53 protein-coding genes (2 of these 53 running past the window's edge) are annotated in these 57671 nt (G+C 46.0%); 33 read left to right on the top strand and 20 right to left on the bottom strand.

What is annotated here, in order from left to right; translation table 11 throughout:
• A protein-coding gene (mgtE, locus tag FXO21_RS01880; RefSeq protein WP_149638506.1) for a magnesium transporter crosses the window boundary here: on the bottom strand, positions 1 to 252 show its beginning. The gene continues 1101 nt to the left of window position 1, outside the view; only the first 252 of its 1353 coding nucleotides appear in the window; its start codon is at positions 250 to 252; its stop codon lies beyond the left edge, outside the window.
• 70 nt (positions 253 to 322) lie between these two features.
• Positions 323 to 1117 carry a 16S rRNA (adenine(1518)-N(6)/adenine(1519)-N(6))-dimethyltransferase RsmA gene (rsmA, locus tag FXO21_RS01875; RefSeq protein WP_149638505.1) on the bottom strand — a complete coding sequence of 265 codons (795 nt, stop codon included), beginning with the start codon at positions 1115 to 1117 and terminating at the stop codon, positions 323 to 325.
• Between the two features lie 87 nt (positions 1118 to 1204).
• Here rsmA and FXO21_RS01870 point away from each other — a divergent pair, with 87 nt between their 5' ends.
• Together FXO21_RS01870 and FXO21_RS01865 are read left to right on the top strand one after the other, a co-directional pair.
• Positions 1205 to 4816, top strand: a complete 3612-nt coding sequence (locus FXO21_RS01870; RefSeq protein ID WP_149638504.1) for a PAS domain S-box protein — start codon at positions 1205 to 1207, stop codon at positions 4814 to 4816.
• A gap of 142 nt (positions 4817 to 4958) precedes the next feature.
• Positions 4959 to 7832 (top strand): outer membrane beta-barrel protein, encoded by a 2874-nt coding sequence (locus tag FXO21_RS01865; protein ID WP_149638503.1) that lies wholly within the window; start codon positions 4959 to 4961, stop codon positions 7830 to 7832.
• An 89-nt stretch (positions 7833 to 7921) separates the two neighbouring features.
• Here FXO21_RS01865 and FXO21_RS01860 read toward each other — a convergent pair whose 3' ends face one another.
• The 4 genes from FXO21_RS01860 to FXO21_RS01845 all read right to left on the bottom strand — a co-directional run bounded on the left by FXO21_RS01860 (position 7922) and on the right by FXO21_RS01845 (position 12431).
• Positions 7922 to 8563 carry a LysM peptidoglycan-binding domain-containing protein gene (locus tag FXO21_RS01860; protein ID WP_149638502.1) on the bottom strand — a complete coding sequence of 214 codons (642 nt, stop codon included), beginning with the start codon at positions 8561 to 8563 and terminating at the stop codon, positions 7922 to 7924.
• Positions 8564 to 8624: 61 nt separating this feature from the next.
• On the bottom strand, positions 8625 to 9116 hold the full coding sequence (purE, locus tag FXO21_RS01855) for a 5-(carboxyamino)imidazole ribonucleotide mutase (protein WP_149638501.1): 492 nt from the start codon (positions 9114 to 9116) through the stop codon (positions 8625 to 8627).
• A 4-nt stretch (positions 9117 to 9120) separates the two neighbouring features.
• The gene (locus tag FXO21_RS01850; protein ID WP_149638500.1) at positions 9121 to 10263 is read right to left on the bottom strand and encodes a 5-(carboxyamino)imidazole ribonucleotide synthase; all 1143 of its coding nucleotides are present in this window, start codon (positions 10261 to 10263) and stop codon (positions 9121 to 9123) included.
• A 107-nt stretch (positions 10264 to 10370) separates the two neighbouring features.
• Positions 10371 to 12431, bottom strand: a complete 2061-nt coding sequence (locus FXO21_RS01845; RefSeq protein WP_149638499.1) for a BatA domain-containing protein — start codon at positions 12429 to 12431, stop codon at positions 10371 to 10373.
• A gap of 193 nt (positions 12432 to 12624) precedes the next feature.
• Between FXO21_RS01845 and FXO21_RS01840 the strand changes: the two genes are divergently transcribed.
• Positions 12625 to 13176 carry a YcxB family protein gene (locus FXO21_RS01840; RefSeq protein ID WP_149638498.1) on the top strand — a complete coding sequence of 184 codons (552 nt, stop codon included), beginning with the start codon at positions 12625 to 12627 and terminating at the stop codon, positions 13174 to 13176.
• 68 nt (positions 13177 to 13244) lie between these two features.
• Entirely contained in the window at positions 13245 to 13700 is a 456-nt protein-coding gene (locus tag FXO21_RS01835; RefSeq protein ID WP_149638497.1) for a GNAT family N-acetyltransferase, read from the top strand.
• Here FXO21_RS01835 and FXO21_RS01830 read toward each other — a convergent pair.
• Entirely contained in the window at positions 13693 to 14313 is a 621-nt protein-coding gene (locus FXO21_RS01830) for a DUF1684 domain-containing protein (RefSeq protein ID WP_149638496.1), read from the bottom strand. The two genes, FXO21_RS01835 and FXO21_RS01830, sit on opposite strands and share 8 nt — an antisense overlap.
• A gap of 83 nt (positions 14314 to 14396) precedes the next feature.
• Entirely contained in the window at positions 14397 to 14939 is a 543-nt protein-coding gene (locus tag FXO21_RS01825) for a hypothetical protein (protein ID WP_149638495.1), read from the bottom strand.
• 268 nt (positions 14940 to 15207) lie between these two features.
• Between FXO21_RS01825 and FXO21_RS01820 the strand changes: the two genes are divergently transcribed.
• On the top strand, positions 15208 to 15630 hold the full coding sequence (locus tag FXO21_RS01820) for an OsmC family protein (protein ID WP_149638494.1): 423 nt from the start codon (positions 15208 to 15210) through the stop codon (positions 15628 to 15630).
• 34 nt (positions 15631 to 15664) lie between these two features.
• On the opposite strand, the gene hemW is transcribed toward FXO21_RS01820, so the two are convergent.
• Positions 15665 to 16789 (bottom strand): radical SAM family heme chaperone HemW, encoded by a 1125-nt coding sequence (hemW, locus tag FXO21_RS01815; RefSeq protein ID WP_149643325.1) that lies wholly within the window; start codon positions 16787 to 16789, stop codon positions 15665 to 15667.
• Positions 16789 to 18855 (bottom strand): TonB-dependent receptor, encoded by a 2067-nt coding sequence (locus FXO21_RS01810; RefSeq protein ID WP_149638493.1) that lies wholly within the window; start codon positions 18853 to 18855, stop codon positions 16789 to 16791. Before FXO21_RS01810 ends, hemW begins: the two co-directional genes overlap by 1 nt.
• A gap of 252 nt (positions 18856 to 19107) precedes the next feature.
• Between FXO21_RS01810 and FXO21_RS01805 the strand changes: the two genes are divergently transcribed.
• A complete protein-coding gene (locus FXO21_RS01805; protein WP_149638492.1) occupies positions 19108 to 19566 on the top strand; it encodes a hypothetical protein in 459 nt (152 codons plus the stop codon).
• 57 nt (positions 19567 to 19623) lie between these two features.
• Here FXO21_RS01805 and ctlX read toward each other — a convergent pair whose 3' ends face one another.
• Positions 19624 to 20580 (bottom strand): citrulline utilization hydrolase CtlX, encoded by a 957-nt coding sequence (gene ctlX / locus FXO21_RS01800; protein WP_149638491.1) that lies wholly within the window; start codon positions 20578 to 20580, stop codon positions 19624 to 19626.
• 80 nt (positions 20581 to 20660) lie between these two features.
• Positions 20661 to 22115, bottom strand: coding sequence for an arginine deiminase family protein (locus tag FXO21_RS01795; protein ID WP_149638490.1), 1455 nt, complete (start codon positions 22113 to 22115; stop codon positions 20661 to 20663).
• Positions 22116 to 22372: 257 nt separating this feature from the next.
• On the opposite strand from FXO21_RS01795, the gene sufC reads away from it, so the two are divergent.
• The 9 genes from sufC (at position 22373) to FXO21_RS01750 (ending at position 28783) form a co-directional block, all read left to right on the top strand.
• On the top strand, positions 22373 to 23131 hold the full coding sequence (gene sufC / locus FXO21_RS01790) for a Fe-S cluster assembly ATPase SufC (protein ID WP_149638489.1): 759 nt from the start codon (positions 22373 to 22375) through the stop codon (positions 23129 to 23131).
• Between the two features lie 60 nt (positions 23132 to 23191).
• Positions 23192 to 24511, top strand: a complete 1320-nt coding sequence (gene sufD / locus FXO21_RS01785) for a Fe-S cluster assembly protein SufD (protein WP_149638488.1) — start codon at positions 23192 to 23194, stop codon at positions 24509 to 24511.
• Positions 24512 to 24590: 79 nt separating this feature from the next.
• Positions 24591 to 25817, top strand: coding sequence for a cysteine desulfurase (locus FXO21_RS01780; RefSeq protein ID WP_149638487.1), 1227 nt, complete (start codon positions 24591 to 24593; stop codon positions 25815 to 25817).
• A gap of 56 nt (positions 25818 to 25873) precedes the next feature.
• Complete coding sequence (locus tag FXO21_RS01775) at positions 25874 to 26062, top strand: hypothetical protein (RefSeq protein ID WP_149638486.1); 189 nt, start codon at positions 25874 to 25876, stop codon at positions 26060 to 26062.
• Positions 26050 to 26337: a type II toxin-antitoxin system RelE/ParE family toxin gene (locus FXO21_RS01770; protein WP_149638485.1), complete on the top strand. Its 288-nt coding sequence runs from the start codon at positions 26050 to 26052 to the stop codon at positions 26335 to 26337. The genes FXO21_RS01775 and FXO21_RS01770 overlap by 13 nt, the downstream gene beginning before the upstream one ends.
• Before the next feature lie 8 nt (positions 26338 to 26345).
• Positions 26346 to 26777, top strand: coding sequence for a SufE family protein (locus FXO21_RS01765; protein WP_149638484.1), 432 nt, complete (start codon positions 26346 to 26348; stop codon positions 26775 to 26777).
• Positions 26778 to 26802: 25 nt separating this feature from the next.
• A complete protein-coding gene (locus FXO21_RS01760) occupies positions 26803 to 27114 on the top strand; it encodes an SUF system Fe-S cluster assembly protein (RefSeq protein WP_031527608.1) in 312 nt (103 codons plus the stop codon).
• A 42-nt stretch (positions 27115 to 27156) separates the two neighbouring features.
• On the top strand, positions 27157 to 27585 hold the full coding sequence (locus FXO21_RS01755; RefSeq protein WP_149638483.1) for a BrxA/BrxB family bacilliredoxin: 429 nt from the start codon (positions 27157 to 27159) through the stop codon (positions 27583 to 27585).
• An 88-nt stretch (positions 27586 to 27673) separates the two neighbouring features.
• Positions 27674 to 28783, top strand: coding sequence for a vWA domain-containing protein (locus FXO21_RS01750; RefSeq protein WP_149638482.1), 1110 nt, complete (start codon positions 27674 to 27676; stop codon positions 28781 to 28783).
• Between the two features lie 11 nt (positions 28784 to 28794).
• Here FXO21_RS01750 and FXO21_RS01745 read toward each other — a convergent pair whose 3' ends face one another.
• Complete coding sequence (locus FXO21_RS01745; protein ID WP_149638481.1) at positions 28795 to 31269, bottom strand: PIG-L family deacetylase; 2475 nt, start codon at positions 31267 to 31269, stop codon at positions 28795 to 28797.
• Positions 31270 to 31300: 31 nt separating this feature from the next.
• Positions 31301 to 31927: a 4'-phosphopantetheinyl transferase family protein gene (locus FXO21_RS01740; protein WP_149638480.1), complete on the bottom strand. Its 627-nt coding sequence runs from the start codon at positions 31925 to 31927 to the stop codon at positions 31301 to 31303.
• Positions 31928 to 31987: 60 nt separating this feature from the next.
• Between FXO21_RS01740 and FXO21_RS01735 the strand changes: the two genes are divergently transcribed.
• The 15 genes from FXO21_RS01735 to FXO21_RS01665 all read left to right on the top strand — a co-directional run bounded on the left by FXO21_RS01735 (position 31988) and on the right by FXO21_RS01665 (position 45779).
• A complete protein-coding gene (locus tag FXO21_RS01735; protein WP_149638479.1) occupies positions 31988 to 33706 on the top strand; it encodes a C45 family autoproteolytic acyltransferase/hydolase in 1719 nt (572 codons plus the stop codon).
• On the top strand, positions 33703 to 34965 hold the full coding sequence (locus FXO21_RS01730; RefSeq protein WP_149638478.1) for a phenylacetate--CoA ligase family protein: 1263 nt from the start codon (positions 33703 to 33705) through the stop codon (positions 34963 to 34965). Before FXO21_RS01735 ends, FXO21_RS01730 begins: the two co-directional genes overlap by 4 nt.
• 30 nt (positions 34966 to 34995) lie before the next feature.
• Positions 34996 to 35610 carry a hypothetical protein gene (locus FXO21_RS01725; RefSeq protein ID WP_149638477.1) on the top strand — a complete coding sequence of 205 codons (615 nt, stop codon included), beginning with the start codon at positions 34996 to 34998 and terminating at the stop codon, positions 35608 to 35610.
• 24 nt (positions 35611 to 35634) lie between these two features.
• Positions 35635 to 36267: a hypothetical protein gene (locus tag FXO21_RS01720; protein WP_149638476.1), complete on the top strand. Its 633-nt coding sequence runs from the start codon at positions 35635 to 35637 to the stop codon at positions 36265 to 36267.
• 195 nt (positions 36268 to 36462) lie between these two features.
• Complete coding sequence (locus FXO21_RS01715; RefSeq protein ID WP_149643324.1) at positions 36463 to 37125, top strand: YdcF family protein; 663 nt, start codon at positions 36463 to 36465, stop codon at positions 37123 to 37125.
• Positions 37126 to 37134: 9 nt separating this feature from the next.
• Entirely contained in the window at positions 37135 to 38199 is a 1065-nt protein-coding gene (locus FXO21_RS01710; RefSeq protein WP_149638475.1) for a methyltransferase, read from the top strand.
• A gap of 34 nt (positions 38200 to 38233) precedes the next feature.
• A complete protein-coding gene (locus FXO21_RS01705) occupies positions 38234 to 38719 on the top strand; it encodes a hypothetical protein (RefSeq protein ID WP_225865529.1) in 486 nt (161 codons plus the stop codon).
• Between the two features lie 19 nt (positions 38720 to 38738).
• The gene (locus FXO21_RS01700) at positions 38739 to 39647 is read left to right on the top strand and encodes a hypothetical protein (protein ID WP_149638474.1); all 909 of its coding nucleotides are present in this window, start codon (positions 38739 to 38741) and stop codon (positions 39645 to 39647) included.
• Between the two features lie 2 nt (positions 39648 to 39649).
• Positions 39650 to 40792 carry a beta-ketoacyl-ACP synthase III gene (locus FXO21_RS01695; protein WP_149638473.1) on the top strand — a complete coding sequence of 381 codons (1143 nt, stop codon included), beginning with the start codon at positions 39650 to 39652 and terminating at the stop codon, positions 40790 to 40792.
• A gap of 15 nt (positions 40793 to 40807) precedes the next feature.
• Positions 40808 to 41206, top strand: coding sequence for a hypothetical protein (locus tag FXO21_RS01690; RefSeq protein ID WP_149638472.1), 399 nt, complete (start codon positions 40808 to 40810; stop codon positions 41204 to 41206).
• Between the two features lie 4 nt (positions 41207 to 41210).
• Positions 41211 to 42242, top strand: a complete 1032-nt coding sequence (locus FXO21_RS01685; protein ID WP_149638471.1) for a BtrH N-terminal domain-containing protein — start codon at positions 41211 to 41213, stop codon at positions 42240 to 42242.
• Positions 42243 to 42247: 5 nt separating this feature from the next.
• Complete coding sequence (locus FXO21_RS01680; protein ID WP_225865899.1) at positions 42248 to 43006, top strand: ABC transporter ATP-binding protein; 759 nt, start codon at positions 42248 to 42250, stop codon at positions 43004 to 43006.
• Between the two features lies 1 nt (position 43007).
• On the top strand, positions 43008 to 44285 hold the full coding sequence (locus tag FXO21_RS01675) for an ABC transporter permease (protein ID WP_149638470.1): 1278 nt from the start codon (positions 43008 to 43010) through the stop codon (positions 44283 to 44285).
• A gap of 31 nt (positions 44286 to 44316) precedes the next feature.
• Positions 44317 to 44583 (top strand): phosphopantetheine-binding protein, encoded by a 267-nt coding sequence (locus FXO21_RS01670; RefSeq protein WP_149638469.1) that lies wholly within the window; start codon positions 44317 to 44319, stop codon positions 44581 to 44583.
• A gap of 2 nt (positions 44584 to 44585) precedes the next feature.
• A complete protein-coding gene (locus FXO21_RS01665; protein ID WP_149638468.1) occupies positions 44586 to 45779 on the top strand; it encodes a beta-ketoacyl-[acyl-carrier-protein] synthase family protein in 1194 nt (397 codons plus the stop codon).
• On the opposite strand, the gene scpA is transcribed toward FXO21_RS01665, so the two are convergent.
• Together scpA and FXO21_RS01655 are read right to left on the bottom strand one after the other, a co-directional pair.
• Positions 45776 to 47920 (bottom strand): methylmalonyl-CoA mutase, encoded by a 2145-nt coding sequence (gene scpA / locus FXO21_RS01660; protein ID WP_149638467.1) that lies wholly within the window; start codon positions 47918 to 47920, stop codon positions 45776 to 45778. The two genes, FXO21_RS01665 and scpA, sit on opposite strands and share 4 nt — an antisense overlap.
• Complete coding sequence (locus FXO21_RS01655; RefSeq protein WP_149638466.1) at positions 47917 to 49305, bottom strand: methylmalonyl-CoA mutase family protein; 1389 nt, start codon at positions 49303 to 49305, stop codon at positions 47917 to 47919. Before FXO21_RS01655 ends, scpA begins: the two co-directional genes overlap by 4 nt.
• Before the next feature lie 236 nt (positions 49306 to 49541).
• Between FXO21_RS01655 and dnaA the strand changes: the two genes are divergently transcribed.
• Together dnaA and FXO21_RS01645 are read left to right on the top strand one after the other, a co-directional pair.
• Complete coding sequence (dnaA, locus tag FXO21_RS01650) at positions 49542 to 50984, top strand: chromosomal replication initiator protein DnaA (RefSeq protein WP_149638465.1); 1443 nt, start codon at positions 49542 to 49544, stop codon at positions 50982 to 50984.
• Between the two features lie 48 nt (positions 50985 to 51032).
• On the top strand, positions 51033 to 52016 hold the full coding sequence (locus tag FXO21_RS01645; protein WP_149638464.1) for a hypothetical protein: 984 nt from the start codon (positions 51033 to 51035) through the stop codon (positions 52014 to 52016).
• Here FXO21_RS01645 and FXO21_RS01640 read toward each other — a convergent pair.
• Together FXO21_RS01640 and FXO21_RS01635 are read right to left on the bottom strand one after the other, a co-directional pair.
• On the bottom strand, positions 52003 to 52806 hold the full coding sequence (locus FXO21_RS01640) for a DUF3108 domain-containing protein (protein ID WP_149638463.1): 804 nt from the start codon (positions 52804 to 52806) through the stop codon (positions 52003 to 52005). The genes FXO21_RS01645 and FXO21_RS01640 overlap by 14 nt on opposite strands.
• A 13-nt stretch (positions 52807 to 52819) precedes the next feature.
• Complete coding sequence (locus FXO21_RS01635; protein ID WP_149638462.1) at positions 52820 to 53857, bottom strand: aminopeptidase; 1038 nt, start codon at positions 53855 to 53857, stop codon at positions 52820 to 52822.
• Between the two features lie 394 nt (positions 53858 to 54251).
• On the opposite strand from FXO21_RS01635, the gene recA reads away from it, so the two are divergent.
• Positions 54252 to 55319 (top strand): recombinase RecA, encoded by a 1068-nt coding sequence (gene recA, locus FXO21_RS01630; protein ID WP_149638461.1) that lies wholly within the window; start codon positions 54252 to 54254, stop codon positions 55317 to 55319.
• A 78-nt stretch (positions 55320 to 55397) separates the two neighbouring features.
• Here the strand turns inward: recA and FXO21_RS01625 are convergent, their stop codons facing one another.
• A complete protein-coding gene (locus FXO21_RS01625) occupies positions 55398 to 56933 on the bottom strand; it encodes a sigma 54-interacting transcriptional regulator (RefSeq protein WP_149638460.1) in 1536 nt (511 codons plus the stop codon).
• A 16-nt stretch (positions 56934 to 56949) separates the two neighbouring features.
• A protein-coding gene (gene rny, locus FXO21_RS01620; RefSeq protein ID WP_149638459.1) for a ribonuclease Y crosses the window boundary here: on the bottom strand, positions 56950 to 57671 show its end. It continues 850 nt past the right edge of the window; only the last 722 of its 1572 coding nucleotides appear in the window; the start codon falls outside the window, past its right edge — the gene reads right to left on this strand; its stop codon occupies positions 56950 to 56952.

Below are 57671 nucleotides of genomic sequence, written 5' to 3'. Positions count from 1 at the left end.
TTCCTCGGAAGTGAAAGCCTTCAAAAACTCGCGGCGCTCGCCCGGTTCCATATCCGCCAGGATCTCTGCGCCTGTTTCCAGGTTTAGCTGGTTGACGAGAAATTTGGCACTTTCTGTTTCGAGTTCATACAGCAGGCTGGTAATATCGGCTGGAAAAAGGTTCTCCATCTCACTTCTGATAGCAGCAGAGTCCTTTTTCTCAATCAGCTCCTGAATATGGTCGACGTATAGTTGTGTTAATTCAAAGGTCATTGTAACAGCTTTTAGCGGGTGGCGATTTGCTTTTAGCTTTGTATACTTACTTGTTGCAGCGAATTTCGGATCAATTGGTGATCGTTTCAGCCAATTTGGTTAGCACTACAAAATCATTCACACTCAATTGTTCGGCCCTTTTGTCGAGCAGCGGATGCTCAGGAAATGCACCCAGCGGTTTCAACGCATTTCTTAGTGTTTTTCGCCTTTGATTGAAACCGGTTTTTACTACGGTGAAAAATTGCTTTTCATCACAGTCCAGCCGGGAAACGCCGTTGCGCCTAAGCCTTATTACGCCTGATTGAACTTTGGGCGGAGGATTGAATGCGCCGGGAGGAACGGTAACCAGGTAATCTATATCATAAAATGCCTGCAGCAATACACTTAATATCCCGTAGTCCTTATTTCCGGGAGGGGAAGCGATGCGTTGCGCCACTTCTTTTTGTAGCATACAAACGATCTCGGGAATGCGGTCCCTGATTTCCAAAGCCCGGAAAAATATCTGCGATGAGATATTGTAAGGAAAGTTTCCGATAATGGCAAAAGGCTCTGGGAAATAGTCAGCCGGATTGAATTTCAGGAAATCGCCCTCAATGATCCGCTCCGATAGCCCGGGATAATGTGCGCGCAGATAGGCGACGGATTCCCGGTCGATTTCGATGACCGAGGTGGTAAATTCGGACTTGGGCAAAAGGAATTGGGTCAATACGCCCATGCCTGGCCCGATTTCCAGCACCTGTTTATAACCGCTGTGACCGGACAGGCCGTCTACGATGCGTTGAGCAATATTCAAGTCTTTCAGAAAGTGCTGACCGAGGTGTTTTTTAGCCCTTACTTTCCATTCGTCCGGTTTTTTATAATTCATTTTCACGGATCAAAATTACGTCTTAATTCGTAGATTTAACGAATAAAGAATTGGAAGGAACCTTAAAAATGCGTTGATCCCTTAACCATGGAAATGATTTTGTCCCAGACTCACTGGCAAACTATACACGCTACATTACAGCATCTGAACCTGATCGGGATCACCTTTTCCCCGGATTTCGTGATCCGCAGTATCAGTGCACACGCACTCATGAAAACGGGCTGGCAGGAGTCGGACCTGGTAGGGCAGAGCATATTCGACAGACTGATCCCGAAGGAGGAAGAATACGAAGTTCGGCAAATGCTGGAAGAAGGTATTCAGGGTAAAAGGAAGCTTGAACAGCGCGAGATACCTTTTATCGCTGCAAAAGGAACAGTACGTACGTTTTCCATTAACTCGGTATTAATCCAGCGGGAGAATGACGAAATAGAATGTGTTACGCTGGTAGGCGACGATATTACCCGGCGGCGCAGAATGGAATCTTCGATCGCCAAATCCAACTCCCAGTTGCAGGATCTGGTAGATAATACCAGCGACCTTATTCAACTTGTGGCGATGGACGGCAAATTCATTTTTGTCAACAAAGCCTGGCGGGAGGTTCTGGGTTATGGGCTGGACCAGATTGCTTCTATGCGCATGGAAGATATCCTCCACCCACAGCATAAAGAGGAGGCGCTTGCGCAGCTGAAAGAAATTAAGCTCGGCAATTCCAATCCGGGCTTCGAGGCTGTTTTTATGAACCGTGAGGGAAAAAAGGTTTTTGTCGCCGGAAGTGTCAACTGCCGCTACGACAACGGTAAACCGAATGCTTTCAGGTTTATATTAAATGATTATACGGAGAAAATCCGAGCGGAGAAGGCTCAGAACCTGTATTATAGCATTGCAAACTGGACAGTTACCACACAAAACCTCGACGATTTTTACCAAAGCATTCACGAAGAATTGGGAAAGATTATCGATGTTAAAAATTTTTTCATCGCTCTGTATGACCCGAGCAAAAGCTTCATCTATTTCCCCTATTACGTCGATCAGTATTTTCAGGGCAATGTAAGATTTACAAAACGGAAGCTGGGGAACGGCGTTACCGAATATGCGATTGCATCTAATAAACCCCTTTTCCTTTCCGACGCCGATATTGAGCAGCTTGCCAAAACCAATAGCCTGTATTTGTACGGAATTACGCCCAAGCAATTGCTATGCGTCCCGCTGCGTATTGGAGACAGGGTTACCGGGATAATCGGGGTCAAATCGTATGATGATCCCAACATGTTCGACGCGCGCGATCTCGAACTGCTTGAATTTATTTCAGGGCAGGTGGCGCTTGCGATTGCCAGAAAACAAAGTGAGGAAGAACTGAGCAAATACGTCGCCCGGCTGAATGCTATTTTCGACAGCAGTTCCCATTTGATATGGTCGGTAAATAAATCACTCCAGTTGACTTCTTTCAACCGCAACTACGCAGATCTGATCCATAACCAGCTGGGCGTAAGGCCTTCGCTGCAATCCAGTACGGAAAAGTTTGGCTGGCGCATGGTGGGCAACAGCAACCGCCGGACGCTCGAAACCAAGTACCGGCAGGCGCTGAGAGGGGAGGCGCAGTATTTCGAATTCAAAATCGAGCGGAACGATGGCGGCAATATGTGGCTGGAATTTTACCTGAACCCTATTCACTATGCCGATGGGGTTATCGAGGAAGTTTCAGGTATCGCAAGGGACATTACCCGACGGAAAGAAGCGGAATTGTCGCTCCGGCACAGTGAGGAGCTTTTCAGGGGGATATTTGAAAATTTACAGGACATCTATTGCCGGATCAACAGAAAAGGCGAGATCACGATGATCAGCCAGTCGGTACTCAAAAGGCTGGGCTATCTGCCTGAGGAAGTAATAGGGCATCGGGTGCTTGAATTTTTCCAGGACAAAAAACGGATACACTCCGCATTGATCAGGCTCAGAAAAACCAAGAGCCTCCGCAACTTTGAGATCACGCTTAACCGGAAAGATGGTACCGAGCGGCAGTTTATGATCAATATGCTCATGTTTTCGAATGATAAGGGTAAGCCTACGGAAGTGGCTGTGCTGGCCCGCGATATTACCGAGCTGAAAAGGAATGAGCTGGAATTACTGAAAGCCAAAGAACACGCAGAACGTTCGCTGAAAGTGAAGGAAGGTTTCCTGGCCAATATGAGCCACGAAATCCGGACCCCAATGAATGGTGTGATCGGTATGATCGACTTGCTGGGAGAAACGCCCCTGAATATCGAGCAGCGTGATTATGTACTCACGATCAAACGGTCTTCGGAAACGTTGCTCAATATCCTGAACGATATTCTTGACCTTTCGAAAATCGAGGCCGGCAAAATGGAGTTGCACCAGAGTCCCATCTCGGTGGAAGAGTTGCTCCTCAAACTGGTATCACTGTTCGGGCAGACTGCCAAGAGCAAAAACAATACACTGACCTATCACATCGCCGCGGATATTCCCAAATTTATCATCGCCGATCAGACCAGACTTTTACAGATATTGTCGAATCTGACCTCCAATGCGCTGAAATTCACAGAAAATGGTGCAGTGAAAGTTTTCTTAACACTGTTAAAGAGAGATGGTGTGAGGAACAAAATTAAAGTGGAAGTCCAGGACTCCGGCATTGGCATCAGCGCGACCGACAGACAGATTTTGTTCACTTCTTTTACACAACTCGATAATTCTTCCCGGAAATCTTTCGGGGGAACTGGTTTGGGGCTCGCGATTTCCAAGCAGCTTTGTGAATTGATGAACGGGGATATCGGTGTTGAGTCGGTACTCGGCCAGGGCAGTACATTCTGGTTCACTTTTGAAACCACCGAAACTACCGGCGCGCTCGTGAGCAATGTAGCCCAGCTGGAAGAAACCCCGATAGAAAACGTATTTTCAAGTTTTCATCCACGGATATTGTTGGTTGACGATAATGCGGTTAATAGAAAGGTTGCCAACGAAATCCTGAAAAAATCAGGTTGCGAAGTAGACCTCGCAGAGAGCGGTTTCAAAGCAATAGAAATTGTAGAAACGAGCATTAATGCAGGACAGCCGCCTTACGATATTATTTTCATGGACATTCAAATGCCCGATATGGATGGGCTAGAAACTTCTCAGGAACTTCGGAAGAAATTTCAGTCGCTACCGCCTATTGTGGCTATGACCGCTTATTCCATGAAGGAGGACCGCGACCGGTTTATCAGTCAGGGAATGGACGATTACATTGCCAAACCGATCCGAGCACAGACGCTGGTTCAAAAGGTGAAGGAACTGATCGGTAGCAAACATATTGCCCCGCCCCAACCGGCCCAGCTCGCTCCTGCTCCGGAACCTGCACTTCCTGTTTTAGACAAAGAGATTATCGATCAGCTGAATGGAATAGGAGGGGCCGATCTGGTCTGGTCCGTTTTTGAAGATTTTGTGACGGAATCCAATGAATTGGTCGAAGGTGCACTCAACGCATTTGCTGCGGGGGATATTCCCACGGTAAAAAGCAATCTACATACATTGAAAGGGAGTGGCGGAACTGTTGGAGTGGCGCAGGTTGCAGAAATCGCAAGAGACGCCGAGTGGCGGCTGAAATCGGACGATACGAGCACACTGGCGGAAGCATTGCCCGAATTGAGAAAAGCATATGCGTTATTTCTTGACCAATATGAAGGGTTGCTGAAAGAATGGCTTAAATAGGAGGATGCAAATCCATCGGCGTATATGGTTGATTGATCTATGAAATGCGTGGGATTAATCGATTGTAAAGGTTATTTGGAAGAGGCAGTTAAACTTTCCCTCCGGGGATTGCTCTAAACTTCCAGAAACCTTTACAGAAATCATGAACCGTTATTTTTCCTCCGCCCTGCTGATACTGGGATTGCTTTTCAGCAGTTTCGTACACGCCCAGGATTCCCGGATCTCGGGTACCGTTATTGATAGCGTCAATCGCTCGGCGGTAGTCGGCGCTTATGTGGCGGTGAGCAGGAATGTTCCTGATGCCAAGCCCGAATACGTTACCACCGATGTGGATGGTAAATTTTCATTCACGGGACTTTCGAAAGAAACGGCCTATTTGGTAAAGGTATCCTACCTGAGCTATAAGGATTTTACAAAAGTTGTTACCATCACAAATGACACCCAGGATCTGGGAACGATCCAGTTAACCGAAGCCGTAGCAAACCTGAAAGAAGTGAAGGTAATCGGACAGGTTACCCCGATGGAACAAAAGGGAGATACTACCCAATTCAACGCGGCTGCTTTTAAAACTAACCCCGACGCCACCACAGAAGACCTGATCCAGAAAATGCCGGGTATAACCGTCACAAATGGAACAGTAACCGCCCACGGCGAAACGGTGAACAGGGTATTGGTAGACGGGAAACCCTTCTTCGGGGACGATGCAGCACTTACCCTGAAATCCCTTCCGGCAGAAGTAGTGGACAAAATAGAAGTTTTCGATAAGCTCAGCGACCAGGCGCAATTCACGGGATTTGACGATGGCAGTGCGCAGAAAACGATCAATATCGTGACAAAAGCAGATCGTAAAATGGGTCAGTTTGGTAAAGTTTTCGCCGGTTACGGACTTGACAACCGATATCAGGCAGGCGGGAATGTGAGTTTCTTCAAGGGAGATCAGCGCATTTCGGTTGTGGGGATGAGCAATAATATCAATATGCAGAATTTCTCCGGGCAGGATCTGCTGGGTGTTACAGGCGGCGGTGGCGGCCGGGGAGGATCTTCCGGGAATTTTATGGTCGGAAACCAAAGCGGGATTACCGGCACCAATTCTTTCGGACTTAATTATGCCAATAAATTTGGTAAAAAAGTGGAGGTGACGGGCAGCTATTTCTTCAACCGGACCGGGAATGTAAATGAGCAGACTACTTCTCAGGAATTTATTCTCGCAGAGGCCGACAGTAATCAGTTTTATAATGAAGCCAGCCGGACTTCGAGTACCAATGCCAACCACCGGCTGAACTTCCGGGTAGAATACAATATCGATCCCAACAATTCATTGATCGTGACGCCGCGGCTAAGTTTTCAGGATAACAACTCCGGAAGTTCCAAAACGGGACTTACCGCACTTGGGGATGGTAGCAAGATCAACGGGCTGGATAACACGCAGCGCAATTTTAATAAAGGCTATAACTTCTCGAATGATCTTTTGTTCCGCCACAGCTTTGCGAAAAAGGGCCGGACAGTCAGTTTGAATGTGAATACCCAGCTGAATGACCGCAACGGAACGCGGAATCTATATTCCCGCAACTTATACTACGACACTTTCGGGCTGCCGGAAATCGCAATGAGAGGCGACACGATCGACCAGCTGAGCTACACCAATTCGGACGGGATCACATTGGGCGGTAATGTGATTTATACAGAGCCACTGAGTAAAACGGGACAGCTGCAATTGAACTACGGGTTGACCGTCAGCAACAGCAATTCCAGCAGAGAGACTTATAATATGAGTTTTGATGAAAACACCTATTCAGATCTGGACACTTTGCTTTCCAATAATTTTGACAACCGCTATATAACCAACCGCGCCGGACTGGGGTACCGTTACCGGAAAAACAGCTGGTCGGCCAACCTGGGGGTTGATTTCCAAAATACAGGATTGTACAGCCAGCAGCTTGCACCTTACAATGCAAAAGTGGATCAGTCTTTTACTAATTTCCTGCCTAATTTCATGCTGAGTTACCGTTCGAAAACCGGTACCCAGTTCAGGACTTTTTTCCGCAGCTCGACGAGCCAGCCTTCGATTTCACAGTTGCAGAATGTGGTGGATAATAGCAACCCGCTTTCGCTGACAGCAGGTAACCCCAATCTGAAACAGGAATACCGGAATATGTTCAATGTCAGATATTCTCTTGCAGGCGCAAAACGCCCTTATAGCCTGAATGCAATGATCTTTTTGACCCAGACCAATAATGCGATCGTCAATTCAACAATCATTGCCCGGGAACCGATGACATTGGAAAACGGCATCGTGCTTGAACGCGGCGCCCGGCTTACCTCGCCGATCAACGTCGATGGCAGCTGGAATGCACGTTCGTTCCTGGCTTACGGAAAACCGATCGCACCATTGAAGTTGAATCTGAATATCACTACCGGTTTCAATTACGTGAGATCGCCGGGAATGATCAATAACGTGCCCAACTTTTCCAACACTTATGCCATGTCACAGGGACTTGTGCTGAGCAGCAATGTGAGCGAGAATATTGATTTCACGGTCTCTTATTCAGGAAACTACAATATCGTGCGAAATACCATTCAGCCAAACCTCAATAATAATTACTATACGCAGGGCATAACCGGCCGGGTTAACTGGATTTTTGGTAAAGGATTTGTAGTACAAAGTGACATTAACAATCAGTCGTACCGGGGGTTAGGAGAAGGTTTCAATCGCAACTTTACATTATGGAATGCGAGTATTGGCAAGAAGTTCCTGAAAAACAACGCAGGAGAATTGAAACTGACTGTTTTTGATATTCTGAAACAAAACAACAGCATCAGCCGGAATGTGACCGAAACATATGTGCAGGATGTCACCAACCGAGTACTGACCCAATACGCCATGCTGACGTTCACTTACACATTGAAAAACTTTGGGAAAATGCCTTCAAATGACAGCAATCGCAGACGTGAATACAATGGCGACGGAGGCGGTTTCCGAAATCGTGGCGAAGGCAGAGGGCCGGGAAGCTTTTAACATATGGTAACCCCTCGCTGTTAGTGCAAAAAATCCCGGCTCGGTAATGAGTCGGGATTCTTTGTATTCCGGTAATTAATTAATTTCTGTTATTTTCTGGAAGCAAAAGGAACAATCAGTTTTTCGCCACGCTCTGAAAAATCCCTGGATTTACCATTCGCTTTCATCAACGCTTCCTTCGTAACTCCGTATTTTCCTGCCACCACTCTGAGTACATCGCCCGGGCCGACTGTATGAACTGTCTGAACCTGTACTTTCAATTTGGTAACCCCCGATTTTACATCAGAAACATCGGGGTTAAGGCCCTGCAAAGTTTCGGTTTTGAGGTTATATCTGGATGCAATGCTCGAAAACGTCTCTCCGCTTTGTACCGAATGCGTAATTTCCTGTCCGCCTAATGAAGCTGCCGACACTGCCGGTTTGGTTTCCTTGGCAGGCACAGCAGGTTTCTCTGCGACGGGATCTTTGGTTATTGGTTCTGCTTTCTCGGTTTCTGCCGGGGGTACTGCTTCGTCTGTTGTAATAGGTTCGCCCACAGTAGTTTCACCCAATGTGGAATCTACCACAACAGAAGTCAGCTCCTCGGAGTTGGAAGAACTGTCTGAAATATACTCATAGCCGACATAAAGCATGGCCAATACCAAAAGGACTAACACCAACAGCGTAACAACCGGTAAATTAGACTTTTCAGTAGGACGGATATTTCTTTTTTTAGCGAATTCGTCTTCCATAACTTAGCCGTTATTCAATTTTTAGTGGAGTTAATATAAATACGAAAATAATAAACAAGGGTTACTTTGCAAGTTGCTTCTTCAATTCCTCGTTCATCGTCGAAACTTTGTCTTTAAGGCTTTCCTTGAATGCATCCAGGCGTTTTCCGGTCGCTTCGTCGCTGGCTCCGATGATCTGTGCCGCCAGTATTCCGGCGTTTCTGGCACCGTCCAGGGCCACTGTTGCAACAGGTACGCCGGCGGGCATCTGTAGTATGGAAAGTACCGAATCCCACCCATCGATCGAGTTGCTGGACAACACCGGCACGCCGATTACCGGCAATGATGTGAGCGAGGCTACCATACCAGGCAAATGTGCCGCGCCTCCAGCCCCTGCGATAATCACCTTCAATCCGCGGGAACGGGCGGTGGCTGCATATTCCAGCATTCGTTCAGGCGTCCGGTGTGCGGAAACGATCTCCATTTCATAGGCAATACCCAACTCTGTCAGCGCATCGGCGGCCAGCTGCATTACCTTCGAATCCGAAAGACTTCCCATTATAATACCTACCATCTGATCACTGCTTAAAATCTGTACTGATTACCCGGATATTATTTTTCACAAACTCTACTTTCTCTTTCAAAGCGGGGAGGTCGCTATCCATAATGGTAATATGGCCCATTTTTCGGAAAGGTTTGGTTTGTTTTTTCCAATATAAAAAAGGAAAGACCGCATCCTTTGCCAAAAGCTTCTCAATTCCCTCATAAATTGCCGGTCCTTCATACCCGTCCTCGCCTAGCAGATTAACCATTGCCGAAGGACCGAACGCAGTGGTACTACCAAGTGGCAATCCCAGAATAGCCCGCCAGTGTTGCTCGTATTGCGATGTCACATTGGCCCGGATGGTATGGTGGCCGCTGTTATGCGGGCGGGGCGCAACTTCATTAATGAGTACTTGGCCTTCTCTTGTCAGAAAAAGCTCAACCGCCAGCAGACCTACTATCTGAAAAGCTTCTGCCGTCCTGACTGCGATTTCCTGGGCTTCTGTATTGATTTCTGCGCTGATTTCCGCCGGAGCAAACAGGTATTCCACCAGATTGTGTTCAGGGTGAAATACCATTTCGACGGTGGGGAATGTTGCAGTTTCGCCGGCACTGTTGCGCGAAACAATTACGGCAAGTTCCTTTTCAAAATCGACTGCTTTTTCCAGCAGGCCCGGCTGGTCGAATGCTTTTGGGAAATCTTCCTCCGAAGCCAGGCGCTGAACGCCGCGGCCATCGTAACCGTCTTTGCCAAGTTTATGAAATGCTGGTAAAAACGAACCGTGCCTGGAAGTGTCTTCCCGGTTTTCGGTTAATATAAAATCCGCAGTGGGAAGGTGATTGTCAAGATAAAACTTTTTCTGGATCCGCTTATCCTGGATCTGTCGGATTACAGCTGGTTGCGGGTAGATTTTTTTGCCTTCTTTTTCAAGCTTTTCAAGGGCTTCCACATTTACTTTTTCGATTTCGATCGTAATTACATCGAGGTCTTTGCCGAAATCATAAACCGTGTCAAAATCTTGCAGGGAACCCTGGCGGAAGTGCGGGGCGATTTGTTTGCATGGAGCCTCAGAGTCAGGATCCAGTACATGGATATCAAGGTTCCAGTCAACCGCAGCTTGCAAAAGCATTAAACCCAACTGGCCGCCTCCAAGAATTCCAATTCGGGATGAAAGCATTTAAGAAATTAAATTTTACCAGACAAAATTGGTGTAAAAACCGCTAACATAAAACTCAATCGACATCTTTTGACGAAAATGTAAAGAAATTCGACACGGCGGGAGGATCATTTCATCAACCTGATCAATGCGATCTCCAGCAAAAGAAAAAACAGTGCAGCGTATAAAAAGTACTTCCATAAGGAGGTACCCATGTTTTGTTGCTGAAATGCAGTAGCAAATGCATCGTCATCGATCCGGTCGAATACCTGGATGTTCTTTTGTCCGGAAAATAAAGACCTGAGCTCCGCAGGAGAGTAGTATTGCAGCCTGGATTCGGTATTGTTGTGGTTGAGTGCGATCAGCTGTTCGGTTTTGTCATTCCGCACCAGTTCATAGTAGCCCGCTGAAAGCCCTTCTCCAAGTTGATCACCCTGGGGAATACTCAGCAAAAGCTGGTTGCCGGTTACACGCTGGACTGGGATCAGCTCGGTTTTATCCCGACGTAATTTGTAGATCGAATTGGCTTCGGTACCCGTCACGGACAGGCTGATCGGGTCTTCGTCAAACTTAAACGAAGTGCGTTGCGCCCTCACACTTGCGGCGGCGATCTTGTACATGACAGGCACAAAAATCGCATGCTGCGCTACCTTGCCATATTCCGGATTGAGCGGCGCTGCAAACAAATATAATTTTCCAGGTCCATTTGAAACCTGACTTAGATAAACCTGACCGTTGCGCAGTGAAAGCAGCAGCTGCCCCGAGCTTGACCAGCTCAGCACCGGTGACGCAGCAGGCAGGTTCAGGTTGATCTCCTGACGAACTGATTCCTCGAAAACATCACTGAAAAAAGGGTTGTTACGGTCAGGAGCAGCCAGGTCGACCAGACTTGGAGTTGTATTGCCGGCTACGTTCAGGCCTCTTACACCAAGGTTATTTAGGAAAGCGGCATAGCTTTCTGCCTGCGGATTAACAGAAGGAAGCATGGCCAGGCTCCCGCCTTTGCGGACAAAATCCTGCAATTCCTGGGGAAGCGTGCCCGATAGCTGACTAACCCCTTCCAACACGACGAGATCCGCATTTTTAATCAGTCCTGGATCAACATTTTGTGCATTGTAGCTTTGCAGCGTGAATAGGCTATCGTTATCATAGACATTTTCAATGTAGTTGCCGGATGATTTTTGACCATGAATATGTAAAACCCGGATAAGGGGAGAGGAGTTGAGGACAAAGAAATAGTCGTTGTCAAAGGTCACCGGAAAATCGTCAAACGTGATATGCCCTTTTTTGTAACCCTTCCCTTTCAGATTGAAGTTAAATTTGGCGGTAGCACTTCCGTTTGCGGGAACATTCACGGAAGCAGTGGAAGCCTGGGTGTTGTCCAGACTCAATTTAAGTACCACATTCTTAGCATCTTCCGAGCCCGAATTACTGACTTTTACAAAGAGGATATTGTTTTGAAGCTCACGGATAAATGGCGTATTCAACCAGGTGGAATCGACGAATATGTTCTTTTCAGCCGCAGCCTGCACGGGTACCAGGTAAAGCTGATTGATCGTGTCAGCTTTAATTGCCGATAAATCACCGGCCGTGCTTTTTTGAAAATCAGAAAACCAGAACAGCTGATTACTTCCCTGCTGCTGGTGGCGCGAGATCAGGTTTTGCTGCCGCAGGTAGATCTGTTCGAATGTTCTCGGGGTATTGGAAAGGCTAATGGTCGTAAGTCGGTCGCGCAGTTTTTCTGCGGGGTAAAGTCCCTGCTCCTGCGCCGAGAAATCGTTGGTAACCAGTTGCAGGGAGGCAGAGTTTTTGAAAATACCCAGCAAATCGCTGAGGCGCTGCGTAGCAATATCCAGGTACCGTTTATTGTTCAGCTCGCTCTCCATACTGAACGAATTGTCGAGATAAAGGCTGGTGATACCCTGGCGGCTGACGGCCTGGTTGTTTTTTGCCGGAAGAAACGGCTGAGCGAATGCAAGTGCAAGACAGATAATGGCTAAAATACGCGTTGCAAGAACCAGCCAATGCTTGATCTGCCGCACTGAGCGCGTTTTGGTATCAACTGCTTTAAGGAAGGCGACATTGGTGAAAAATATCCTTTTTGTACGGCGGAAATTGAATATATGAATCGCAATCGGAACAGCTATGGCCAGCAAACCCCACAAAAAGGAAGGAAACAGAAAACTCATTGGATTGGATCAAAAGGCTGATTTACTTCTTCAACGCAGTTAAGAAAGACAAATTACACTAAAATCTATTAACTGCTTTTTATTTCAGGGCCTTTCTGATATGTCGGTCTGTTTTTCCTAACTTTGCACTTTATTTTACAACCCTATTGATCCTTATCTGACAGAAATCAGAATAGTTAATTAAAATTAAGTTATGGCCAAAGTTTCGGTGAACAAGCACCAACCCGTTTATCAAATGCCCACGAACCCGGCGGCGGTTCGTACAAAAAAGTATGCATTACCAACAAAGAAATACATTGCGCTGGCCATGCGTTACTTTTTCAAAACGCAGATCAAATGGGCGCTTCTTCCTATTGCCCTGATCCTGATCAACGCAATACTCAATCTGACAGACGCTTATCCTAATTTCTGGATCTATATTACGGTGTTTGTAGGTGTGATCCTGTATGTCCTTTTCTGGTTGATCCAGTTTACAGGCATTACCCAGCTTGCTCAGTACAAGCCGATGTTTGAAAAATTTCAGTATGAGATCGACAACCGTCAGATCCTCATGAAACTGAACCAGAAGGAAGGAAGTGTAATGAAATGGGAACAGATCATGGATGCTTACAAAGACAAGGATGCCTACGTGCTGGTAATCTCAAAAGGCCAGTTTTTGTATCTGCCTTTCAGCATTTTTACCTCTGAGCACGACATCAAAGTTTTCGAGCGTATTATGAAGCAGAAGAATTTTCTTGCAGCATAATCAAGCCTATTCTAAATTGGAGCCTGACGGTTTTCGTCAGGCTTTTTTATGTTCTTACTATCATATTAATGAGCGACGATACTCTGAGATTCATTGCTATTTCAGATTTTGCGGAGGAAGAAAGAAGGGCTGTGGCGCAGCTCTATGAGGATTCTTACCGTGCCACATTTACCTGGTTTGACGACGAGCAACTTGCCAGGATCTCATTCGACAGCGATACCGAGGGCGAATTTATTCTTGTTGCAAAGTCAGAGGAGGAGATAGTCGGATTTGCATCGCTTTGGGTGCAGGATCATTTTATTCACCACTTATATGTAAATGCTGCCTGGCAGCACCAGGGTGTGGGAAAGGCGCTTTTACAGAACTCTCTTCAAAAACTAAATGGAAAAGCGACTTTGAAATGCTTGCTAAAAAACCAGCCGGCTATTGATTTTTATTTGAGAAATGGCGGTTTCCGAAGCCAGGCCGGCGATTCGGAAGATGGGGAATATATCCTTTTTGAATGGAAAGAAACTCCTATTTGAGACTAGCTTCCTCATGTTCTTTGGCAAATTTCTTCTCGCCAGCGTAAATAGCCACCGACAAATGATTCGCACTTGGAGGGATCGGACAATTGAAACCGATACTGTATGCACAATACGGATTATACGCTTTATTGAAATCAAGCACATAGGTGTCGTCCTTGATATCTGTTGTTTTTAAGTCGATATAGCGGCCGCCTCCATAGGATTCAATACCATTTGTCTTGTCCTTAAACGGGACGAAAAGATAGTCCTTATATTTGGCATTTGCCTGCAGGCTCAGGCTCCGGTAGACAGTCAGGGTTTGTCTTTTTCCGTTCACCCGGAATTTCAAGATACCGTACCTCACGTAAGTTTTGTTGATCCCGCTGTAAGTCGGCATCTCAAATGGCTGTCCTTTGACTTTCTCAAACCGGGCCTCGACCTTAAAAGTAGAATCGGGCTCATAAAAGCGAAGGTAGGCGAGGTCCTCCTTTTTCAGGGGTGAATTTCCGGTTGTCAGAAACTCATTTTTGTAATGGTCCCGAAACTTGTTAGTCTCGTCGGCGAAGCTTTGGGCCAGACAAAATGAAACAGGCAGAAAAAATAATAACAGTGTGTTGAAAGTAATTTTCATAGACAAAAATGAAATCCGGTAAACGACTTACCGGATTTTGAACGATATTTTTCAGAAAGATATAATTAAAAAATTGTTCCAGCTTATTTAGCTGATACTTTGCGGATTTTCGATTCGTCGATATTGAATGCTTTCACAACCGCGTCGTAATCGTTGTAATCCACTGATCCGCTTTTACGTGCCGCAAAATCAGCAGGAACTACCACGATACGGAAACTTTGATCCTGTGTATATTCCGCTGACAAATTAGCCAGGTTCACATTTCCGTCCAGGAATATGGAGAAATCATTCACAGTCTGGTCGAAGTTGTAGGTCAGTAACTGGTTTCCTCCCAGGAAAGCAGTTTGCGGCATCAGGCGATAAGCTTTTAAAGTTTGATTGCCCGAGGTTACGTCGTTCCAGTGAATGTAAATGAGCACCGCATCAGATTCCAATACTTCGAGATCAGCCTGATCAAAAGACATGGAATATTCAAAATTGTTACCGGCATTGAAGTTCACATCGACGAGATCTATGGTTGAACCTACCACATTGACACCATCGGCGCCGGGATCTCCTTCGGGGCCGCGGCAGCCTTGAAACAATGCAACCAGGACAAGCAGCAGGGGGATGAGTTTTTTGTTCATGATACGCTAATTTAAAATTGAGATTGGATGGAAATATGGTTTTTAGATTGCAGTGCAATAATAAAGTTTAATTGCACCGGCTGCGTTAACTTTCATTAACTAATTGCGTTAAAAAGTATGTTCAGGCACTTTCTGGAACTGTTTTTATGGTCTGATTATTGCGGTCGTTAATAATATAATAATTTGCATAGATGCGCAGGGCTTGTTACTTTACGCTAATACAAGATTTCATATTTACTAAATCAATCCATAATCAAACTCGAATCCAATGATAAATCGCAAAGCCACAGCCGTTTGGAAAGGAACAGGAAAAGAAGGAGCTGGTACGATCAGCACCCAAAGCACTGTTTTGGAAAACACCCAGTATTCCTTCAATACCCGTTTTGCAGAGGGAAAAGGTACCAATCCTGAGGAATTGATCGCAGCGGCGCACGCCGGATGTTTTGCCATGAAGTTAAGCTTTGAGCTGAATGCGGAAGGCTTTACGGCCGATGAGCTCAATGCGACCGCAACAGTCAGTCTGGATCCTTCCAAGGGGCAGGTTGTAAAAAGTGCTATCGATCTGACAGCAAAAGTGCCCGATATTTCTGCCGATAAATTCGCTACTATCGCGGAAAAGGCGAAAAAAGAATGCCCGATCTCTCAGCTGCTTAATGCAGAAATCACGCTCAACGCGGAATTGGTACAATAGGCTTAAACTAGACTTTCCGGGACTTCCGGGAAGTCTAGTCAATAAAAAGGTCGCTCGCGATCCGGTCAGCGAAAAGCTTGCCGGATTTAGTAAGCACCAAAGTTCCCGACTCTTCTTTAAGCCAGCCGTTCTTCTTCATATTACTGAGTTCCTGCTGGTGAAGCATCGCAAATTTTCCTTTCGACAGCCTGTCGAGTTCGTCGCTATCAACGCCCCATTTTGTTCTCAATCCGGTCAGCAGATATTCGTTGGTCATGTCCGCTGCTGTAAGCTCCTCAATCGTCGCCGGAATGTGACCTGAATTGATTGATTCAACATATTTCGCATTATTGGAAATGTTGAATTCCCGGCTGGTACCATTATAGGAGTGCGCGCTGGGCCCGATGCCCAGGTAAGGCCGCTGTTTCCAGTAGGAGCTGTTATGCCGGCTATACTGCTGATTTCGGGCGAAATTTGAGATTTCATATTGCTCGTACCCGTTCGCGGCAAGTGTGTCAATGAGTATTTCAAACTGCTCCGCAGCAAATTCTTCGTTCACAGGCTGTATCTTTTTTCTTCTTAACCAGTTTCCAAAAACAGTCTGCGGTTCAATGGTTAAACAGTATGCAGAAATATGCGCGACGTCCAGTTCAAATGCTTTCGCTAAGTCGCTATGAAGGATGCTGTGATCGGAAGCGGGGATAGCGTAAATGAGGTCGATGGAGATGTTATCAATTCCAACCTGTTTGGCCAGTCGCACGCAGTTTTCGGCTTCGTGTGCGGAATGGGCGCGATTTAAAAATTGCAGGTGTGGCTCATTAAACGACTGTATACCGATACTCAAACGGTTGACCCCAGCCTCAAAAAGGTCTTCCAGCTTGCTCTGGCTTAGGTCGTCAGGATTAGCTTCCAGGGTGATTTCTGCGCTTGCGGCAATATCGAAATGATCGCTGATCGTGTTTAAAAGAAGTTGAAGTTCCTCTTTGCTCAAAACCGAAGGGGTCCCTCCGCCGAAATAGATCGTTTCAAGCCGCGAACTTTCGAGATATGATTTTCTGATTGAGATTTCTGCCGCAATCGCCTCAACCATAGCCTGTTTACCAGCTGTATTGGTGCTGAAATGGAAATCACAATAGTGACAAGCCTGTTTGCAAAAGGGGATGTGAACGTATAAATGCATTACCGCTGATTTTTCTGCCATTCCCAGCCGATCTTCACCCCGGCCCAAAGGTTGTCTTTCGGGGCACTGTTATAATACCGGTTTCCAAAAGCATTCAAATCGTAACCCAGACTAAAAATGCCGGCATTTACCTTTTCAGCCGAGGCTGAAAGCTCGCTGTAAAAATGCCCGCCCCAGCTTTTTTTCCAGCTCACCCGCGCCATCCATTGACTATAAGCAGTGTTTTTCACGGTATTGGCATCATTCAAATACATTGCATCTGCATTCTGGTATGTTACAAATGCAGAAAATCCGTATTTAAGCAGGATATCCAAGCCGGAAGTTTGCGAGAAACGAGGGATTCCCGGAATCAACTTTCCGCTCAGGTCGATGTCGGCCTGCTGGAAATTATCGAATGTATACTTTGTATAAGTCCCGTTTGTCCACAATTTCAACATAACGGGCAGTTGCGGATTGGCCAGGATATCGTAGGACAGGGTGTATTCCAGTCCGTTTTGCTTTGTCTTGCCCGCATTGATAAAGTATTCAGAGCCAGCTTCATTGGTTCGGCGAACAATTGTTTCCTTTAATCCAAAATGATAAAGACTTACCTCACCTGAAATGCGTTTTCCAGTTCTTCTGATACCAATTTCGGTATTCATGCCCCGCTCAGGGTTCAGGTCTTTGCGAAATCCACCCGCCGACGGACGAACTTCCTGAAGCGTGGGAGGGGAGAAGCCGCCGCTGTAAGAAGCCGTTACTGACCAGTTTTTGGCAATGATCTTATTGGCGGCAAACCGGGGAACGAAGATACCGTCGAAACGTCGCTGGTCCTTTTCGTAAGGAAGCTCAAAAAACCGCTCGTATTTATATTTGAAAGTATTGTAACTAACGCCCGCGCTCAGCGTCAGGTCGGTCAGTAATACCGCTTCTAGCTGTGTGAATGCGGAAAGGTTGGTTGTGCGGATATCCTCCACAGTTTGTTGTTTATCAGGTACGCCGCCGATATTGTCATAATTTCTTTGCGCGGACTTTCCGTATTGCCACTCAAAACCACTCGTCCATTTCGTTTTCACATGGCCGAATTCTGACTGGTTTTGCCAGATATTCCTTCCGCCGATCCCGTTTTCGTCCCTTTTTTCATAGTTCGAAATGAACGGGTTTGCGAAATCTGTATAAGTCAGATACAATGCTGTCGATTGCGTCCAGTTATCTGAAAGCTGGATCGTGTAATTTCCCCCGAGCAGCGCAAGTCGTGTATAAATAGCTGCCCGCTGTGCCTCACTTCCCGGCACGGTGGGTGTTGACTGGCGAGCCAGTTTTGGATTTGACTGGTATTGCGCCAGGTTAATGCCGCCGGGAGTTTGGTAATAAAGGTCAGAATACATGCCCAGCAATGATAACGTACCTTTTTCTCCGATTGCCGAAGAAGAGGTAAACCGGATCGCGTCGCGGGCCATCGCACTGTGATTGCGGTAGCCATCCTGCTCGCTATGACCATATTGAATGGAAATATCACCGATCTGGACTGCTGTATTCCTGCTTTGAAATCCATATTTCCCAAAGCTTACACTTTGTTCCACCCTGTTTTGAAATGCATTGTCTGACTGACTTTGCAAAAGTACTACCCCGCCAGTACCCGCGCCGTAAATGCTGCTACCGGGTCCTTTAATGATCTCCATTCCCTGCACTGCGTTGTAATCGATTGAGTTGAGCGGGGTGTTGCCGCTGGCGTCTGTAAAAGGGATTCCGTTCCAGTAAAATTTTACGTTTCTCACCCCAAATGGTGAACGGAGCAAACTCCCTCTTACTGAAAAACGGTAGCTGCCCGGGGAGCGTTCTTCCATTTTTACGCCCGGAACTGTATTTACCGCATTGGCCCAGGTTGTAGAAGAAAAACGGTCGAGGTTACGCCTGCCTACAATCGCAACAGTGGCAGTGGTAGCCAGCGGGTTGCTTTTCGATTCGTACGCATTGACGGTCACTTCTTCCAGCTGCCGCGTCGACGAAGAGTCAGTTTGTGCGATTACTTCAAAACTGTTAATGCAAATAAAAAAGGGCAGGACTAGTGAGTAAAGTTGGCGCATGAGGTTTGGTGAGTACCGATAAAGTGCAAGTTTTTGTATAAAAGGATCCGGAAGGGGCTATTTACCAACAAACTTAATACGTAACCGCGAAGTTCAGTACAGCTGTGGATAAAGTATCCTGAAAGTGTATTTGAGAATTAAGTTCCACAAGGTCACCGGAAAAGCTGGAAGATCGAAGTGGTAAGGTTTTTGTACTGGGGACTTAGAATAGGAACATTCAAACAAAGAGCGTTTTACTAACAAACCCCAATTATGAAAAAGATCACTTTGATGGTTGCGACTATGCTAACCATGGGAATGCTGACAATGACCAGCTGCTCGGAAAAAACGAAAGATTCTGCAAACGAAACAGTTGAGGAGGCAAAAAATGACATGGATGAAAATGTTGCCGATGCCAAAGCGGATATCAAAGAGGCGGGAAATGATTTTGAAGCAAAAATAAAGGAAGATAAAGCTTCTCTGAAAGAGGATATTGATGAAGCAGTGGCCAAGTTGGACCGAAAAATAGAGGAAGCCGACGCGAAAATGGACAAGGCTGCCGAAAAGGAAAAAGCAAAGTGGCGCGAGCGCAAAGCTGAACTCAATAAGGAAAAAGAGGAATTGAAAGACTCCTGGAATGAAGTAGAGAACGAAACTGCTGAGAAATGGGATGCGTTCAAGGCCAAAACAAATGAAAAGATATCAAAAGCCAAGGCTGAGATACGGGATTAGAATTGAATGTAGGGTTATGGAATTAAATAAAAATGCTCCGGTTATCCCGGAGCATTTTTATTTGACAGGTAAATGGATTTCAGTCATCATGCAGCGCGCCGAGCCGCCTCCATAAGTTTCTATGAATGAAAGATCTGTATGCAAAAGGCGCGCATATTCGGTGAGTTGTTTCACTTGCTTGCTTGTCAGTGAATCGTAAGCCTGTGTGGACATGATCAGGAATTTATCAAGCTTGTTATTTCTGACCATCAGCATATTACCAGCGAAATGCCGCACCTGTTCGAGGGAAATCTCCACAATATATTTACTTGTTTCTTCCAGGGCCGCTCTCACCATTTGCCGCTCGTCCGGATTTTTAATTGCTTCCAGACAGATGACTGCGAAAATATCTCCAACGCACATCAGCACATTGGTATGGTAAATTGGTCTGTCGTTTTCGTCGAAAGCCGAGAATGTGACGATTTCATATCCCATTGCCTCTCCAAATGCGTGGAGCACTTCGGGGTGCGTGCGTGGCGACAGACAGGCATAAGCGATTTTGTACCTCCGGTCGAGTACCATGCTGCCAGTGCCTTCCAGAAACTTGCCTTGCTCTTCGAAATAAGTTAGATCAATGATTTCTTCAATGTTGAAATCCTTCCCTAATGCTTCGATAATGTCATGTCTGCGTTCCAACCGACGGTTTTGTGCCATCATTGGGTATAATACCACTTTGCCGCTTTGGTGAAATGAAACCCAGTTATTGGGGAATACAGCGTCGGGGCGGACAACTTCGTCCGTATCGTCAAAAACGCGGAGGTCGACGCCGGCTTTACGCAGCTGATCGACCATCAGTTCAAATTCAGCTTCGGCAGTCTGTGCATCGGTGAGCGACTCGTCAATTTGGGATGTCTGATTTTGGAAGGCGTTACTAGGGGCGGTTTCCTCGTTAAAACCAAACTTCGCAGGCCTGATCATCATGATCCGGGGCGTTGACTGGGGTTGAATCTGAGCAGATGAAGTGATAACGCGCATAGGAGTAAGTTTTACAAAAAAGTGGAACTGACAGTTTTCCGTGTACTGCAATTTACAATCGATATCCCACGATTACAATATTAAGATTCCCTCAGGATCGGCATGCTCATGCAATGCGACCCGCCTCGCGCCCGCGACAGTTCGGCCGAGGGTAATGTAATAAATGTGTCGGTTAATGTGTCCGGGGAAAGTGTTCCGGCTTCAAATTTTTCAAGAACTGCCTGTGCGCTGATCACGGAGAAGCCCTTTTTTCGGAAAGCTTCCAGCGTCTTGTCGTTACGGTCGTAACCAATTACCACACCGTCTTTCAAAGCAAGCAAGTTGCATGAATCAGTCCATTGTTCGCGTTCGCCGTAAGGGAATTCGTTGTTGCCGGAATAGATAAATTGTACCGGTTCCTGGCAGCCCAGATCATTAATGCTGATCTCAGCAAGCAATTCTTCCAGGTTTTCTATTGCTCTGGGCAGCTGCTCGTTTCCTTTTACAAACTGCAATATTCTGAATTCTTTATTTACGTCTGCCGGGGCGAAAAAATGCAATGCATCTTTTTTACGCGCCTCGTCACCCAGCCTGGCGAGCGAGCCCAGCAGTACCCAAACATTCTTTTTTACCTGCGTAAAAATTGTGTCAATATGCATGTAATCCCTTTTCTTGGGGATTTTGATAATTGTGATCTTTTCAACAATGTCCTTTTCAAAGAGTATTTTCATCACCTGCTGCGCTGCATAAATGCTGGTTCTTTCGCTGCAACCAATCAGTAAATGATTTGGCGCGACGGTCATAACATCGCCGCCTTCGAGCGTGCAACGATGATAGTCGCTGGCTTTTTCATCATCCGGAAGCAGAAAATGGTTCTCATTATCCGGGATTTCAATCAGGTTTTGCCTGATTCCGGCAAACATGGGATGATAAAAAAACACGAACTGTGCAAGTATCGACTCGCGCGTTCTCGCTGCTTTGGCCGGTTTGTTGAGTAAAATATGTTGGTTTATCACTATTCCGATATCCCGCATAAAAATCAGGTTCGGCAGCGGGGCGAAGAGCATTCTTTTGTCAGGGCATGAGCCGGAAATGAATATCCGCGCCAGTTCGTGCGGGTCATGGGAGTTAAGTTCTTCCTGGATTTGGAACGAGCACTTCTCAATCCCGCAAATGGCGGCTGTCAGTTTAATGCGGGTATTGCTGTCTTGCAGGATTTCGCCAAGCAGTTTTTGAATATCAACGACGCAATCCGAGTCAAAGTAATTCTCCGAACCCGGTATGAAAAACGATCTGCTTATGTCGCTGTCAATTTCGGCAAGTCTCCCTTTGATCTTCGCCGGATCGAGAAAGTAGAGCAGCAATTTTACATAATAATCATATTCTCCGCGTCGCATGGTATCGAGGTGGACAATATCCTCAAAAAGCCAGTCCTGCGCTTTGCTGGGCACAACCTTGCCTAATCCCCTGTCCGGGCTGTGAATAAGAAGCCGTCTAAGCGTCCCCGTTTCAGACGAAACTTTAATCCCGGAGTCTTTGGATGTATCGCTGTTCATTGTGAAGTAATGTAGCTGCTAAAAACGCAAAGTAAGGGTTTCCATCGCAATTAAAAACTGGTTGCAGGCCAGCCGGCAGGGTTACCCGGATTTTGTTGCGAATTATCATTTTTATGGGAACAAGGGTGTGTTTAAAAAGGTTGTGGTTATAGTGTGGTGTAGTTTTCTACCGTTCGCGTCCATTTTCTTTTACGCTTAAAACGTGTTACTTTTGCGGTAAAATTGCCACGAACTATCTATATAAGAATAAATCAGTTATGCTCTCTATAAATGACTTGCGCGCCTCGATTGAAGGTAAGGAAATATTAAAAGGTATCAATCTGGAAATAAAACCCGGTGAGGTTCATGCTATTATGGGACCCAACGGATCCGGCAAGAGCACCTTGGCTTCTGTCCTTGCGGGGAGAGAGGAATATGAAGTTACCGGCGGACAGGTTCTTTTCGAAGGACAGGATATTTTAGAAATGGCCCCGGAGGAAAGAGCAGCGGAAGGTATATTTTTAGCGTTCCAGTATCCCGTTGAGATTCCCGGAGTTACGACGATCAACTTTTTGAAAACGGCTGTAAACGAGATACGCAAGTACAAAGGAGAAAACCCGCTGGACGCTGCGCAATTTCTGAAAATGGTACGTGAAAAAGCGAAATTGGTCAGCATGAACGATTCGCTTCTGAAACGCGCATTAAATGAAGGGTTTTCGGGAGGGGAGAAAAAACGCAATGAGATTTTTCAGATGGCAGTGCTCGAACCAAAGCTGGCGATCCTGGATGAAACGGATTCAGGTCTGGATATCGATGCCTTACGGATTGTTGCAGAGGGTGTTAACTCACTTCGCTCCCCTGAACGCGCGACGATCGTGGTAACCCACTACCAGCGCCTGCTCGATTACATTGTCCCTGATTACGTACACGTGCTTTACAAAGGAAGAATAGTGAAGTCTGGACCGAAGGAACTTGCTTTGGAGCTCGAAGAAAAGGGCTACGACTGGATTAAGGCGGAAGTGGAGGCGATAAGTTAAGAAAGTGTAAAACGTCACCGTTGAAGTTTCTTAACATTAAAGTACCTTATAAAAAGAGCAATGAGTACCGAAACAATAGATTTGAAAACCAGGCTGATTACGGACTTTTATGCCCGTGAATCTGTCATGAACGGAGAGGCTTCTTCTCCTTTTCATCAGAAAAAGCGCGCCGCTTTGGCAAGGTTTGATCAACTGGGCTTTCCAACCGTCAGAAATGAAGAGTGGAAATATTCCAATGTAAAGGAGTTGGTTAGCGGCTCTTACAATTTTAATTCTGAAAGTAATGTCGTTCAGGCTGATCTGGAAGATCTGAAAATTCCCGAGCAAGACGCTAATATCATATATTTTGTCAATGGTCACTACAATGCGGAGTTGTCGCGAATGGTATCCTCTCAGGACCAGATCACGATTTCTTCGCTTTCTGAAGCGATTAAAAAAAATCCCCAGCTTGTCAATACCTACTTCAACGAGCTGGCGCAGGAAAGCGGCGACGCCTTTACTGAGTTGAATACTGCTTTTACACAGGACGGGATATTTATTCACGTTCCTGATAATCAAACTGTTGAGCATCCTGTGATTCTTCGTTTCGTCGCAGATGCACGGATGCAGAATGTAGGTAGCCAGCCCAGAAATATTATTGCGGTAGGACGTAATGGGCATTTAAAACTGGCAGAAGCTTTTCGCACCTTGGGTAGCGGGAGATCCTTTACCAATGCTGTGACCGAGATATATGTCGGCGAAGAAGCTGGCGTTGAGTATTATAAGGTACAAAATGAAAGCGAACAAGCGTACCATATCGGAACGACGCAAGTACGTATGCTGGACAAATCTCAATTCTATGCAGGTACTGTCACGCTCAACGGCCGTTTTACCAGAAATAATTTGAATATCATTCTGGACGGGGAACGCTGCGAAGCGCATATGTACGGTTTATATTTTCCCGACGGAACACAGCACGTTGATAACCACACCGTTGCTGACCACCGCAAGCCGAATTCTGAAAGTAATGAATTGTATAAAGGTATTTTGAGGGATAAGTCGAAAGGTGTGTTCAACGGAAAAATCTTTGTTCGCCCCGACGCCCAGAAAACCAACGCATTTCAATCCTGTAAGAATATCGTGTTATCTCCCGAAGCGAGCATGAATACGAAGCCTCAGCTGGAAATTTTTGCAGATGACGTGAAGTGCTCACACGGTACTACTACCGGGCAAATTGACGAAGAAGCATTGTTTTATATGCGGTCGAGAGGAATATCTCAGCCTGAAGCATTGTCGCTGCTGATGTTTGCTTTTTGTGCGGACGTTGTTTCGCAGATCCGGATCGACTCCATCCGTGAATATCTTGAAAACGTGATTGCTGAGAAATTGGCTTCTAAATAGCTGTCCGGAGATTTCAGGACACATCTTATTGTCACCCAACTCAATTTTTTGGGTTGGGTATTTTTCTAAAATACAGCTTATGAACACTTCCCTAGACATTGCTTCCATCAGAAATGATTTCCCTATTTTGAATGAGGTGATCAATGGAAAACAACTGGTTTATTTCGACAATGCGGCGACTACACAAAAGCCCAGGTTGGTATTGGATGCATTATCAGGATATTACGAACATTACAATGCCAATATTCACCGCGGGATTCATCATTTAGCTGAAAAGGCGACTTCTGCGTTTGAGCAGTCGAGGAAAAGGGCGCAGGCATTTTTAAATGCACAGTTCCCGGAAGAAATTATTTTTACTTACGGTACTACGGATGGTATCAATCTGGTTGCTGCTACCTACGGGCGGAAATTCCTCAAAGAAGGTGACGAAGTGATCATTTCCACGATGGAGCACCATTCTAACATTGTTCCCTGGCAGATGCTGTGCGAAGAAAAGGGATGTGTCCTTAAAGTGATCCCGATCGACGACAATGGCGATTTGTTAATGGATGAATATGAAAAACTGCTGACCGAGCGTACGAAATTTGTTTCGGTTGTGCATGTTTCCAATTCGCTTGGTACAATTAATCCTGTCAAAGAAATTATTGAAAAAGCGCATGCAGTAGGAGCAAAAGTGCTGATCGACGGCGCCCAGGCCAGTTCACATATTCAAATTGATGTACAGGATCTGGATTGTGATTTTTATTCACTCTCACTGCACAAGATCTACGGACCTACGGGAATGGGTATTTTGTATGGAAAAAGAGACCTTTTGAATGCAATGCCACCATACCGCGGCGGCGGTGAAATGATCAAGGAAGTAACGTTTGAGAAAACGACCTATAATGAACTTCCCTATAAATTCGAAGCAGGAACACCGAATATTGCTGACGTGGTAGCGGCAAAATATGCACTTGACTACGTTGATTCTTTGGGAAAAGGAAATATTGCTGCATATGAAGACGAATTGCTAAGGTATGCTACCGAGGCGGTCAGCGAGATTGAAGGATTGAAAATCATTGGAAAAGCGAAGAACAAGGTCAGTGTGCTTTCATTTGTGATTGACGGCATTCACCATCAGGATATCGGCGTGCTGCTGGATCAGCAGGGTATCGCGGTCCGTACGGGCCACCACTGCACCCAGCCGCTCATGAACCGCTTCAACATCACCGGAACCTCGCGTGCTTCTTTTGCTGTTTACAATACGGTTGAGGAAATTGACAAGCTTATTCAAGGACTTCATAAGGTCAAGAGAATGCTTGGATAATTTTTGTAAATTACTTCTTTAAGTAAAACAGAATTCTAACATCTTGTTCACTCAGAATGGAAACGATACCGAAGGACACCCTGCTTGACTCGCTGAGAATGATGCCGGACGAAATTGAGGTTGAAGAGGTAATAGAGCAGATTCTTTTATTATCCAAAATTGAAAGATCAAGGAAGCAAATTGATAATGGAGAGTCATTCACACACGAAGAAGTAAAGGCACCCTATAAAAAATGGCTGGAATAATATGGTCAAAGGAAGCACGACAGGATTTGGATAATATTTTTCTTTGGCTTGAAAATGAATCTAAATCGTATTCCAGGAGATGGATTAACGAAGTTTTTAAGAAAGTTGACCTGCTCGAAAAATTTCCCGATATGGGCAGACAGATTCCGGAGACGAGAATTGAGAGTATCAGGGAAATTCGCGCTGGTAATTACAGGGTTATTTATAATGCGAGAAAAAATGGTATGGAGATTCTTGCTATCAGGCATAGCTCGCGGCCATTGTCAGAATACTAAAATACACAATGACGATAAACGAGATACAGGACGAACTAATTTCGGATTTTGAATTGTTTGATGATTGGGAAAGCAAGTACGAGTACATCATAGATCTCGGCAAGCAGTTCCCGCCTTTGGAAGAACAATACAAGACTGAGGAAAATATTATTAAAGGGTGCCAGTCCAGGGTTTGGCTGAATGCTTACATGGAAGGTGATCTTTTGAAATTCGAAGCGGACAGTGATGCTATCATCGTCCGCGGGCTGGTAAGTATGCTGGTCAAAGTACTTTCCGGGCATACCCCTGAGGAGGTAGCAAATGCGGATCTTTACTTTATGGAACGCATTGGATTGCATCAGCACCTGGCACAGACAAGGTCGAACGGGCTGGCGGCGATGTTAAAACAAATGAAGGCTTATGGATTTGCGTATCAGGCGAAATCTGTGAATCAGAATTAAGAATCAATCAGATAACAAAGAAAAAATGTCAGATTCAGAGTTGCGGGAAGAAGTTGTAAAGGCCATCAAGACGGTATATGATCCGGAGATTCCTGTAGATGTATACGAACTGGGCCTTATTTACGATCTGAAAGTGTTTCCCGTAAATAACGTGTTCGTTTCCATGACATTAACTTCTCCTTCCTGTCCCTCTGCCGGTACATTGCCCGGTGAAGTGGAGCAAAAGATCAGGGAAGTCGAGGGTGTAAATGACGTAAGCGTCGAGCTTACCTTCGACCCGCCTTATACGACCGAAATGATGTCGGAAGAGGCGAAACTGGAATTAGGATTTATGTAGTAATTGAAGTTCAAATAAGTATAACCATAAAATTTAAAAAATATGTATCCACCACAATTAGTGGCTCCAATGAAAGCTGAGCTTGTTAATGCTGGTTTTCAGGATTTGACAACTGCTGAGGAAGTAGATAATTTCATGCAAAACACCAAGGGAACTGCTTTGGTTGTGATTAATTCAGTTTGCGGCTGTGCGGCTGGTGCGGCGCGTCCGGGTGTGAGAGCGGCACTTTCCCGCAGCGAGATTAAGCCTGATCATCTGGCGACTGTATTTGCAGGTGCAGATGTGGAAGCTACGGCGAAAATGCGTGAGTATACTCTTCCATATCCTCCTTCGTCACCGGCTGTGGCATTGTTTAAAGATGGAGAACTGATCCATTTTGTTGAGCGTCACCACATTGAAGGTCGTTCGGCTGAAATGATCGCCCAACATCTGCAAATGGCATTCGAAGAATTTTGCGCTGAAGAAGCTTAGTTCATAGCGGATAAATTAGTGAAATTCGGCTACTTTCGATTAACTTGGAAGTAGCCGAATCTTTTTTGGCCTTATTAATCAGTACAACATGCGAGGACATCGTTTTTCAAAATACATCCCGGCAGAACAAGGCGCTAACAGTAAGTTTGACCAGCTTTTCGATATTTTTCAGCAATTACTGCTGATGACCTCAGGAGATGTCGGCGAAGCGATGTCCTGGTTGAGCGAACTGGACCGGCAATACAACCTGACCAACGATTCCTACGGAATAGGGGACTTTTTCGATGATCTGAAAAAGAAGGGCTATATCACAGAGGAGCAGCAGGAAGGCGAGAGCAAGCTGATCATGACGCCAAAAGCCGAGAAAAGTATCCGGAAAAGTGCTCTGGATGAAATCTTCGGTAAACTGAAAAGATCAAAAACCGGCGGTAACCATCACACGCCGCATATGGGAGTAGGCGATGAGCTCAGCAGCGATGTTCGCCAGTTTCAGTTTGGGGACACACTGGATCAGATCGCGATGACGGAATCCATCAAAAACGCGCAGGTAAATCATGGGATCGGTGATTTTACATTAATGGAAAATGACCTGGAAGTAGTGGAACGCGAGCAGAAAACCACAACTGCGACGGTTGTGATGATCGATATCAGCCACTCCATGATACTATATGGCGAAGACCGCATTACGCCCGCGAAGAAAGTAGCATTGGCATTGGCCGAGCTGATCCGCAGCAAATACCCCAAAGATTCCCTGGATATTATCGTGTTTGGGAATGATGCCTGGCAGATTCAGATCAAAGATCTTCCGTACCTTGAAGTTGGGCCCTATCACACCAATACAGTAGCGGGCCTGGAACTTGCGATGGATATCCTGCGCCGTAAAAAGACGCGCAATAAGCAGATATTCATGATTACCGATGGGAAACCGACTTGCCTGAAAGAAGGAATCAAATATTACAAAAACAGCTTCGGCCTCGACCGCAAGATCATTAACAAAACCCTGACATTAGCTGCACAATGCCGCAAACTGGACATTCCTGTGACGACATTTATGATTGCGACAGACCCTTATCTGAAACAATTTGTGCAAAACTTCACGCAGGTCAATAATGGCCGCGCTTATTATAGTAATCTGCAGGGACTTGGCGGATTCGTACTGGAAGATTTTCAGAGGAATCGCCGGAAGAACGTTAAATAGATTTCAGTTGGCTATTTTTTGCCAACTGAAATCATATTTGCAAATAACCGGTAAGCCCCGGTAACGCCTGCGGGCAACTCGCGGAAGAAGGACAAGCCGGTGTAGATGTAATGCCCTTTTCCGTATTTCGCATAAAGCACACTTCCTTCTTTTGCGCTTTCAGTTTCATCATTGGCTGAAAAAAGTGCCTGATAGCTCTGCTTATCCCACTCCGCCGCGAAATATAATCCGCGCTCCTGCACCCACCCTTCGAAATCCTTCTGAGTGATCTTGTTTGGCGTATTCAGGATCGGGCTGTCAGGAATCAAAAACCGCATCTCCGCATCTTCCTCAGTTACCCGCTCCCGGCCAAGCTGTATCGGAAACGGTCCGATCTGTTTTACTTTCTGTCCCGGAATCGTGTATTGTACCACCATCGTACCACCATTTTTGACGTATTCCATCAGTTTGCCCTGGTAATTTGCCAGGTACTCTTCAGTATTATAAGCGCGGACACCTACAATAATGGCGTCGAATGTGCTCAGGTCTTTGGCCAGTCCGGCTGCATTGAGCATGGTTACCTGGCAATCCATCTGGCGCAATGCAGTCGGAACGTCGTCGCCTGCTCCCGCAATGTAGCCGATGTTTTTTGCATTTGTTTTTACATCAATTTTTGCAAGCTTCGCCTCGGCAGTCGGGAAAATAGTCTGCGAGGGAATATGGCGGTAGGTGATCGTTTTAATCGATTTGTCAAATGATTTTCCGTCGACAGTAGCCACGGCTTTTAGAGAGACCTCCTGATTTTCAAGTGGCGGCGTGATGATGAAGGAAAGGTATTGCTGCTGATATTTGTTCTCCAGCTTAAATTCAGCAGACCCGGGAACAGACTTCCAGCCCGCAGGAATTTCCGGTTTTACGGTGCCGCTGACATTGTTCTTTTGTGCTTCTACCACCATTGTAACCGTCTTCGGTTCGGCCGATGCGAAAATATAGACGGGCTCGGCAATGGTCGTGGTCACAGCCGGGCGGATTTCAAAGGGTCTGTAAATCTCTCCCTCCGCCGGATCAGCATACTTAAATACCCACGGTCTGGTGAATGTAAATTGCTGACCACCAATCTCAAAAGTATACTTTGTAACAGTTGCCGGGCGATTCTCAGGAAAGCCGATATTCTGCTGATTATCAATTTGGAAAATGCCTTTTTCTATCGGTTTTTCGAGCCAGTATGGTTGGCTGACCGGCAAATCGTCAGGCAACTTAGCTTTGACAGGGAATGCATTCAGCTCGTTTTGATTTAATGCAAGATTAATTGAGCTGTCTTTTTTACTTCCGATCCAACCAAGCGAAATTAGCTTGACGGGATAATCCGATCGCTTTACCACTGAAACATTAACAGCGGCTACATCTCCTGCAACCGCCGAAAAATCTGCCGGGTTTGTTTCAAACCAAAGCCCGGCACATTGCGCGATCAAATCGCGGATCTCTTCTTTCTTTGCTTTTACATATATATTGGAAGAATCAAGCCGATTGAGTTCTGCATTGATTTTCAAGAGGTCATTGATGGATGCGGAAGGCTTATTTACCGAGAAATTTTTGATTGCCGACAAAACAAGCGCCTGCACTTTTTCGCTTCCCTTCACGCGTTTCCAGCTGATGTCCACCTGGTCAAATAGATTTTTGTCAGCAGGCTGGCCTACTTTGTGTAGAAAGAAATCAATCCGGTCGCCACGTTGAGGCGCACTTCCAAATCCCTGGCTTTTATGCTGGCTGCGGCTTTCCGCTGCAATCTCTGTATAAGATTTGCCCAAAACCGGATTATAACCGCCTATTTCGATGGATATGAAAGGCGTTTTTTCTTCTTCCGGCTTTTTGTTTGTAAATCCAGGCGTGTAGGTATTCCAAACCAGCCTTTTGGCCTGCCAGGGTTTTACGAATTTAAGCTGATCTGGATATGCATTTGGATCGGCTGCCATTTTAAAACCTTCTTCGGCCAGGTAAGCCGAAGTCTGATGGTGCCCATGCCCGGCCCTCGGATCTGGCGGGAAGCGGGTAATAATTACATCAGGCTGGAATTTGCGGATCATCCACACGACATCTCCCTGCACTTTTTCAGCGTCCCAGAAGTGAAGTGTTTCGTCCCGGGTTTTGGAAAAACCGAAATCGTAAGCACGGGAGAAAAATTGCTGCGCACCGTCGATTCTTCTTGCGCCCAGCAGTTCCTGGGTTCTGATTACGCCGATATTGTAACCTTGTTCCGCGCCGATCAGGTTCTGGCCGCCATCGCCTCTTGTCAGGGAAAGATAGCCGGTCCTCACCATTTGATCCTTGGATAAATAGGAGAGCATCAGCGTATTCTCGTCATCGGGGTGGGCTGCAATATAAAGTACCGAACCCAGTACATTAAGTTTTTTGATATTTTGAAAAATCTCGCTGGATGAAAGTGAAGGAACTTGTGCGGAGAGGTTAGCGGCAAAAAGAAGGAACAGAAAAATAAAGGATCTGCGCATCGGTAGTTGGGTTAAGGGGCTTGGCGGAAAGTCACAAAGTCCAGGTCAAAACATAATCGTCAAAAGTATCATAAGCTATTTCCAGCTTTTCTGCTTTGCCCTGATTTAAAATGAAAACTTCAAATTGCCCGTTTTGGTTGCTTTTGAATCGCTTTATCGTCAGGTGTTTTTTTAGATTAAGGTCGGCGTTGCCGGCATATTTGAATGCAGATTCTTTCGCCGACCACAGCAGGTGCAATAATAAATTATCGTGTATATCGATCCATTCCTGTTCTTCCGCGTTCAAAAAATAGTCAATTCCTTTTGAAATCGAGGGTTTCATCTGTTGAATATCTATTCCTACCGATTTCGATTTATTCAAATAAACAGCTGCATAATCACCCGAATGCGACATAGAAAGCTGATAATCAGTACCCGGCAGATAAGGTTTCCGGTTTGTATCGTGGCGGATGACCGGGGGATTACCGGTCATGTTTTCCAGAAGAATACGGCAGGAAAGCCACTCCGTTTTCCTTCTGTCCTTTTCGATCAGATCCAGCGCCTGGAATTCTTCCGCCGGGAGATTGACGTGTATTTTCAGCTCCTGCCAGGATTCTGCCATTCGCCACATTCCCAGCTGCGCGCCGGCTGAAATGGTTTTTATGTAACAGATCCCCATTTATTGTTAATTTTGATGGTAAAACCGCCTGTTTAAGACAGGCAGCGCTTCGAATATTGTATGTGGCCAAAAAACAAAATAGCAAGATCCGCCCTCAAAGCATTCTCTGTTATCCTGCTGGTTATCGCCGTGCTATTCGGCCTTTTTGTTTGGCGGATCAGCGTGCCGGCTCCAGAAACTGAAAGTAATAAAACTCCCGAAAGTTACAAACGCGTGCAGCTGGGGAAAGATCATTATGCAGTGGATAATTGCTGGTTGAGAAAGAACGAGCATGGGATCTGGGAAATGTACCTGGAAGGCACGCCTTATGAGCGAGGCCTGATTTACGGTGTGCTGGCAAAGGAACTGATGGAAAAACAGGAAGTGCACTTCATCGGCCAAATTAATGAACTGATCCCGAATGTGGTTTTTTTGCAGGTACTGAGAGGGTTTGTAGGGTGGTTTAACAAGGATATTTATAAATATATTCCGGAGGAAAATCAGCAGGAGATTTACGGCGTATCGCAGTCCTTTTCAGATAAATTCAATTATCTGGCCCCGAAATATTACCGGATACTGAACTACCACGCTGCGCACGACATCGGCCACGCGCTGACGGATATGAATGTGGTAGTAGGCTGTACTTCGTTTGCAGTAAATAATGGCCTTTCAAGTGATTCGACGCTTTTGATCGCCCGGAACTTCGATTTTTATATGGGCGATGCATTTGCCGAAGACAAGCTGATCGTTTTCATGAAGCCCGACAAAGGCTACAAGTTCGCATCCTACTCCTGGGCGGGATTGACTGGTGTAGTTTCCGGAATGAATGAAAAAGGTATTACAGTTACGTTAAATGCTGCCAAATCAGATATTCCGTTTACCGCGAAAGAACCTATATCCATTCTGGCGCGTGAAATTCTGCAATATGCGTCTACCATTGAAGAAGCTACTAAAATTGCACAGCGAAGCGAAACCTTCGTATCGGAATCCTTGCTGATTGGCTCGGCTGCTGATCGGAAAGCTGTTATTATTGAAAAGTCGCCCAAGAAAATGGATGTATACGAATCGGGACAGGACTATCTGGTTTGCGCCAACCATTACCAGGGACCCGCTTTTGAAGCAGATTCTGTGAATATCAAAAACATTGCTGATTCGGATTCCAAATCGCGTTTCGACCGGATGAACCAGTTGATGAAACGGTCTTACCCGCTCGATGTGCAGGATGCAGTTGCGATTTTGAGAGATAAAAAAGGGCTGGACGATAAATTTATCGGATACGGAAATGCAAAGTCGCTGAACCAGCTGATCGCGCACCACGGGATTTTATTCAAACCAGAAAAAAAGGAAATGTGGATTTCTGCGCCTCCTTACCAGTTAGGGGAATTCATACATTATGATCTGGATGCTGTTTTTTCAGGCAAAGGAAAGCTACCGGGAAAAGATTCACTGCTGATTGAAAAAGACCCTTTCCTGGAATCTGACGACTATAAGCGTTTTGAAGCATTTAAAACAACAAGGCAGAAAATCAATAAGTATATTTTGATGGGCAATCCGTTCGAGCTGACGACGGATGCTGAGCTGGATTTTGTAAAAAATAACCCGAAAAGTTACGTTACCTATTTGTCGCTGGGAGATTATTTCAAAACGAGGGGAAACGGTAAAAAAGCTGTCAAATATTATCAGGAAGCATTAAAATACGACGTATCTTCTGTTCAGGAAGAGCGCGCCATTAAAGGCAAAATAGCCGAAGCCAGCAAAGTGAAATACGGACCGTTCGTCTCAAAAAAGGATTCACAATGACCAAAATAGCCTACCGCGAAGCGCAGGAGAACCAGCTCAAATACCTGCTATCCTACGTCAGCGATCATTCTCCCTATTACCAGAAAGTATTCCGAGAGCGGGGCGTCGATATTGAAACCATTTTAAATATCGAAGATCTTGGCGTGCTTCCGTTTACTACCAAAGATGACCTTGCTGCCGCGAATGATGATTTCTTGTGCGTGCCCAAAAGCAGGATTGCCGATTTTGTCACCACTTCGGGCACATTAAGTGACCCCGTCGCTTTTTACCTGACCGATTCGGATATTGAAAGACTGGCGACCAATGAAGCGGAATCCTTCAAATGCGCAGATGGTACGGAGCAGGATATTTATCAGCTGATGACTACCATCGACCGCAGGTTTATGGCCGGGCTGGCTTATTGGATGGGTGCGAGAAAAATGGGCGCAGGAATGATCCGGGTGGGGCCGGGCGCGCCTTTTCTGCAGTGGGAATCGATCCAGCGCTTTTCTCCGACGGTAATTATTGCAATACCTTCTTTTATCCCGCGACTGATCGATTACGCGATCGCAAACGAAATTGATTTTCGATCTTCAACCATTAAATCCATTATTTGTATTGGCGAGCCTATCCGCAATCCTGATTTTTCTTATAATGAGTTGGGTAAACGGATCACTTCTCAATGGAACGTCAGGCTCTATTCCACTTATGCTTCCACGGAGATGGGTGCTGCATTCACGGAATGCGGTGAGGGGAAGGGCGGGCATCTGAACCCTGAGTTACTTGTACTGGAAGTAGTCGATGAAGATGATCAGGCTGTTGCAGAAGGTGGGTTAGGGGAGGTGGTGATCACAACATTGGGCGTGGAGGGAATGCCTTTGATACGCTATCGTACGGGGGATCTGTGTCATGTATATTATAGTCCGTGCGCGTGTGGCCGCACGAGTCCGCGGCTTGGACCGGTAATGGGCCGGAAGCAGCAGATGATCAAGTTCAAGGGGACCACGATTTTCCCGCCCGCGATCTTCGACGTGCTGGATATGGTAAAGGAAATAGAGCTGTATCAGGTTGTTGTTTCGAAAAATGAATTTGGGAACGACGAGATTACTATCCTGCTGGCCATGCACTTACAAACAGCTGTATTCCGTGAAATGCTGCATTCGTTGTTCAAATCGAAGCTCCGCGTGACGCCCCTTTTTGAGTTTATAACCGCTGAAGAACTTACTTTCCGAATCTTCCGCCAGGAAAAACGCAAACCTGAAAAATTGATATATATTTGAACCCTATCAATTTTAACTCAAAATTAGTCCATGAAAAAGTTCGTTTTTGCATCCGTAATAGCTATCGGTGCGCTGATTATGAATGAAACAAATGCGCAGCGGGTAGAGCTTCGCTCGGGAGATGTCGGCGTATTGTCCGGTCAGAAAACTGTCAATATCGAGTATGATTATTCCAGTTTCGGAGTAGGTAAGTTTGCAACCGAACAGGAGTATCTTGATAAAAAAACTGCGGAATATAATTCGAAAGAATCCGGGAAGGGCGATGCATGGAAAAAGGCATGGGTGGATGATCGGAAGAACCGTTTCGAGCCTAAGTTTGAAGAGCTTTTCAACAAAGGCTTAGGTGAAAAAGGGTTGCAGGTTATTCAATCGCGGCCGGATGCAACTTACACAATGATCGTGCGGACCAAGTTCGTCGAACCAGGTTTCAATGTAGGGGTGATGCGTAAGAATGCATACGTGGATTACGAGATCGACATCGTTGAATCGGCTAATAAATCGACCAAAGTGGCGGAGCTGGGCATGCGCAATGTACCTGGTGCCATGGCGATGGGAATGGATTTCGATACCGGATCACGCCTTGCAGAGTCTTATGCGAAAGCAGGAAAAACGCTGTCGGCATTTCTTGACAAGAAGCTTAAATAGTCGTTCACTTCAATATATCACGTTATGAGAAAGTTATTACTTTTTGCAGTGCTCTTATGCAATGCAGGCGCGGTTCTGGCGGACAATACCATGGCGGATTTGTTTGCAGGAAAAACTAGGCTAGTCTTCCTGGGCCTTGACTTTACGCAGGCGAAGTACGTTGGCGGAGCAGGCTTTACGGATCCTGCGGCTATCCAGAACCAGCACATGGTAAGCTGGAATAACCTGATCGAAATGGAGCCGAAGAAATTTTCACTTCAGAAAGCGTTCAACCTGAATGATGATCGGTACGTTTCCAAAGTAGGGGATATGGTCAAGCTGAATAAGTCTGTCAATGTGGCTGAGAATATCACGGAAACCGAACACACGATCACGGAGGACCAGGCTAAAAAATCGGTGGCTAAATATGACCTGAGCGAGACAGACGGGGTTGGACTTGTTTATGTCGTGGAAAGCCTCAGTAAGACCGCCGAACGAATGAGCGCATGGGTAACTTTTATCGACCTCAAAACAAAAAAAGTCCTTTATACCGAGCGTGTTGAAGGAAAAGCAGGCGGGTTCGGATTTAGAAATTACTGGGCCGGGGGCGTTTACAAGATCAATCAGGAGATTGATTCGAAGCTTTACAAAAAGTGGAGCAAATCTTTTAAAGGGTAAAAAGTAGTCGGAATTGCTTATTTTTAAAAATCTGAATCTATTACCGATACCATATCGTTACCTGATGAGCTGTGATTTGTTTGCCGCTTCGGCGAACACTTCACAGCTTACTGCTTAATTTGATGACCCATTGTGAAAATTTTAACCTTGATCCTCTCAGGTGTTCTTTCGTTATTTTTATCCGGTTGCGGTAAGATGCTTTACCGTTCGGCAGAGAAAGCTTATCATGAGGGATTGAAGGACCAGCCTTACGATGCGATTATTGTTCCGGGTTTTCCATATGACGGCCAGAAATGGGACATGGTCTTACAGCTCCGGATTCATTGGGCGCATTACCTTTATGCCAAAGGGTATACCAAAAACATCATTTTCTCTGGCTCGGCAGTAGCTACCAAATACATTGAAAGCCGCGTCATGGCCAATTACGCCGAGGCGCTCGGTGTGCCGCGTGAGCATATTTTTACAGAAGAAAGAGCCGAACACAGTACTGAAAATATATACTATGCTTACCGGCTGGCCAGGGATAAAGGCTTCACAAAGATTGCGCTGTCGACTGACCCGATACAGACAAGCTATATGAGGCGCTTCATCAAGCGGTTCGAATTGCCGATAGGCTTGTTGCCCACGGTGATCGATACGGTAAAAACACTCAATGTTTACGAGCCGAAAATTGATCCCTCCAATGCAATTAAGGAGAATTTTCAGAAGCTTTCGGACAGGGAGAATTTTTTTCAGCGTTTTAAAGGAACAATGGGAAAGTATATTGAATGGCACGAGGAAGATTTGAAAAAGAAAAAATTCAGGCGAAAATTTAAAGACCGGATGATCCCCTCTTCTCCGGGCAGTCAGGAACCATAAAAGTTAGTAATGAAAAGAGAATTGTCTGCCGTTGAGGCCAAGTATGAAGCACAAAAGATAGCGTTCGGGCCGATGTATTTTCAGTCTGTCATCGCATTGCGGGATTTGGGCATCCTGCAATTTATAGGCGACCACAGAAAAGGTGTTTCGATAGATACCATTGTCGAAAAGCTGGAAGCTTCGGAATACAGCGTCCATTTGTTGCTGGAAGCAGCTGAAATCCTGGGTGTGGTGGAAATGGAAGAAGGGATTGTCAGGATTTCTAAAGTCGGCTTTTTCCTTCTGAAGGATGAAATGACCAGGGTCAACATGAATTTCATGAACGACGTTTGCTATCTGGGCGCAAAAAACATGACTGAAAGCTTCGTCAACGGCAAGCCGGAAGGATTGAAAACATTAGGTGACTGGCCCACGATCTATCAGGGACTTTCTATACTTCCCGAGCCAGCCAAAACTTCCTGGTTCGAGTTCGATCACTACTATTCGGACAATGCTTTTCCGGATGCTTTGAAGATCGTGTTCAGAAAAAACCCGAAGCTGCTATTTGACATCGGCGGGAATACCGGGAAATGGTCGTTTGCCTGCTGCGACCACGACCCCAATGTCAGGATTAAGATACTCGATTTGCCCGTCCAGCTCAAAGTCGCGAAGGCAAATGCGACTGAAAAAAAACTGCTGGACCGGATTGATTTTCACGCGATCGACCTGCTGGACACTGCCCAGAAAATTCCTCAGGGTGCGGATGTAATATGGATGAGCCAGTTCCTGGACTGTTTCTCGAAGGAACAAATCGTACAGATTCTTGAAAATGCCTGCCAGGCAGCGTCCGAAAACACTACTATTTTTATTCTGGAACCATTTTTTGATAACCAGAATTATCCTGCTGCACATTACAGCCTGGTAGCAACGTCCCTCTATTTTACCATTATGGCCAACGGCAACAGCAAGATGTACCGGATCGGCGTAATGAAAGAACTGGTCGAAAAGGCGGGTCTCGAAGTAATTGAAACTTATCCGCTGATCGGCGATAGCTATCATACCATTCTGGAGTGCAGGAAAAGGCGGCAGGCCTAATCCGTTTTAGAATATTAATCGTAGATAGCAAGTTATGAAGGCCAGTTTAATCGCTTATTTAATGTCTTGTCTGATATTATTAAGCTCCTTTGAGATCTCAAAGATTGACAAAGCTTCGTTTTATGAGGCATTTTCATCCGGTGAAGAGGCAGCGATAGACAGAAAAATCGTGCAGCTTGAATCTGAAAAATCTACGTCTCAAAACAATGCCTACATCGGCGCATTGACAATGAAAAAGGCAGGGTTTGTAAAGGGGGTTAAAGGAAAAGTGAGTACTTTCAAAAAAGGAGCCCACCTGCTGGAAGAGGAAATCAAACAAAATCCCGGCAATGTGGAATTCAGGTTTTTGAGATTGGCAGTTCAGGAGCATGCACCTTCTATATTAAAGTATAACAAGCAGATCGATGAAGACAAGCAAGAGGTAGTAGCATCCTTTGCAAAGCTGGACGAAGAGGTTAAAGCAATTGTGGTCAATTATGCGAAGGATTCGAAAGTGCTTAAACCTGCTGAATTGAAATAAAAAAATGGATGATTGTTAAATGGCGAAAATATTAGTTGTTAATTATTCTCAAACGGGCCAGCTGAATGAAATTATCGACCAGTTTGTACTACCATTTGACCCCTCAGATATAGAGCGGCTGCACGTTCATCCAGCCATACCTTTTGTGTTTCCCTGGACTACCGACGAGTTCTTTGACAAAATGCCGGAGTGCGTTCTGGAAGAAACTATTGAATTGCAGCCTCTCCATTTTAGCACAACCCATTACGACCTTATTGTACTGGGGTACCAGCCGTGGTTTCTTTCACCTTCGCCACCTGTTACGTCTCTTCTCAAATTGCCCGAGTTTAAGGCTTTGCTCAACAATACCCCTGTGATTACGGTAATTGGTGGGCGGAATATGTGGCTCAATTCTCAGGAAAGTGTCAAAAAACTGATCGCGGCAGCAGGCGGCAAGTTGGTTGCCAATGTTCCGTTAATGGACAGGACTTCTAATCTGGTCAGTGCCGTGACGATCCTGCATTGGATGCTGAATGGCCGTAAAGACAGAAAATGGGGAGTTTTTCCGATGCCCGGAGTCAGTAAGGAGGATATTGAAGGCAGTTCGCGGTTCGGGGCTATCGCGAAAAGCGCCTTTGACAGCGGGCACTTCGGTCATTTGCAGGAAAAAATGCTCGCAACAGGATTAATCGAAATCCCGACTGATATTTTATTTATCGAACAGCGCGCGAAGAAACTTTTCAAAATATGGGCCAATCTCATTAAAAAGAAGGGCACTACACCGGCCAGGCGAAAAAGGTTGGTCGGATTTTTCAAATATTACCTGTTGATTGCGTTATTTATGGTAGCGCCTTTGCTTCTTTTTGTGTACAATTTGCTGATAGCGCCATTTACCGGAAATAAGATTAAGAAGAAAAAAGAATACTTTTGTGGTGTTGAAACCAAATAATAATGTCAGAAGCATATATTACAAGAATTGCCAAATTTTTACCGAATAAGTCCGTTTCGAATGAAGAAATGGAAGAGTATTTAGGATATATTAATGGTAAACCCTCGAAATCAAAAGCAATCGTTTTACGTAATAACGGGATAAAAAGTAGGTATTACGCACTTACGAGAGATGGCGCAGTCACGCATACCAATGCAGAAATGGCAGCGGAAGCGGTAAAAGGGTTGTTTCAGGACAACCCGGGCGATATGGCTGAAATGGATCTCCTGAGTTGCGCTACCTCAAGTCCCGATCAGCTGATGCCATCGCACGGTTCAATGGTTCATGGAAGCTTGCCTGAAACAGGACCGATTGAGGTAGTTTCACCGTCGGGCGTTTGCTGTGCTGGCATGCACGCGTTTAAGTATGCCTACATGGTTGTGAAACTGGGTGAAAAGAAAAAAGCAGTTTCCTGCGCTTCCGAGCGGCTTTCCTCTGTTCTGAAGGCCGATCAGTTTGAAGAAGAAATTCAGCAGCTGCAGCGGCTTGAACAAAATCCATATCTGGCTTTCGAAAAGGATTTTTTGAGATGGATGCTTTCCGACGGGGCAGGGGCCTTCCTGGTGGAGCCCAAGCCGAATACAGAGGGGATTTCACTGAAAATAGATTGGATAGAGGGGTGTTCCTATGCGAATGAGGAGGAGGCCTGCATGTATATGGGTGCCGATAAGCTGGAAGGCGGAACGTTAAAAAGCTATAAGGATTATTCAATTGAGGAAATAAAAGAGCATTCTGTTTTGAGTATTAAGCAGGATGTCAAGTTGTTAGGAGAGAAAATAGTTAAACTGGGATTTGCGAAGCTGAAAGAGATCATGCAAGCGAAAGGGCTGACCATGAACGATGTGAGCTACTTTCTGCCGCATTTGTCCAGCTACTTTTTCGAGAACAAGATTGATGATTTTTTTAAAGAAAATGGGATGGAAATCCCGAAAGAGAAATGGTATACCAATTTGGTTACCAAGGGAAATGTGGGGGCTGCGTCTATTTATATGATGCTGGAAGAGGTATTTAACAGCGGCGCGTTGAAAAAGGGTGAAAAAATTCTGCTCGCGGTTCCCGAAAGTTCACGTTTCTCCTACATGTTTTGTTTATTGACTGTGTGTTAAAAACGGCACTTTACAATGAAAAAGGAAGACCTTCCCCAGGATACAGGTGCGCTGGATAAATTTACCAGAGAAGTGTGCTACGTCAAAAATGAAGACGGTAAGTATGAAACTGCATTAAGTAAGGGTTGGGAGGTCAAGAAGCTGGCACTTGATAGTGCCTGGGAGAACGTAAACGAGCGTGTGGAAGAGGCGAGGCTGGCGGTGGCAAACGGAGAAAAAAGCCCGATTTTTTATTTTATGGAACTTCGGCTGATGGATCTGCCGGTACTATCAGGGTACACCGGCTTCTTCCCGTTTTTTATCAGAAGGCATTTGAAGCCCGCCATATTCCAGAAATTGAGCGACCGGAAGCTTGAAAAATATGCCCGGGCGTTTGATATCACAGTTGATAATTTGAAAAATTTTAAAGGTTGAGCCAGTGAAGGTCGATAGTCAAACGGATGAATTCCACCACGTTCAAACAGCGCACTGTGAGAACGGGGTAACCACGGCTTTGCTGCGCTATCATGGGCTGGACTTTATGACCGAGCCGCTTGCATTCGGGATGGGGTCGGGCCTTTTTTATATTCAAATTCCGTTTTTAACAGTTAATAACGGTCCCGCGATTTCGTTCAGGACGATGCCAGGCGCGATATTCAAGAGGACCTGCAAATCTCTGGGTGTGGAGGTTACCCGCAAGAAATTTTCTAATCCGGCAGCTGCAGAAGCTTTCTTAGACCAAAAAGTAAGAGAAGGTATTCCGGTTGGGTGCCAGGTTGGTGTTTTTCACCTCACCTATTTTCCCAAAGAATACCGGTTTCATTTCAATGCCCATAACCTCATCGTTTTTGGGAGTGAAGCTGATCGCTACATGGTCAGTGATCCGGTAATGGAAGACGTTACGTCACTTTCCCGCGAGGAATTGTCGCGCGTCCGGTTTGCACAGGGGCCGCTCGCTCCGAAGGGGCATATTTATTTCCCCGAAAGCGTCAAACCAATTTCCGACGACATGATCCGCAAAGGAATTGTAAAAGGTATTAACCGCAATGTGCGCGATATGCTGCGTATTCCGGGAAATTTTGCGGGCGTTGATGGGATCAGGCATACTTCAAACCACATCAGAAAATGGCGTGACAAGCTCGGCTTAAAAAAAGCCAGTCTTTATCTCGGCCAGATTGTTAGAATGCAGGAAGAGATCGGCACAGGCGGCGGCGGCTTTCGCTTTTTGTACGGAGCGTTTCTGGAAGAAGCTGCTGCTTACATGCAGGACGACAGGCTGGTGCAGGTTTCGGAGGATTTTACGAAAGCCGGCGATATGTGGCGGGCGAGTGCGATTAAAATGGCCGGTGTGTACAAAGGCCGGCTTACTGAGCAAAAAGATTTCAATGAAATAGCAGATATGTTGTTGGATATCAGGTTGGTGGAAAAGGAAGCGTTTCAGAAACTTTCCAGACTAAACCTCGGGAAGTGATTAAAATGATGGAAGCAGCCGATCAGACATGTATAGAAATCCAGCATGTTTCAAAAAAATACAAAGGTGCTCAGGAGAATAGCCTTACGGATGTTTCCTTACAGATCCTGACAGGCGATGTATTTGGCCTGCTCGGGCCCAACGGTGCAGGAAAAACAACACTGATCTCAATTTTATGTGGCATCGTCCCGGCGTCTTCAGGAGATGTCAGTTTCTTTGTTGGGGGCCAGTCGCTTTCTGAGCCTCAGAGGAAAAGCAGGATTGGTTTTGTGCCGCAGGAATATGCCTTCTATCAGGAACTAACACCCCGTCAGAATTTCGACTATTTTGGAGCCATGTACAATATTCCCAGGAAGCAGCTCGAACAGCGGCGGGAATATCTGCTGGAAGTGCTGGGACTTTCGAAAGCTTCCGACAATAAGGTTGAAACTTTTTCCGGCGGTATGAAAAGGCGTGTGAACCTGGCGATAGGGATCATTCACGAGCCGGCCATTCTCTTTCTCGATGAGCCCACAGTGGGTGTTGATGTGCAGAGCAGGAATGCGATTATCCGGTACCTGCAATCGGTTAATGAAGCCGGTACAACCATTATTTATACTTCCCATCACATGTCCGAAGCCGAGGAATTCTGCAAAAACATCGCTTTGATAGACCATGGTAAGGTTATTGCTAAAGGAGGCATTCAGGCATTAAAGAGTGAGCATAATGTTTCCAGCCTGCAATCACTATTTATCAACCTGACCGGAGAGGCGTACAGGGACTAAGATGTTCAAAATATTTTCCTCACTTCGCAAAGAATTTTTACTGCTTATCAATGATAAGACCGGCCTTGCGCTTATGTTTTTGATGCCGCTCCTGCTCGTTTTTATCATTACAATAATCCAGGATAGTGCGTATAAAATGGTCAATGAGAACCAGATACCACTGCTGGTAGTCAACCATGATCAGGGAAGGGAAGGAGCTAAGCTGGTAAAGGCGCTCACGGAATCCGGACTTTTTAAAATAGACGGCCAGGACCAGATACCCCAGCAGTCTTTGCGTTCGGAATTGCTTTCCAGAGGAAAAATGATTGCACTTTTTATTCCGGCAACATTCTCAGCGGGTTTGGAAAGTAATGCGGGCGATGTAAGTAAAATACTCATGGACGACCTCGGGCTCGAATATGATTCCGTCGCCAAAGATAAAGTGGACATGCCCCAATTATCCTTCTACAACGATCCTGTGCTGCAGGAAAATTACAGCCAGTCGGTTATGGGCATTGTGCAATCTTACATGAGTATGATCGAGAATTCGCTGATGATCGACAGAATGTATGCCAATATGAGCCTTGGTGATAAATCTGAGGTACTGAAAGAAAAGATGATATCGAACCGGGTGAAGATCGAGCAGATTGTAGCCAGCAATAATAATTCCACTGCATTACCTAATTCGACACAGCATAATGTGCCAGCCTGGACAATTTTCGCCATGTTTTTTATGGTCGTTTCGCTCGGCAGCAATATTGTAAAGGAACGGGTGAACGGAAGCTTTTTAAGACTGAAGACGATGCCTACCACATTTATGCTGGTTATGTTCAGTAAAATGGCGATTTACGTGATCGTGGCAGTGTTGCAGGTCGCACTTACATTCTCGATGGGAATCTGGATTCTGCCGCAATTGGGCCTTCCCAAATTGTCGGTACCTGATAATTTCCTGGCATTGATTGCGGTCATTTTCGTCAGCAGTATGGCTGCGGTTAGTTATGCTTTAATGATCGGTGCTTTCTCGAAAACTGAGCAGCAGGCTAACGGTTTCGGCGCGATCTCAATTATTATTTTTGGTGCGATCGGTGGTATTCTGGTGCCAACCTTCGTCATGCCTGGCTTCATGCAATTTGCCAGCAACTTTTCACCGCTCCACTGGTGTTTGCAGGGATTTTATATTTTGTTTTTAAAAGGTGGAAGCTGGCGCGAGCTTGGGCTGGTGTTCTCTTTTTTAGGGATTTTTATATTGATTTGCCAACTGGGGACCTATTTTAAACTCAGGCTCGAAAGAATTATTTAAGTTTGATTCCGCAGCGTACTTAATTACTCATATGGACATAGCAAGTTTGAAGCCCATTTTGAAGGGGCAAATTGTACAATACCTGAATCTGTTAGACGTCAATCCGGAAGACATTAGGGACGATGAGCCACTTTTTGGCGGTGATCTGGGACTGGATTCCATCGACTCCCTGGAACTCGTGGTGCTGCTCGAAAGAGAATATGGTATCAAGATTACCAATCCGGCAGAAGGCCGTAAAATACTGATTGATGTCAACCATATGGCAGAATACATTCTCGCCAACACTAAAATGGCCTGAACATGCAAAAGGTCCTTGTCACCGGAATGGGCATGATTTCGGCCATAGGAAAAAATCTGTCAGAAAACCACCAAAGCCTTCGCTCCGGCGTAACCGGCATTGGCAAAGCAGTTCATTTCGAATCCCAGTATGCTTCCAAATTGCCTTTTGGGGAATGTGGGATATCGAATGACAGATTAAAGGAAATACTTGGTTTGGAGGACAGTGTCGGCTACACCAGGACATGTCTTTTAGCTAGTAAAGCCTTTGAAGAGGCGATTGAAGATGCGGGTTTAACAGCCCGAGCGCTTTCGGATCCCGAAACTGCACTCGTATCTGCGAGTACTGTCGGGGGGATGTGTCTCACAGATCAGCTATACGAAGATGCAAATTTGAAGTCCAGTGGGTCGGAGTACCTGGACGCTTACGGCTGTTCTGCCCATACCCTCAAACTGATTGAGAGGTATAAGATCCGGGGTTTCACAGACACGATCAATACGGCCTGTTCGTCATCCGCCAATGCGATCATGCTCGGGGCGAGACTGATCAGGAGTGGCCGGGCCGGCAGGGTAATCGTCGGAGGTGTCGACAGTCTCGCGAAATATACGGTAAACGGGTTCAATGCGCTAAAAATACTGTCGGAGTCGGCTTGTAAGCCATTTGACGAAAACCGGGATGGACTTAACCTGGGTGAAGGAGCCGCTTATCTTGTTCTGGAATCTGAGGGAAATGCGGCCGGCAAAAAAGTGTATGCGGAAGTGGCTGGTTATGGCAATGCGAACGATGCATATCACCCTTCGGCAATGTCGGATGAGGCTACCGGCGCGATCCGTTGCATGCGTGAAGCTGTTGCCATGGCGGGCGTCGATCCGGGGGAGATAGGTTACGTCAATGCGCACGGTACAGGCACTAATAACAATGACGATGTGGAGCTTTTTGGTATGAAAGAGCTGTTTGGGCAGCTGCCTCCATTCAGTTCAACCAAATCATTCACCGGGCACACACTTGGTGCAGCTGGCGCAGTGGAGGCGATTTACAGCATTCTCAGTATATACTATTCAGAACTTTACCCAAGTCTGAATATATCAAACCCGATGAAAGCATATGCCAGTCCGCTGATTAAGTTTGAAGAAAAGCGCCCGGTACGGTATGTGCTTTCCAATTCCTTTGGTTTCGGAGGGAACTGCACTTCCCTGCTCTTCCGGCGGGCAAGCTAGTGGTCCTGCATTAAATCGGTCAGGATCTTTTGTGCAGCGATCGAAATAATTGTTCCCGGGCCGAAAACCCCCCGTACCCCCCAATCATACAAGAACTGGTAATCCTGGGCCGGTATTACGCCGCCGGCGATCACCATGATGTCAGGCCTGCCGAGCGCTTTCAAGGCTTCGATCAGCTCCGGAATAAGCGTTTTATGTCCGGCGGCGAGACTCGAAGCACCTATTACATGCACATCATTTTCCGCTGCCTGCTGCGCAACTTCCTGTGGTGTCTGAAACAGGGGGCCGATATCGACGTCAAAGCCCAGGTCGGCAAAGCTGGTCGCGATTACTTTGGCTCCTCTGTCGTGACCGTCCTGGCCCATTTTGGCTACCAGAATGCGCGGCCTGCGGCCTTCCATCTCCGCAAATTGATCAGACATAATCCGGGCGAGCTTAAAATTCTCATCGTCGGATGCTTCCGCCTGATATATGCCTGAAACAGACCTGATCGTAGATTTGTACCTCCCGAATTCCTTTTCCATTGCTTCCGAAATTTCACCCAATGTAGCTCTTTTCCTGGCCGCTTCTACGGCAAGCGCCAGCAGGTTAGTGTGCATACTTTTGCCTCCTTCCTGGCGGCACGCATCGGTAATCGCTGCCAGTGCTGCTTTCACCTCCCTGTTATTTCGTTGACTGCGAATGCGGTCCAATGCTTCAATCTGAGCCTGGCGGACTGCCTGGTTATCGATTTCCAACAGATCAATGACATCGTCTTCGCCGGGTTTATATTTATTAACTCCCACAATAATGTCTTTTCCGGAGTCAATCCTGGCTTGTTTGCGCGCTGCGGCTTCTTCGATCCGCATTTTTGGCAAGCCGGCTTCAATCGCTCTGGTCATACCGCCCAAACCCTCGACCTCTTCGATCAGTTGCCAGGCTTTTTTTACGAGCTCGCCTGTTAAAAATTCAACATAATACGAACCGCCCCAGGGATCAACAAAATGGCAAACATCAGTCTCGTGTTGCAAGAAAAGCTGGGTATTGCGTGCAATCCGGGCCGAAAAGTCCGTTGGCAAAGCCATCGCTTCGTCAAGGGAGTTGGTATGCAAAGACTGCGTATGCCCCAGTACAGCCGCCAATGCTTCCACAGTTGTCCGCGTTACATTGTTAAAAGGATCCTGCGCCGTGAGACTATACCCGCTGGTCTGGCAATGTGTCCGCAACGCCATCGATTTCTCGTTTGTCGGGTTAAATTGCCGGACAATTTTAGCCCATAGTAAACGTGCAGCACGCATTTTGGCGATCTCCATAAAATGGTTCATTCCTATTCCCCAGAAAAACGACAATCTTGGCGCAAAATCGTCAATGTCAATTCCTGCCGCGATGCCGGTCCTGATATACTCAAGTCCGTCTGCGAGTGTGTATGCAAGTTCCAAATGCGCAGGCGCACCAGCCTCGTGCATATGGTAGCCGCTGATGCTGATTGAATTGAATTTCGGCATAAACCGGGATGTATAGGCGAAAATGTCCGCCACAATGCGCATGGAGGATCCGGGAGGGTATATATAGGTATTCCGCACCATAAACTCCTTCAAAATGTCATTCTGGATCGTGCCTGACAACAGCTCTTTTGCCACTCCCTGCTCTTCCGCTGCGACGATAAAAAAGGCGAGAATGGGGATAACTGCACCGTTCATCGTCATGGAAACCGACATTTGGTCGAGCGGAATCTGATCGAAAAGGACTTTCATATCTTCCACAGAATCTATCGCAACCCCCGCTTTGCCTACATCACCAGTCACCCTGGGATGATCGGAGTCGTAACCCCGGTGCGTTGCCAGGTCAAATGCGACTGACAGGCCTTTTTGCCCTGCTGCCAGGTTTCTTTTGTAGAAAGCATTGGATTCGGTAGCGGTCGAAAAGCCGGCGTATTGGCGTATTGTCCATGGCCGGTCGAGGTACATACTGGCATACGGTCCTCTCAAAAAAGGAGGGATTCCGGCACCAAACGCAGTATGTTCTGCACTGGCGATATCTTCTGTTCCAAATCGGCTCGAAATGCGGATTCCTTCGCGTGTTATCAATGGTTTCCGGGTATCTTTTTCAAAAGAAACGGAAGCTGGTTGCTGGTCGTGAAACTTTTTGAAATCGGGTTTCATGGCGTTTCCTGTTTGTTTTGAAAAAATGATGATAACCGCAGGTACTTCAACAAATTGAATGCGTCTGGATTCAGCGCTTCGACGACATCATTTCCAGCGAGCATTTCTTTCTCATTAAAACGATTCACTCCTATCATGACAGCTGCTGAGTGATTCAGATCACTGACCTTTTTATCAAAAGAATTCCTCAGTTCCTTTTGTACAAACCCACTTTTAAAGCAATCGATCAATCCACCTTTTTCTTCGATCTCAATAAAAAGCGCCCAGGCTGCCTCTGAAAGTTTTAACGACATATTTTCGATGGCATACGATCCCGCGGCAGGGTCAGCGACTGCATCGAAAAAGCCTTCATGAGCAAGTACCGGAGAAATGTTCCTTGCAATCCGATCCGAAAGCAGCGTCGGTTGGGGTAAATGGGATTGGAATCCGTTGACAGTCAATGCGTCACATCCTCCCAACACCGCACTCATTGCTGCTGCGCTTTCCCGGACCAGGTTTGTATAGCTGGCAGTTTCAGAATGGTAAAAAAGGGAAGTTTGAGCGTGGATATATATGTTGCTCTGTCCCGCAGGAATATCGTAGGCACCGGCCAATTTGTGTAACAAGTGCCTCAGTGCCCTTATTTTACTGATTTCAATGAGATAGGATGTGCCGATTGATATCGAAAAGAACATTTCATCAAGTGCCTGAGCGGCTGACAATCCCAAATCGGTCAGCGTATCCAGGTATATCACTGCGCTGGAAATGGTAAAGGCAAGTTCCTGAACCGGATCAGCACCATTATTGTGGTAAAGGTGAGATTCGACCATCACCGGACGAAAGCCAGGCAGGCGAGCGGGGTTTTTAGTTAAACTTAAAATAGCTTCCAAATTCTGCTCAAACGCCATACCTGTCCGCATCCAGTTGGCAACCGGATCAAACGCGATTCCGCCTCTTAATTTGTATCCGGTATTCTGCGAAAGTCGCCGGAACAGTTCATCGGCAGGCCAGGCGCTTTGAAAAAAGAAGGTATGGTCACTTAGTCGGACGTCTAAGAACAATCTTGAAAACTCCTGTTGTGAAAGCGTGCGATCGTTCAGTAAAATCAATGCGCCGTCGCCACCGGAATTCACTACATTTTTGATATCGGAATTGGTTTGTGCCGTTTCTGTAAAGCGAACGGGCGGGATATTCAGCCAGCCCGGCAATGCCCTTTGCGATTGCTGCATTTCCGATACCCCTTTCGCATCCAGGTCCTGCGCGGTATGATAAGAGTCGATCGAAATGTCTTTTGCCGGGTTCCATTTAACCAGTGACCCGTACTTTTCTTTCAGTTCTTTCCGTGCCTGTTTTTCCCAGGCCGCCTTATCGGCCGGTGTAAATTCAGAGAAAAAAGAGCTGGACATCGTGCAGAGCGGCTTAAAAGTGAGTTGGCGATATAGGCAAAACTACAAATTTGGGGTCATATTTTGGGTTGAAACATGCAGGTAAAGCAAAAGAGCGGGGCCCGGATTTTTAATCTTTCCGATTTTATCGTTTGGCTTGGAGTTAGAGCATATTGGTATTAAATTGAACCCTGGACCAATCTTGACAGATCAGGTATTTTTATATCTTTGCCGTCCCTTAAACAAAAATTTGAGTCTTGGTTAATTACACATTGGAAAGAGTAAACACAAATACAGAAGTGGACCACGTCTGGAATGCCTGTCTGAGGATTGTTCAGCAGCACATTCCTGATGAAAGCTTTAAGACGTGGTTTGAGCCAATCCGGCCTTTGCGACTGTACGGAAAAGTGCTGACTATCCAGGTGCCAAGCCAGTTTTTTTATGAATGGCTGGAAGATAATTATGTAAACCTGCTCAGAAAGGCGTTGGATTATGCGATCGGCCGCGACGGGATGCTGGAATATTCGATCATCGTTGATAAGGGAAACGACAAGCACCAGCCGCTTACCATGAACGTGTCGACGCCCAAGTCGCCGAACTATTCGAAGCCGGATAATTTTGTTACCGATCCGCGTCTGGGCTCTAATCATAAAACCAAGGACCAGGATTCGATGAACCTGGACACCTATCTTAATCCCAACTATTCATTCGATAATTTCATTGAGGGAGACTGTAACAGGCTTGCCCGGTCGGCAGGGTTTGCCGTTGCGCAACGCCCGGGCCTAACGTCATTCAATCCACTCATGATGTACGGTGGGGTAGGACTTGGTAAAACGCATTTGGTGCAGGCTATCGGCAATTACATCATGAACCACTATGAAAATAAGCTGGTGCTGTATGTTTCTTCCGAAAAATTTACCAACCAGTTCATTAACTCGATTAAAAATAATACCCTGCAGGATTTCACCGATTTTTATATGAAGGTGGATGTACTTGCAATTGACGACGTGCAGTTCTTGTCAGGTAAAGAAAAAACGCAGGATACTTTCTTCCATATTTTCAACCACCTGCACCAGCTCGGCAAGCAGATTATTATGACGAGCGACAGGCCTCCGAGAGAGTTACAGGGCTTGCAGGATCGCTTGCTTTCGAGGTTTAAATGGGGGCTTACCGCCGATTTACAGGCTCCGGACTATGAAACGCGGATTGCGATCATTCAGAAAAAGATACAATCGGAAGGCATTTATATTGATTACGATGTGATCGAATACATTGCCCACAGTGTCAATTCCAATGTAAGGGAACTGGAAGGAGTGATCGTTTCGCTGATGGCACAGGCTTCGCTGACGCGCCGGGAAATCGATGTGGAATTGGCGAAGAATACGCTGAAAAACATCGTTATGAATGAGAATAAGGAAGTTACGATTGATACCATTCAAGAAGTAATTGCCGATTATTTTCAGGTAACGATTGCGGACCTGAAAAGTAAAAGCCGCAAGAAGGAAGTAGTTTATCCGCGACAGCTGGCTATGTTTCTTGCCAAGGAATATACAGACTTGCCTCTCAAATCAATTGGGTACCATTTTGGTGGACGTGATCATAGTACGGTAATCCACTCCATTCAAAGTATTAACCTGCTAATGGACGAAACTCCGGACGTGGAAGAAACTTTACAGAAGCTTCGCAGTTACTTTAAGTAGCATCTTACGTCTAAAGGGTCAGGAACTTTCACACTTGACTCTTAAACGTTGATCCCAATCCTTTTAAACCGCACGGAAATTTACGATGCCGCCTGGAACAGGCTTATCCGGGAATCCAGGCAGGGCATTATCTACGCCCATACCTTTTACCTCGACATTGTCTGTGCGGAGTGGAAAGCGCTCGTGTGGCCGGCACAAGGTGATTACGAGGTTATTATGCCTATACCGGTTCGCCGGAAGTTGGGCGTAGAAATCGTTTATCAGCCGGTTTTTTGTCAATACCTGGGCATATTTTGCCGCGGTCCAGTCAGCCTGCACGCGATGGAGGCGTTTTTGGCGCAGTTCAACAGCCACTATAAATATATTTCTGCCTATCACTTTAATCCGGAAAGCTTCCAGGTATTAATGAGTTTTGCCGGAAAAACTCCTCTCATGCATTTCGAAAAGCAAGAGACACACTGGCTTGGGACAGATCGGGATTATGCTGAAATCGCGGCCGGTTTTTCAAAAGACCGCCGTGTGAATTTGAAACGCTCTTTAAAATTGGGGTGGCAATTTTCGGTTAGCAAGAACATCCATCCTTTGATTTTCCTTTTTGTAAATAATACTGCGGGCAAGATTCCGGGGGGCGTTCACCACAGCTCATATGATGTGCTGGAAGCCATTTTTACAAAGTTGACGAGTTTGCAATGCTGTGATCTGTGGTATGCACACAAAAACGGTGTTATCCATGCTGGCATCCTCATGGTGAGAGACGGGGACAAAGCCATTTTTCTTTTCAATGCGGCTGACGAAATCGGCAGAAAGGGTAATGCGAGAACATTTCTGCTGGATTCTTATATGAAACTGAATGCAGGAAAAAGACTTACCATCGACTTCGAAAGTCCACAGAAAGCTTCCGTTGTTTCATTTTACAAAAGCTTCGGAGGTGAAGCGGTAGCATTCTGGAAGGTGTCAAAAAACCTTTTACCATTTCCTTTCAGACAAATCCAGAATTGGAGGAAGCGGCGCAGCAGCCTTAATACCAATTGATTTCTTTCCGCAAACCTTTGTAAGATTTCAGATCCATTTCAAGCGATCCGATCCGCAGATCTACTTCGGCTTTGAGTGGGACTTTGTTGGAATCATCTGTCACCCACAGCCGCATTGCACCTTCATCTTTAAAGAATTTATTGGTGGGGATCAGCGGGTTAAGTCTTAATACCCGCGTTCTTCCAAATTTTGTCTTAATAACATCTTTGCCCACATACCTAACCCGCAGTTTGTAAACTTCCCCGTCAAAAAAAGTGGGTACCTCGATAATTTCACCTTCGGAAACCTTATCAAAATTGACGGTGCGGAGGTAAAAGTAGCCGCTGATAATGTCGTGAATGTTATTGGGAACCGCAAAAGTTTTGGTTTCGTCCTTAACACTGGCAACAGCCTGGTCTTTTTGGTGGTTAAATAAGACTTTTTCCTCCTTCCGGTACTTGTTCTCCTGAATCTGCCGCTCAAACATTTGGGGTAAAATGGCGGTCGTGTCGATGTAAGAACGCCAGGTATCGCGCACTTTTGAGATCAGATCGAATGCTCCCACTGTCCTGCCTGTCACGTTCACCCGGTAGCATGGCCTGTTGTTGATCATTGATACATTCTTTGAGATCTCCACTCTGGCTTCGGCCGCATTGATAAATCCATAGTGAACGCGATATTCCACCCGCTCACCTGTGCCAAAACTTTTGTTGGGCACCACGCGCATTTCTGCTGACTGTCCCTCCATTTGCCGGAACGAAAGCAAGAGTAATATGATAGAAGCGCTTAATAATGAGCTAATTACTTTCATTTTTATCATGAAATTACATAGAGGGGTATTGCTTTTTAAGGTATTGCAGGTAAGCTTTCAGATCGCCTGCAAACCTGTTTTCAAACTCCCGTAAAAACATATCCTGTTTCGACTTATAGGTTAAATAGCTGATAAAGTATGCATTGTTCGGGATTTTATCGTCCGCCAGGCGCCTTTTTGTTGTTAACGTCTGAGTCCCTGAAAGCAGTGTGTCAGCATCTTCGATGATTTGCCGGATCAGCTTTTTCTTCAAAGAATCCTTTCCCGCATCGGCGGACTGGTCATTTCCAAATGTTTGATACAAACTATCCAGTCTGACTGTCCCTCTCAGCATATGCTGCGAATAGCCATCGTTGTATTTTTTTGAATACTCATACGCCCGCATTTCGGCGGATTCGGCACCATACTTATATCTCAAAAACCGGATAGCACCCTGATCACCCACGAAACTGGCCAGGTTCTCATTCAGTTCCAGGTTGTTTTTGACAAAAAGCGTACCATGCGTAAGCTCGTGGAGGATCAGATTGGCCAGGTTTCCATCTTTTCTTTTGAGCATGCTCGACAGGATAGGGTCTTTCAGATAGCCCAATGTCGACCAGGCGGATACATTTCCGACATCAGTGTCCAGCCCTTTTTTGATCAGTTCGCGCTCTTCATAAGCCGCTCTGGTGGAATCAAAAAAACCTTTGTAGGGAAATGTGCCGACTATCGGGAAGTGAAATTCGTGCGGTGCAATCTTGTAGCGTTCGGAAGCGGTAATCAGCCAGATAAGCGGACGCCCGTGCTGGTTATAAAAAGTCGTGTAATTTTCGGAGGGACTCAGCCCGAGCGAGTCCACGCCAAACTGTTTGATTTCCTGAATCAGACGAACCCTTCTTTTAAGCGAGTCGGGAAAATTGGGGTCGGCCAGGATTTCGTCTACCTGTTCGACATTCATTAAAATGCTGATTTGTCCGCGCGCCTGCATGAAGCCGTAAGAAAGCACATCGTAATAAAAAATACTCAGCAGTAAAATGATGCCCAATAAGGCAAGCAATATTTTCTTGATCAATGGAAGCGGGTCTTTTTTGTACTATTAACATAAAAAGGCCAGGTTTTAACCGGCCTTCAACCGTAAATTTAATTAAATCCTGTGAGCAGGAAAGATATCGAAAAAATAACTGATTTTGCGGCCACATATTGCCTGTGCGTGGCTGACAGTGGCTGTCTGTTTGCCTTCTAATCATTGAAATCAACCATTTGAAAATTAGCTATTTGGCCGCATGTTGTCTAATAGTTTAGCAATGAGCTTTAAGTCATATAAAGCATGATTTTTTGCAGAAAACTACCTTGCATTCTACGCTGAATTTACTAAATTTACAATTAGAAAAAGACCAGTCTTCAAGCGGTTTTTGTAATCCAAAAGCCGCTTTTTTCATGTACAAACTAACATCTTGTCACCATTTATGGCACAACCAATTTCTGATAAGGACAACAAACTAAAAGCATTACAAACTACGCTGGAAAAGCTTGATAAAGCTTATGGAAAAGGCACGGTTATGCGCCTGAGCGACAGTAAGGTTCTGGATATTCCGGTCATTTCTACAGGGTCACTTGGGCTTGACCTGGCATTGGGCGTAGGCGGCGTGCCGAGAGGTCGCGTTGTCGAGATATATGGCCCGGAATCTTCGGGTAAAACAACGCTGTCGATGCATTGCATCGCAGAAGCACAAAAGAAAGGCGGACTTGCCGCATTTATCGATGCGGAGCATGCCTTTGACAGATCTTATGCTGAGAAGCTGGGTATCGATACTAGTAACCTGCTGATTTCGCAGCCGGATAATGGCGAACAGGCGCTTGAAATTGCAGAACACCTGATCAGCAGCGGCGCTGTCGATATTATTGTGATCGACTCTGTTGCGGCGCTCGTGCCAAGGGCGGAGCTGGAAGGTGAAATGGGGGAAAGTAAAATGGGCTTGCAGGCAAGATTAATGTCGCAGGCGCTTCGCAAGCTCACCGGCGTAATCAACAAAACCGGATGCTGCTGTATATTCATTAACCAGCTCAGGGAAAAAATCGGTGTGATGTTTGGCAATCCTGAAACAACTACCGGCGGTAACGCCCTTAAATACTATGCTTCTGTCCGTCTGGACATTCGTCGTGTCGGTCAGATCAAGGAAAGCGCAGATGCGATCCTGGGTAACCGTACCCGCGTTAAAGTGGTTAAAAATAAGGTTGCCCCTCCGTTTAAAGTTGTCGAGTTTGACATTATGTACGGGGAAGGTATTTCAAAAGTGGGGGAGGTGATCGATCTGGCGGTAGAGCTGGAAATAGTCAAAAAAGCCGGATCCTGGTTTAGCTATGAAGGAAACAGACTTGGACAGGGTAGGGATGCCGTTAAAACGCTTCTGAAAGATAATCCTGAACTATTGGAAGAGCTTGAATCCAAAGTGCGTGGTAAAGTCAACAATGACCCTGATTCGTTGATCGATACAAGCGAGCCAAATGTAGTGGATGAAGGTGCTCCTTTATAAGAATTGAAATTCAGCCAACTAAAAATGCCCTGTTAAGCAGGGCATTTTTAGTTGTTATCCATTAAGGTTGATTAAAGATTAAAACGGCTTGCGGTCGTCATCATCGTCGTCAAAATCGTAGTCTTCATCTTCCGGACCGGAAAACATGCTGCTGACCAAATCCTGAAATTTCATTCCCTGATCAAGAGATTGCTTTCCAATCAGCGAAAATTCCGCCATTCCATGCAATGCGAATTCCATCATGAACAGCTTTTCTTCCGCATTGGAATAGGCACTGAGCATGTCTACAAAATCATCGAGGCCGTCAATGGTCTTTAATCTCGCTACGTATTCCCGATCGGTCATATCGACCGGCATTTCCATTTCATTTCCCGCTCCAAACCATTCGATCACCTTGGCATAAGGATTGATCTTGCTCTTTTTGGTTTTTTCGGGATCGGGGAAAAAATTTAGGAACTGCGTACGAATCGCTTTCCCGATCAGATTTTGAGCAACAATAACGGGGCCTTCTACTTCGCCTTCGTAAACCAGCTCGACTTTGCCGCAGATTGCCGAAATAACTCCATACAAATCAGAAATACGTACGTGAGTGGAAGTTTCGCCATTTATCAATGCACGACGCTCCGCTGTACTCAGAAGACTTTCGTAGGCTGATATAGTTAAACGTGCAGAAACTCCGCTCTTGCTGTCCACATACTCACTTTCGCGTGCCTCAAATGCGATCTGTTCGATCAGCGTTTTGGCGAGTTCATTGACCTGTACAAGCTGTTTTTGCTCCGGCTTCACAACTGCTTCCTGTTCGGTAATTCTCTTGCCCGTATCGATCGTTTTCGGATAATGCGTCACGATCTGGCTTTCGATCCTGTCTTTCAGCGGTGTTACGATGCTGCCACGGTTTGTGTAGTCTTCTGGGTTGGCTGTGAAGACAAACTGAATATCAAGCGGTAAACGCAATTTGAAACCACGGATCTGAATATCGCCCTCCTGTAGGATATTGAACAAAGCTACCTGAATACGTGCCTGTAAATCTGGAAGTTCATTGATTACAAAAATGCCCCGGTGCGAGCGCGGAATCAGTCCGAAATGGATGACACGCTCATCAGAATAAGGCAATTTCATGGTAGCAGCCTTAATGGGGTCTACATCGCCGATCAAATCTGCGACGGACACATCAGGCGTAGCGAGTTTTTCGGTATAACGTTCATTTTTGTGCAGCCATGCGATTTCTGTATGGTCACCGTGTTCAGCGATGAAGTCCTTCGCCTTGCGCGAGAGCGGTTCAAGCGGATCATCGTGCAGCTCTGAACCCTTGATATAAGGAATATATTCGTCGAGCAGGTCTACCATCATCCGGGCGATACGCGTTTTAGCCTGCCCTCTCAGGCCCAGAAAATTGATATTATGCATGGAAAGGATAGCCCGTTCCACATCCGGAATGACCGTCTCCTCGTAGCCCCAGATTCCTGGGAAAATGTTTTCTTTTAGCCTGATTTTCGCAATCAGATTATCTCTTAACTCCTGCTTAATGGAACGTGTCTGATAACCTGCCTCTTTAAGTTCGCCGAGCGTCTGGATACCCAATCGTTCTGAACTGGTAAGCTGTGAGTAATTCATGTATGATAATCTAATGTTAGCGCGCATAGGCAACCGAACGCATTTCGCGGATCACAGTGATCTTGATTTGCCCGGGGTACTGCATTTCTTTCTCTATTTTCTGGGATATATCGAACGATAACATACCTGCTTTTTCGTCAGATACATTCTCAGCATCGATAATCACCCTCAATTCTCTTCCTGCCTGGATTGCGTAGCACTTTTCAACGCCATCGAAAGAGAGCGCCATGTTTTCCAGGTCACGCAAACGCTGAATGTAAGATTCCATCATCTCGCGGCGCGCACCCGGACGTGAACCCGATATCGCATCGCAAACCTGTATGATCGGCGAGAGGATACTGGTCATTTCGATCTCGTCGTGGTGAGCTCCGATCGCATTACATACTTCCGGATTTTCCTTGTATTTCTTCGCCAATTCCATTCCGAGAATTGCGTGCGGCAGATCTGATTCTTCCGGCCATACCTTACCAATATCATGCAGCAGTCCTGCTCTTTTGGCCAGTTTGGTATTTAAGCCCAATTCCGACGCCATGGTTGCGCAAAGTTTCGCTACTTCTCGGGAGTGTTGCAGCAGATTTTGTCCGTAAGATGAACGGAAACGCATTCTTCCGATCATTTTAACCAGCTCAGGGTGCAGTCCGTGGATCCCCATATCGATTACCGTACGTTCGCCGATCTCTACAATTTCATCATCGATATTCTTGCGGGTCTTAGCAACGACCTCTTCGATTCGGGCAG

This window comes from Dyadobacter sp. UC 10 (assembly GCF_008369915.1).
Lineage (GTDB): Bacteria > Bacteroidota > Bacteroidia > Cytophagales > Spirosomataceae > Dyadobacter.
This window is presented reverse-complemented; position numbering and strand designations above follow the sequence as displayed.

Bases quoted from the DNA above. Each gene is read 5' to 3' on its own strand.
- rsmA (WP_149638505.1), bottom strand. From the start codon at position 1,117: ATGAATTATAAAAAACCGGACGAATGGAAAGTAAGGGCTAAAAAACAC.
- FXO21_RS01870 (WP_149638504.1), top strand. From the start codon at position 1,205: ATGGAAATGATTTTGTCCCAGACTCACTGGCAAACTATACACGCTACA.
- FXO21_RS01865 (WP_149638503.1), top strand. From the start codon at position 4,959: ATGAACCGTTATTTTTCCTCCGCCCTGCTGATACTGGGATTGCTTTTC.
- FXO21_RS01860 (WP_149638502.1), bottom strand. From the start codon at position 8,563: ATGGAAGACGAATTCGCTAAAAAAAGAAATATCCGTCCTACTGAAAAG.
- purE (WP_149638501.1), bottom strand. From the start codon at position 9,116: ATGGTAGGTATTATAATGGGAAGTCTTTCGGATTCGAAGGTAATGCAG.
- FXO21_RS01850 (WP_149638500.1), bottom strand. From the start codon at position 10,263: ATGCTTTCATCCCGAATTGGAATTCTTGGAGGCGGCCAGTTGGGTTTA.
- FXO21_RS01845 (WP_149638499.1), bottom strand. From the start codon at position 12,431: ATGAGTTTTCTGTTTCCTTCCTTTTTGTGGGGTTTGCTGGCCATAGCT.
- FXO21_RS01840 (WP_149638498.1), top strand. From the start codon at position 12,625: ATGGCCAAAGTTTCGGTGAACAAGCACCAACCCGTTTATCAAATGCCC.
- FXO21_RS01835 (WP_149638497.1), top strand. From the start codon at position 13,245: ATGAGCGACGATACTCTGAGATTCATTGCTATTTCAGATTTTGCGGAG.
- FXO21_RS01830 (WP_149638496.1), bottom strand. From the start codon at position 14,313: ATGAAAATTACTTTCAACACACTGTTATTATTTTTTCTGCCTGTTTCA.
- FXO21_RS01825 (WP_149638495.1), bottom strand. From the start codon at position 14,939: ATGAACAAAAAACTCATCCCCCTGCTGCTTGTCCTGGTTGCATTGTTT.
- FXO21_RS01820 (WP_149638494.1), top strand. From the start codon at position 15,208: ATGATAAATCGCAAAGCCACAGCCGTTTGGAAAGGAACAGGAAAAGAA.
- hemW (WP_149643325.1), bottom strand. From the start codon at position 16,789: ATGCATTTATACGTTCACATCCCCTTTTGCAAACAGGCTTGTCACTAT.
- FXO21_RS01810 (WP_149638493.1), bottom strand. From the start codon at position 18,855: ATGCGCCAACTTTACTCACTAGTCCTGCCCTTTTTTATTTGCATTAAC.
- FXO21_RS01805 (WP_149638492.1), top strand. From the start codon at position 19,108: ATGAAAAAGATCACTTTGATGGTTGCGACTATGCTAACCATGGGAATG.
- ctlX (WP_149638491.1), bottom strand. From the start codon at position 20,580: ATGCGCGTTATCACTTCATCTGCTCAGATTCAACCCCAGTCAACGCCC.
- FXO21_RS01795 (WP_149638490.1), bottom strand. From the start codon at position 22,115: ATGAACAGCGATACATCCAAAGACTCCGGGATTAAAGTTTCGTCTGAA.
- sufC (WP_149638489.1), top strand. From the start codon at position 22,373: ATGCTCTCTATAAATGACTTGCGCGCCTCGATTGAAGGTAAGGAAATA.
- sufD (WP_149638488.1), top strand. From the start codon at position 23,192: ATGAGTACCGAAACAATAGATTTGAAAACCAGGCTGATTACGGACTTT.
- FXO21_RS01780 (WP_149638487.1), top strand. From the start codon at position 24,591: ATGAACACTTCCCTAGACATTGCTTCCATCAGAAATGATTTCCCTATT.
- FXO21_RS01775 (WP_149638486.1), top strand. From the start codon at position 25,874: ATGGAAACGATACCGAAGGACACCCTGCTTGACTCGCTGAGAATGATG.
- FXO21_RS01770 (WP_149638485.1), top strand. From the start codon at position 26,050: ATGGCTGGAATAATATGGTCAAAGGAAGCACGACAGGATTTGGATAAT.
- FXO21_RS01765 (WP_149638484.1), top strand. From the start codon at position 26,346: ATGACGATAAACGAGATACAGGACGAACTAATTTCGGATTTTGAATTG.
- FXO21_RS01760 (WP_031527608.1), top strand. From the start codon at position 26,803: ATGTCAGATTCAGAGTTGCGGGAAGAAGTTGTAAAGGCCATCAAGACG.
- FXO21_RS01755 (WP_149638483.1), top strand. From the start codon at position 27,157: ATGTATCCACCACAATTAGTGGCTCCAATGAAAGCTGAGCTTGTTAAT.
- FXO21_RS01750 (WP_149638482.1), top strand. From the start codon at position 27,674: ATGCGAGGACATCGTTTTTCAAAATACATCCCGGCAGAACAAGGCGCT.
- FXO21_RS01745 (WP_149638481.1), bottom strand. From the start codon at position 31,269: ATGCGCAGATCCTTTATTTTTCTGTTCCTTCTTTTTGCCGCTAACCTC.
- FXO21_RS01740 (WP_149638480.1), bottom strand. From the start codon at position 31,927: ATGGGGATCTGTTACATAAAAACCATTTCAGCCGGCGCGCAGCTGGGA.
- FXO21_RS01735 (WP_149638479.1), top strand. From the start codon at position 31,988: ATGTGGCCAAAAAACAAAATAGCAAGATCCGCCCTCAAAGCATTCTCT.
- FXO21_RS01730 (WP_149638478.1), top strand. From the start codon at position 33,703: ATGACCAAAATAGCCTACCGCGAAGCGCAGGAGAACCAGCTCAAATAC.
- FXO21_RS01725 (WP_149638477.1), top strand. From the start codon at position 34,996: ATGAAAAAGTTCGTTTTTGCATCCGTAATAGCTATCGGTGCGCTGATT.
- FXO21_RS01720 (WP_149638476.1), top strand. From the start codon at position 35,635: ATGAGAAAGTTATTACTTTTTGCAGTGCTCTTATGCAATGCAGGCGCG.
- FXO21_RS01715 (WP_149643324.1), top strand. From the start codon at position 36,463: ATGCTTTACCGTTCGGCAGAGAAAGCTTATCATGAGGGATTGAAGGAC.
- FXO21_RS01710 (WP_149638475.1), top strand. From the start codon at position 37,135: ATGAAAAGAGAATTGTCTGCCGTTGAGGCCAAGTATGAAGCACAAAAG.
- FXO21_RS01705 (WP_225865529.1), top strand. From the start codon at position 38,234: ATGAAGGCCAGTTTAATCGCTTATTTAATGTCTTGTCTGATATTATTA.
- FXO21_RS01700 (WP_149638474.1), top strand. From the start codon at position 38,739: ATGGCGAAAATATTAGTTGTTAATTATTCTCAAACGGGCCAGCTGAAT.
- FXO21_RS01695 (WP_149638473.1), top strand. From the start codon at position 39,650: ATGTCAGAAGCATATATTACAAGAATTGCCAAATTTTTACCGAATAAG.
- FXO21_RS01690 (WP_149638472.1), top strand. From the start codon at position 40,808: ATGAAAAAGGAAGACCTTCCCCAGGATACAGGTGCGCTGGATAAATTT.
- FXO21_RS01680 (WP_225865899.1), top strand. From the start codon at position 42,248: ATGATGGAAGCAGCCGATCAGACATGTATAGAAATCCAGCATGTTTCA.
- FXO21_RS01675 (WP_149638470.1), top strand. From the start codon at position 43,008: ATGTTCAAAATATTTTCCTCACTTCGCAAAGAATTTTTACTGCTTATC.
- FXO21_RS01670 (WP_149638469.1), top strand. From the start codon at position 44,317: ATGGACATAGCAAGTTTGAAGCCCATTTTGAAGGGGCAAATTGTACAA.
- FXO21_RS01665 (WP_149638468.1), top strand. From the start codon at position 44,586: ATGCAAAAGGTCCTTGTCACCGGAATGGGCATGATTTCGGCCATAGGA.
- scpA (WP_149638467.1), bottom strand. From the start codon at position 47,920: ATGAAACCCGATTTCAAAAAGTTTCACGACCAGCAACCAGCTTCCGTT.
- FXO21_RS01655 (WP_149638466.1), bottom strand. From the start codon at position 49,305: ATGTCCAGCTCTTTTTTCTCTGAATTTACACCGGCCGATAAGGCGGCC.
- FXO21_RS01640 (WP_149638463.1), bottom strand. From the start codon at position 52,806: ATGAAAGTAATTAGCTCATTATTAAGCGCTTCTATCATATTACTCTTG.
- recA (WP_149638461.1), top strand. From the start codon at position 54,252: ATGGCACAACCAATTTCTGATAAGGACAACAAACTAAAAGCATTACAA.
- FXO21_RS01625 (WP_149638460.1), bottom strand. From the start codon at position 56,933: ATGAATTACTCACAGCTTACCAGTTCAGAACGATTGGGTATCCAGACG.